Origin of the sequence: Enterococcus sp. DIV0774 (genome assembly GCF_050539095.1) — a bacterium.
Lineage (GTDB): Bacteria > Bacillota > Bacilli > Lactobacillales > Enterococcaceae > Enterococcus > Enterococcus faecalis.
In genome coordinates this window covers 503,151-560,821 of record NZ_CP172923.1, presented here as the reverse complement: position 1 = coordinate 560,821, position 57,671 = coordinate 503,151, and the positions used below count along the sequence as shown (strand labels likewise).

The 57,671-nt window shown below is 36.0% G+C and carries 48 protein-coding genes, 1 tRNA gene and 1 riboswitch (2 of these 50 cut by a window edge); of the genes, 15 read left to right on the top strand and 34 right to left on the bottom strand.

All coding sequences use genetic code 11. The features are described from left to right. Positions 1-1,801 carry the 5' portion of an autolysin gene (locus tag IGL86_RS02765; RefSeq protein ID WP_430605639.1) on the bottom strand. Its footprint begins 413 nt before the window's first position, so the window shows 1,801 of its 2,214 coding nt (coding positions 1-1,801); it begins with the start codon at positions 1,799-1,801; the stop codon falls past the left edge of the window. 316 nt (positions 1,802-2,117) lie between these two features. Between IGL86_RS02765 and IGL86_RS02760 the strand changes: the two genes are divergently transcribed. The 5 genes from IGL86_RS02760 (at position 2,118) to IGL86_RS02740 (ending at position 6,166) form a co-directional block, all read left to right on the top strand. Further along, positions 2,118-2,777, top strand: coding sequence for a DUF1700 domain-containing protein (locus IGL86_RS02760; RefSeq protein ID WP_080280143.1), 660 nt, complete (start codon positions 2,118-2,120; stop codon positions 2,775-2,777). Further along, on the top strand, positions 2,777-3,802 hold the full coding sequence (locus IGL86_RS02755; protein ID WP_033625934.1) for a DUF4097 family beta strand repeat-containing protein: 1,026 nt from the start codon (positions 2,777-2,779) through the stop codon (positions 3,800-3,802). The genes IGL86_RS02760 and IGL86_RS02755 overlap by 1 nt, the downstream gene beginning before the upstream one ends. Before the next feature lie 166 nt (positions 3,803-3,968). Continuing rightward, entirely contained in the window at positions 3,969-4,619 is a 651-nt protein-coding gene (locus IGL86_RS02750; protein ID WP_002355669.1) for a phosphatase PAP2 family protein, read from the top strand. A 15-nt stretch (positions 4,620-4,634) separates the two neighbouring features. After that, entirely contained in the window at positions 4,635-5,603 is a 969-nt protein-coding gene (locus tag IGL86_RS02745; RefSeq protein ID WP_002355668.1) for a TIGR01212 family radical SAM protein, read from the top strand. Further along, positions 5,603-6,166, top strand: a complete 564-nt coding sequence (locus IGL86_RS02740; protein ID WP_002368069.1) for a class I SAM-dependent methyltransferase — start codon at positions 5,603-5,605, stop codon at positions 6,164-6,166. The genes IGL86_RS02745 and IGL86_RS02740 overlap by 1 nt, the downstream gene beginning before the upstream one ends. A 57-nt stretch (positions 6,167-6,223) precedes the next feature. Here the strand turns inward: IGL86_RS02740 and IGL86_RS02735 are convergent, their stop codons facing one another. The 5 genes from IGL86_RS02735 to erfC all read right to left on the bottom strand — a co-directional run bounded on the left by IGL86_RS02735 (position 6,224) and on the right by erfC (position 12,750). Then, complete coding sequence (locus IGL86_RS02735) at positions 6,224-6,892, bottom strand: ABC transporter ATP-binding protein (RefSeq protein ID WP_002363221.1); 669 nt, start codon at positions 6,890-6,892, stop codon at positions 6,224-6,226. A 4-nt stretch (positions 6,893-6,896) separates the two neighbouring features. After that, a complete protein-coding gene (locus tag IGL86_RS02730) occupies positions 6,897-7,976 on the bottom strand; it encodes an ABC transporter permease (RefSeq protein ID WP_010707811.1) in 1,080 nt (359 codons plus the stop codon). A gap of 138 nt (positions 7,977-8,114) precedes the next feature. Then, positions 8,115-8,720, bottom strand: a complete 606-nt coding sequence (locus IGL86_RS02725) for a TetR/AcrR family transcriptional regulator (protein ID WP_002355664.1) — start codon at positions 8,718-8,720, stop codon at positions 8,115-8,117. Between the two features lie 545 nt (positions 8,721-9,265). Beyond that, positions 9,266-11,035, bottom strand: coding sequence for a multidrug ABC transporter ATP-binding protein/permease ErfD (gene erfD / locus IGL86_RS02720; protein ID WP_002358756.1), 1,770 nt, complete (start codon positions 11,033-11,035; stop codon positions 9,266-9,268). Beyond that, on the bottom strand, positions 11,035-12,750 hold the full coding sequence (gene erfC, locus IGL86_RS02715) for a multidrug ABC transporter ATP-binding protein/permease ErfC (protein WP_002355662.1): 1,716 nt from the start codon (positions 12,748-12,750) through the stop codon (positions 11,035-11,037). The genes erfD and erfC overlap by 1 nt, the downstream gene beginning before the upstream one ends. Before the next feature lie 253 nt (positions 12,751-13,003). On the opposite strand from erfC, the gene IGL86_RS02710 reads away from it, so the two are divergent. Next, positions 13,004-13,666: a TetR/AcrR family transcriptional regulator gene (locus tag IGL86_RS02710; RefSeq protein WP_016630932.1), complete on the top strand. Its 663-nt coding sequence runs from the start codon at positions 13,004-13,006 to the stop codon at positions 13,664-13,666. Between the two features lie 81 nt (positions 13,667-13,747). Here the strand turns inward: IGL86_RS02710 and IGL86_RS02705 are convergent, their stop codons facing one another. The 5 genes from IGL86_RS02705 to rpoN all read right to left on the bottom strand — a co-directional run bounded on the left by IGL86_RS02705 (position 13,748) and on the right by rpoN (position 21,023). Beyond that, entirely contained in the window at positions 13,748-14,539 is a 792-nt protein-coding gene (locus IGL86_RS02705; RefSeq protein ID WP_002355660.1) for an alpha/beta hydrolase, read from the bottom strand. A gap of 38 nt (positions 14,540-14,577) precedes the next feature. Further along, the gene (locus tag IGL86_RS02700; protein ID WP_033625374.1) at positions 14,578-16,044 is read right to left on the bottom strand and encodes an MDR family MFS transporter; all 1,467 of its coding nucleotides are present in this window, start codon (positions 16,042-16,044) and stop codon (positions 14,578-14,580) included. Between the two features lie 169 nt (positions 16,045-16,213). Further along, complete coding sequence (metK, locus tag IGL86_RS02695) at positions 16,214-17,398, bottom strand: methionine adenosyltransferase (protein WP_002355656.1); 1,185 nt, start codon at positions 17,396-17,398, stop codon at positions 16,214-16,216. After that, positions 17,396-17,491: riboswitch (SMK box riboswitch) on the bottom strand. It overlaps the preceding gene by 3 nt. Before the next feature lie 122 nt (positions 17,492-17,613). Then, the gene (locus tag IGL86_RS02690; RefSeq protein WP_033625373.1) at positions 17,614-19,491 is read right to left on the bottom strand and encodes an acyltransferase family protein; all 1,878 of its coding nucleotides are present in this window, start codon (positions 19,489-19,491) and stop codon (positions 17,614-17,616) included. Between the two features lie 200 nt (positions 19,492-19,691). After that, complete coding sequence (rpoN, locus tag IGL86_RS02685; RefSeq protein ID WP_002361288.1) at positions 19,692-21,023, bottom strand: RNA polymerase factor sigma-54; 1,332 nt, start codon at positions 21,021-21,023, stop codon at positions 19,692-19,694. A 58-nt stretch (positions 21,024-21,081) separates the two neighbouring features. On the opposite strand from rpoN, the gene IGL86_RS02680 reads away from it, so the two are divergent. Continuing rightward, positions 21,082-21,153 (top strand) — tRNA-Arg (locus IGL86_RS02680). Between the two features lie 41 nt (positions 21,154-21,194). On the opposite strand, the gene IGL86_RS02675 is transcribed toward IGL86_RS02680, so the two are convergent. The 4 genes from IGL86_RS02675 to IGL86_RS02660 all read right to left on the bottom strand — a co-directional run bounded on the left by IGL86_RS02675 (position 21,195) and on the right by IGL86_RS02660 (position 24,659). Continuing rightward, a complete protein-coding gene (locus IGL86_RS02675) occupies positions 21,195-22,475 on the bottom strand; it encodes a tyrosine-type recombinase/integrase (protein ID WP_241433237.1) in 1,281 nt (426 codons plus the stop codon). 73 nt (positions 22,476-22,548) lie between these two features. Beyond that, positions 22,549-22,839: a helix-turn-helix domain-containing protein gene (locus tag IGL86_RS02670; RefSeq protein ID WP_010819248.1), complete on the bottom strand. Its 291-nt coding sequence runs from the start codon at positions 22,837-22,839 to the stop codon at positions 22,549-22,551. Between the two features lie 881 nt (positions 22,840-23,720). Next, positions 23,721-23,906 (bottom strand): hypothetical protein, encoded by a 186-nt coding sequence (locus IGL86_RS02665; protein ID WP_033625371.1) that lies wholly within the window; start codon positions 23,904-23,906, stop codon positions 23,721-23,723. A 498-nt stretch (positions 23,907-24,404) separates the two neighbouring features. Continuing rightward, complete coding sequence (locus IGL86_RS02660) at positions 24,405-24,659, bottom strand: hypothetical protein (protein ID WP_033625370.1); 255 nt, start codon at positions 24,657-24,659, stop codon at positions 24,405-24,407. Between the two features lie 818 nt (positions 24,660-25,477). On the opposite strand from IGL86_RS02660, the gene IGL86_RS02655 reads away from it, so the two are divergent. From IGL86_RS02655 to IGL86_RS02640, 4 genes are all read left to right on the top strand, one after another. After that, positions 25,478-25,864, top strand: a complete 387-nt coding sequence (locus IGL86_RS02655; protein WP_080280091.1) for a helix-turn-helix domain-containing protein — start codon at positions 25,478-25,480, stop codon at positions 25,862-25,864. A gap of 19 nt (positions 25,865-25,883) precedes the next feature. Continuing rightward, on the top strand, positions 25,884-26,522 hold the full coding sequence (locus IGL86_RS02650; RefSeq protein WP_080280090.1) for an ImmA/IrrE family metallo-endopeptidase: 639 nt from the start codon (positions 25,884-25,886) through the stop codon (positions 26,520-26,522). A gap of 223 nt (positions 26,523-26,745) precedes the next feature. Then, positions 26,746-28,440 carry a hypothetical protein gene (locus tag IGL86_RS02645; RefSeq protein WP_033625368.1) on the top strand — a complete coding sequence of 565 codons (1,695 nt, stop codon included), beginning with the start codon at positions 26,746-26,748 and terminating at the stop codon, positions 28,438-28,440. Next, positions 28,430-29,077, top strand: coding sequence for a hypothetical protein (locus tag IGL86_RS02640; protein ID WP_033625367.1), 648 nt, complete (start codon positions 28,430-28,432; stop codon positions 29,075-29,077). The genes IGL86_RS02645 and IGL86_RS02640 overlap by 11 nt, the downstream gene beginning before the upstream one ends. A 39-nt stretch (positions 29,078-29,116) precedes the next feature. Here the strand turns inward: IGL86_RS02640 and IGL86_RS02635 are convergent, their stop codons facing one another. The 8 genes from IGL86_RS02635 to IGL86_RS02600 all read right to left on the bottom strand — a co-directional run bounded on the left by IGL86_RS02635 (position 29,117) and on the right by IGL86_RS02600 (position 39,224). Beyond that, the gene (locus tag IGL86_RS02635) at positions 29,117-29,950 is read right to left on the bottom strand and encodes a DNA-methyltransferase (protein ID WP_206537147.1); all 834 of its coding nucleotides are present in this window, start codon (positions 29,948-29,950) and stop codon (positions 29,117-29,119) included. After that, positions 29,947-31,023 carry a DNA methyltransferase gene (locus IGL86_RS02630; RefSeq protein WP_050443822.1) on the bottom strand — a complete coding sequence of 359 codons (1,077 nt, stop codon included), beginning with the start codon at positions 31,021-31,023 and terminating at the stop codon, positions 29,947-29,949. The genes IGL86_RS02635 and IGL86_RS02630 overlap by 4 nt, the downstream gene beginning before the upstream one ends. Positions 31,024-32,551: 1,528 nt before the next feature. Further along, positions 32,552-32,752: a cold-shock protein gene (locus IGL86_RS02625; RefSeq protein ID WP_002355647.1), complete on the bottom strand. Its 201-nt coding sequence runs from the start codon at positions 32,750-32,752 to the stop codon at positions 32,552-32,554. Between the two features lie 233 nt (positions 32,753-32,985). After that, a complete protein-coding gene (locus tag IGL86_RS02620; protein ID WP_033625366.1) occupies positions 32,986-33,393 on the bottom strand; it encodes an NUDIX hydrolase in 408 nt (135 codons plus the stop codon). A 25-nt stretch (positions 33,394-33,418) separates the two neighbouring features. Then, positions 33,419-35,206 carry a glycerophosphoryl diester phosphodiesterase membrane domain-containing protein gene (locus tag IGL86_RS02615; RefSeq protein ID WP_033625365.1) on the bottom strand — a complete coding sequence of 596 codons (1,788 nt, stop codon included), beginning with the start codon at positions 35,204-35,206 and terminating at the stop codon, positions 33,419-33,421. A 29-nt stretch (positions 35,207-35,235) separates the two neighbouring features. Beyond that, on the bottom strand, positions 35,236-35,745 hold the full coding sequence (locus IGL86_RS02610; RefSeq protein ID WP_010775636.1) for an SA1002 family membrane protein: 510 nt from the start codon (positions 35,743-35,745) through the stop codon (positions 35,236-35,238). Between the two features lie 173 nt (positions 35,746-35,918). Further along, positions 35,919-36,302 carry a bacteriocin gene (locus tag IGL86_RS02605; protein WP_002358745.1) on the bottom strand — a complete coding sequence of 128 codons (384 nt, stop codon included), beginning with the start codon at positions 36,300-36,302 and terminating at the stop codon, positions 35,919-35,921. Between the two features lie 24 nt (positions 36,303-36,326). Then, entirely contained in the window at positions 36,327-39,224 is a 2,898-nt protein-coding gene (locus IGL86_RS02600; RefSeq protein WP_430605637.1) for an isopeptide-forming domain-containing fimbrial protein, read from the bottom strand. A gap of 464 nt (positions 39,225-39,688) precedes the next feature. Between IGL86_RS02600 and IGL86_RS02595 the strand changes: the two genes are divergently transcribed. Beyond that, the gene (locus IGL86_RS02595; RefSeq protein WP_002383026.1) at positions 39,689-40,093 is read left to right on the top strand and encodes a DUF1622 domain-containing protein; all 405 of its coding nucleotides are present in this window, start codon (positions 39,689-39,691) and stop codon (positions 40,091-40,093) included. A 19-nt stretch (positions 40,094-40,112) separates the two neighbouring features. Here IGL86_RS02595 and IGL86_RS02590 read toward each other — a convergent pair whose 3' ends face one another. Further along, positions 40,113-40,631, bottom strand: a complete 519-nt coding sequence (locus IGL86_RS02590; RefSeq protein WP_002355635.1) for a hypothetical protein — start codon at positions 40,629-40,631, stop codon at positions 40,113-40,115. Positions 40,632-40,826: 195 nt separating this feature from the next. On the opposite strand from IGL86_RS02590, the gene clpP reads away from it, so the two are divergent. Next, positions 40,827-41,420, top strand: a complete 594-nt coding sequence (clpP, locus tag IGL86_RS02585) for an ATP-dependent Clp endopeptidase proteolytic subunit ClpP (protein ID WP_002355633.1) — start codon at positions 40,827-40,829, stop codon at positions 41,418-41,420. Positions 41,421-41,465: 45 nt separating this feature from the next. Here clpP and IGL86_RS02580 read toward each other — a convergent pair whose 3' ends face one another. From IGL86_RS02580 to uvrB, 8 genes are all read right to left on the bottom strand, one after another. Beyond that, a complete protein-coding gene (locus IGL86_RS02580; RefSeq protein ID WP_002390047.1) occupies positions 41,466-41,984 on the bottom strand; it encodes a DsbA family protein in 519 nt (172 codons plus the stop codon). A 113-nt stretch (positions 41,985-42,097) separates the two neighbouring features. Continuing rightward, on the bottom strand, positions 42,098-43,021 hold the full coding sequence (locus IGL86_RS02575) for a PEP phosphonomutase (protein ID WP_002358737.1): 924 nt from the start codon (positions 43,019-43,021) through the stop codon (positions 42,098-42,100). A gap of 233 nt (positions 43,022-43,254) precedes the next feature. Next, positions 43,255-44,190, bottom strand: a complete 936-nt coding sequence (gene whiA / locus IGL86_RS02570) for a DNA-binding protein WhiA (RefSeq protein WP_002358736.1) — start codon at positions 44,188-44,190, stop codon at positions 43,255-43,257. 33 nt (positions 44,191-44,223) lie between these two features. Next, positions 44,224-45,219, bottom strand: a complete 996-nt coding sequence (locus IGL86_RS02565; RefSeq protein ID WP_002355627.1) for a gluconeogenesis factor YvcK family protein — start codon at positions 45,217-45,219, stop codon at positions 44,224-44,226. Next, on the bottom strand, positions 45,219-46,106 hold the full coding sequence (gene rapZ / locus IGL86_RS02560; protein ID WP_002355625.1) for an RNase adapter RapZ: 888 nt from the start codon (positions 46,104-46,106) through the stop codon (positions 45,219-45,221). Before rapZ ends, IGL86_RS02565 begins: the two co-directional genes overlap by 1 nt. 165 nt (positions 46,107-46,271) lie before the next feature. Beyond that, positions 46,272-47,066: a YusW family protein gene (locus tag IGL86_RS02555; RefSeq protein ID WP_033625601.1), complete on the bottom strand. Its 795-nt coding sequence runs from the start codon at positions 47,064-47,066 to the stop codon at positions 46,272-46,274. Between the two features lie 171 nt (positions 47,067-47,237). Beyond that, complete coding sequence (gene uvrA, locus IGL86_RS02550) at positions 47,238-50,057, bottom strand: excinuclease ABC subunit UvrA (RefSeq protein WP_033625602.1); 2,820 nt, start codon at positions 50,055-50,057, stop codon at positions 47,238-47,240. A 117-nt stretch (positions 50,058-50,174) separates the two neighbouring features. Continuing rightward, on the bottom strand, positions 50,175-52,172 hold the full coding sequence (uvrB, locus tag IGL86_RS02545) for an excinuclease ABC subunit UvrB (RefSeq protein ID WP_002355618.1): 1,998 nt from the start codon (positions 52,170-52,172) through the stop codon (positions 50,175-50,177). Positions 52,173-52,450: 278 nt separating this feature from the next. Between uvrB and IGL86_RS02540 the strand changes: the two genes are divergently transcribed. Then, positions 52,451-54,619, top strand: a complete 2,169-nt coding sequence (locus IGL86_RS02540; protein WP_002355617.1) for an amino acid ABC transporter substrate-binding protein/permease — start codon at positions 52,451-52,453, stop codon at positions 54,617-54,619. Between the two features lies 1 nt (position 54,620). Further along, positions 54,621-55,358, top strand: coding sequence for an amino acid ABC transporter ATP-binding protein (locus tag IGL86_RS02535; protein WP_002355616.1), 738 nt, complete (start codon positions 54,621-54,623; stop codon positions 55,356-55,358). 47 nt (positions 55,359-55,405) lie between these two features. On the opposite strand, the gene IGL86_RS02530 is transcribed toward IGL86_RS02535, so the two are convergent. Together IGL86_RS02530 and IGL86_RS02525 are read right to left on the bottom strand one after the other, a co-directional pair. Then, entirely contained in the window at positions 55,406-56,125 is a 720-nt protein-coding gene (locus IGL86_RS02530) for an MgtC/SapB family protein (protein WP_033625603.1), read from the bottom strand. A 35-nt stretch (positions 56,126-56,160) separates the two neighbouring features. After that, positions 56,161-57,671 carry the 3' portion of a heavy metal translocating P-type ATPase gene (locus IGL86_RS02525; RefSeq protein ID WP_010775630.1) on the bottom strand. It continues 394 nt past the right edge of the window, so the window shows 1,511 of its 1,905 coding nt (coding positions 395-1,905); its start codon lies beyond the right edge, outside the window; the stop codon is at positions 56,161-56,163.

Genomic DNA, 57,671 nt, shown 5'->3' with positions numbered 1-57,671 from the left:
AAATCAAACTACCGCTGATGTTATTCCAGGCTTGTAAGTTAGCCACACTAACACCGAATTGTGCAGAAATTTTGTTCAAGGTATCGCCTGATTTAATCGTGTAGTACGTATTCGTTCCTGATTGATTATTGTTAGAACTACCGTTGCTTGAGCCACCGGTGTTACCTGAAGTACCTTTTTTCACAATAATTTTTTGACCAGCGAAGATTAAATCGCCAGAAATGCCATTCCATGAGCGTAAATTAGCAACACTCACGCCATATTGGGCGGCAATTTTGTTCAAGGTATCGCCTGATTTAATTGTGTAATACGTATTCGTTCCTGATTGATTATTGTTAGAACCACCATTGCTTGAGCCGCCGGTGTTACCTGAAGTACCTTTTTTCACAATAATTTTTTGACCAGCGAAGATTAAATCGCCAGAGATGCCGTTCCATGAACGTAAATTAGCAACGCTCACACCATATTGCGCGGCAATTTTGTTCAAGGTATCGCCTGATTTAATTGTGTAATACGTATTCGTTCCTGATTGATTATTGTTAGAACCACCGCTGCCTGAGCCACCAGTGTTACCTGAAGCACCTTTTTTCACGATGAGCTTTTGACCAACGAAAATTAAATCGCCAGAGATGCCATTCCATGAGCGTAAATTAGCAACGCTCACGCCATATTGCGCGGCAATTTTATTCAAGGTATCCCCTGATTTTACAGTATAGTACGTGTTCGTTCCTGATTGATTGTTCGAGCCGCCTGTTCCTGGATTAACTGTTCCGCCCCCAGTATTTCCACCAGAAGATGGTGTATCATATTGAGTTAAGTTATATGCGGTAATGACATTATTTAATTTAGCATTGTAGCTAGGATCTGTCGCATAACGACCTGTTAACCAAGCAGTTGCATCGCGGTACGAACTTGTATTGCTTTTCCAAGCCCCAGCATAATAGTAAACGCCCGCTTGGAAAGAAGTTGTTTTTAGCACGTGCGCATTATCTTGGAATGATTCCATGTAAGAAGGATATTTACGGAAAGGTTCTTTTTTCACTAACCATTTGCCGTTTAAATATTCCCATGTATCCATATAGACAGATTGTCCATTGTAGCTGCCTTTAATCCCAAATAAGTTATAGTTTGGTGCCTTAGATAACGTACTTGCCCCCCAACCACTTTCAACGATTGCTTGAGCCATCATCACTGATGCATATAAATCATTGGCTTGCGCAATAGGTTGTGCACAACGAGCTAACTCGGCAATAAATTCTGAAGGACTTTGCGTCGGTGATAATGCTGAAAAAGTTTGCGCAGAAGCTACTCTAGCTTCTGGTACTTTTACTTCATCATCGGGTGTAACCGCAGGCGCTGCTTCAGACTCGGTTGTTGAAGGAGCTACTGGCGTGATTTCTGCTACTGAAGAATCAGTCGTTCCTGATTCCACAGGTATAGTTGAATCAACTGTTGGTTGCTCGGTACTTGGTGTTGTTGGTGTTTCTTTTGATGATTCAGTTGTCGATTCAGTCGTTGTTGACGAATCCGTTGTCGGTTGTTCCGTAGTTCCTGGCGTAGTTTCTGTGGTTGGTGTCTCTACTAAGCCAGTTTCCGTAGTAGGTGCTTGGGCAACTTCCGCATTTGTTGGCTGCTCTTCTGTTGCCTCAGCAGTCACTGGTAGTAACGCAACGGGCGTTCCTACAGATGAAACAATTAACGCCGAGCTGAATAAAGTAGTGCTCTTCTTCCATTGTACTGGCGTTTTCTTTCTTTGTTGTGCTTTCCTTCTTTCGATACGTGACATTGATTCTTTCTTCATTGATACGTCCCCAACTTTCCTTTTTTAACTTATATGTAAATGTAATTTTTTAGTTTTGTTATTATAACAAGTATACCTTTTTTTCTGGCGAATTAAAAACACTTCAACAAAATTTCATATTACTGTAACTAGATTGTAAAGAAGTAATGTTTTTTAACATGGATTTCCTCTCTTGTTACTACTCGGAAAAAAACTGCGACTTTAGTTGTAGACGCTTCTTTACCTTAGTCTGATTTTTTTAATTCCTCTTGTTATTCGCTCAAAAAGAAATTATAGTTTAAGATGAGAAATGAATCGTGTAGAAAGAGGGAGCGGAATGAATAAAGAACATTTTATTATTGAGCTGAAAATTTATTTAAAAGCATTAAATCCAAAAGATCAAGCTATTATTCTTGCGAAATACAAGGCGTTATTTGATGCTCGTGTTGCGGAAGGCGAAACAGAAGAACAAGTGGCAAAATCATTGGGGAAACCACGGGTTATCGCAGAAGAAATTTTAAAAGAACAAGGCATTGAATTGACGGAACGAAAAATTGAAAATAATGGCTGGCAAGAAATTCCAGCGGCTACACCTGCTTATGATCATCCCTATGAAGAAGAATCTGAATTTTACTATGATAATGATTCTCCATACTATCAACGACCACAGCATCGGCCGCTAACCCGATTTTTCCAAGTGCTTGGTATTTTCTGTTTAAATTTTTTCTTCATGTTTTGGGTTATTTTAGCGATTGCCTTAATGTACGTCGGTTGTGGCATTGCCGGAGCTGCAACTTTATTTTCACCAATTTATGGTATTTATAGTGTTATTACCCAGGCAAATGCCGCTTCCTTTTTCCAATTATCTATGAGTCTCTTTTTATTTGGTGCATCAATCATTGGTTGGTTACTGTTTCTACCAATTTTAAAATTTTCAGCACATGTCTTTAAGCGTTATTTCCAATGGAACATTGCTGTTTTACGAGGTGATATCTAATGAAAAAAACAACAGGGATTCTCTTATCCATTGCTGTCTTAGCGATGCTAATTGGTGGATCTGGCGCCGTCTATTATTACAAGCAAGCGGAAAAATCAGTCACACCGCTAAAAGAAAGTTATACACTAAAAAATAAACAAGCAGGCGAAGAACTTCACTTATCCTTAAAAGGCAAAGGCCCTTATACCATTTATAAAACTGATAGTAACAACATGGGATTACGATCACCGAATAATGCCTTTTATTCAAAAGCTGAAGGCACCTTAGATGTCAAAGAAGAAAAAAATAAAATAACAGCAACCATCAATACCACTCGTACACAAAACCAACCCGAATTGTCATTCTTTAATATTGGTATTTTTAGTGACTTCACACCGAACGTGAGTGTCCAGATTCCTAATAATGTGAAAAAGTTAGTGATTGATGGCTCAACCCATTCACAAGTTTCATTGAATGCTTTTAACGTAGACGAATTAACAACTAATCTACCAAATTCTTATGTTAGTCTATCGGGCGTTAAAGCCAAAAAAATGACGCTTAACTCTTCAGATGGTATCTACCTTTCAGCGGATACTTCCGCTAAAACAGCAACAGTTGAAACCACTGGCGGCGATATAACGTTGGATTCAGCCTATTTCGATGAAATCAAAAATACGACTACTTCTGGTGATATTCGAGTGCAAAATGCTCGTGGAAACATCCAAGCAACAACGACAGATGGCGATATTAGCGTCTATGATTTCAAAGGAGAAGCTAACTTTTCAAGTGAAAATGGTGATTTTTCTTTAGACATGCCTGCTGTGCCTAAAAAATTAACTGTCGCTCTTGTCCATGGAGATATTTATGTAAATTCTGGAGAAATTTTGCGTAACATTTCAATCAAAGGGGAATCAAAATTAGGCGATGTTCAACTTTTAAACAAAGAGCGAACATCTTATAAGAATGGTCGTGCGAATACAGAGTTTAACCTTTCTAGCGAATTCGGCGATATTACCGTTGATACTCCTGACGACGATAATCAATAAACATGGCCATTAAAAAAAGTTCTGGCAGCACAATCTCTCATTGTGGTGCCAGAACTTTTTTAATATCTGTATCCCCTCCAATCAGGCAATGAAATTATCTTTTAATTTTTTACCCTTTTGATGGTATAATACGGATTGTTGCGATTAAATTTTGAAAGGATTTTTTATGAAAAACAAACTTTATTATCAATTTGCAGGTAGTTGTTTTCTTTTAGTATTTATGTTTTTAGGCTATGTTGTTCGTTTTTATCCAACCTGGCTCAAAGGCTTTGATCAAACGATTACTTCTTTTGTTCGTCGTCCTTTTCCACAGCTAAATAACTTTTTTATTTGGTACACCAAATTTGCCAATTCATTGACGATTATCATCTTAGCGATCGTTGTCATTGCTCTATTTATTGTTTGGAAATATTATGCTGAAGCATTATGGCTCTTTATTAATACTGCCTTAATTGCTGGCGTAGGTAATTCTTTATTAAAATTATTCTTTATGCGCCAACGTCCTACTTTGGAGCATTTAGTAACTGAACATACGTATAGTTTTCCTAGCGGACATGCTGTAGGAAGTACCTTGTTCTACGGCACTATTTTATTGATTCTGCCAATTTTCATTAAAAATAAAACGGTCCGCCTTTGTGTGCAAATTTTACTAGGTATTGGGATTTTCATGATTGGGGTTAGTCGAATCTATTTAGGTGTCCATTTCCCTAGCGATATATTAGGTGGTTTTTGTCTTGGTTTAGCTTGGTTGTTATTAAGTTACCCTATTTATTTAGAAAAACGCTTTGTTTGGCGATTTCAAAGCAAACAACGCTAGAAAGAAGTCTTGATTATGCAAATTTTTCCTTATTCAGATGATCCAAATAAACGCTATCACACTTGGAACTATGCACTTCGTCAACAGTTTGGTGAAAAGATTTTTAAAGTGCCAATTGATGGTGGCTTTGATTGCCCCAATCGTGATGGGACGGTTGCCAAAGGTGGTTGTACGTTCTGTAGTGTTTCTGGCTCAGGCGACATGATTGTTGCACCTAGCGATCCCCTGCCGCTTCAATTTCAAAAAGAAATCCAATTGATGCATCAAAAATGGCCAACTGTCGATCAATACATTGTTTACTTCCAAAATTTCACCAATACACATGCGCCAGTTGACGTTATTCGTCATCGGTTTGAACAAGTAGTCAATGAAAAAGGCGTCGTTGGTTTATCCATTGGTACCCGTCCTGATTGTTTGCCTGATGAGGTGGTGAACTATTTAGCTGAATTAAACGAACGCTTTTATTTATGGGTAGAGTTGGGTTTGCAAACCACGTTTGAGGAAACTAGCGCTGCCATTAATCGTGCTCATGATTATCAAACATATCTAGATGGTGTGGCTAAATTACGGAAACACGGGATTCGGGTCTGTACACATTTAATTAACGGGCTACCTGGGGAAACACCTGCCATGATGCGCGAAAATGTGCGGCGAACTATTCAGGATTCAGATATCCAAGGGATTAAACTGCACTTACTTCATTTAATGACAAATACCAAAATGATGCGGGATTATAATGAAGGACGCTTACAATTGATGAGTAAAGAAGCCTATGTTTCAGTGATTTGTGATCAGTTAGAAATGATTCCACCCGAAATTGTTATTCATCGCTTGACAGGCGATGCTCCCTTTGAAACAATTATCGGACCGATGTGGAGCTTGAAAAAATGGGAAGTCCTCAATGCGATTGATGCGGAAATGAAACGCCGCAACAGTTATCAAGGAAAATATACTGTCATTTCAGGAAAGGAAGTTTTCAATTAATGCTACAAACAGCCCTACATTTTAGTCACCAACTTTTAAAAGAAGTGGTGGAACCTGGCGACTTCGTCATTGATGCAACAATGGGAAATGGTCATGATACAGCATTCTTAGCAGAGCTGGTTGGCCCTTCTGGTGAAGTTTTCGCCTTTGATATCCAAAAAGAAGCGTTGATCAATACAGAACAAAAGTTAACAGAACTTAATTTACTCCCACAAACTACGTTATTTCCATTAGGACATGAACATCTTCATGCTGTCCTAGATGAAGAAACAGAAATCACTGCCGCTATTTTTAACTTAGGCTATTTACCTAAAAGTAATAAGGAAATTATTACAAAACCCACTACGACTAAACAGGCGTTAGATGGGTTACTGCCTCATTTGGTAAAAGGAAGTCGCATTATTTTAGTCGTTTATTATGGCCACGAAGGTGGTTCAGAGGAACTTGATTTGGTCACGAATTACACGCAAGCCTTACCACAAGATGTTTACAGTGTCTTACGTTATGAGTTTATTAATCAAAAAAATCAGCCACCTGTTCTTTTCTGTATTGAAAAGAAATAAGAGAACATGATCGGATTGTCTCTAGCAATCCGATCATGTTCTCTTTTATTTGTTTTGTTACTCTGTCAATTCACCATCACGAATACGAACCACTCGATCACAGTATTTCAACAAACGCTCATCATGTGTCACCATGATAATCCCTTTATCTTTCTCTTTGGCCTCTTTCGCTAGTAATTGGACAACATCAAATGCCTTTTCTGTATCTAAACTAGCCGTTGGTTCATCTGCCAAAATTACGTCTGGCTCATGATACAATGCACACGCAATGGCTACCCGTTGTCTTTCCCCACCAGAGAGATCACGAGGATAACTATTTCGTAATTCTTTTAACCCCAACGTCTCTAACAATTGCTCTTTTAATTCACTATTTTTACGTGACTTATCAACTTTTTCAATTAAGTGAAATTGATCTTCCACTGTTAAAAATGGCACCAAATTAGAGCTTTGTAAAATAAAGCCGATTTTTTGAAAACGTTGCGCCAAACGTTGCTTTTTCGTTAACTTATTTAGTGATTGCCCGCCAACAATGACTTCACCACTTGTCGGTGCCTGTAAGCCAGCTGCAATCGTTAAAAAGGTACTTTTACCAGAACCAGAAGGACCAATTACTGCGACAAATTCACCTGGCTGAACCGCAAAAGATAATTCTTTTAACGCGATCACTTCTGTATGTTTTTCACCATATTTTTTATAAATATTTTTCATTTCTAAAACATTTGCCATGTCTCTAACCTCCAATCGCGATTAACGGATCAATTTTAGCAATCGTTCGAATTGAAAATGCCCCGCCAATTAATGCAGATAAAATCAATAGTACACTAAACAAAATCATGCGTGGTCCATTAGTTGCATAAGGCATCGCTTCTGGTAAAAAGAGCACGGTAATTCCCGTTAAAGCAAGACCAATCGCCACTCCTAGAACAGCCAATAAAGCGGTTTGTAGCATGACTGCCTTTGCTAAGAAACTAGTCGGCACCCCTTGAACTTTTAAGACACCGAACATTGCTGTTTTCTGTAAAGTCATCACAAAGATAAAAATACCGATAATGAACGCTGCAATCACAATCAAGAAATAAATCATGCCATCCAAGGTCAAGTTTTGAGCGCTGTATCCTGGCAGTTTTTCAATAAAATCTGAAATTGAAAGAACTTGGCTGTCTTTATTAGTCGTTTTAACTTCCGCGTTGTCCTTGCTGCGAACAATGAAACCATTAACCATTTTGGCCATTGCTGGATTGTCACCATATTTAATTGACCGCCAAGTATCCAGAGAAGTGTAAATAACCGGCACAATGTTATAGCTACTTTTAGAAATAAAGCCGGCAATTTCTAATTGCTCATCATATTTCCCTGCAGTTAATTTGTCGCCAATTTTAAATCCTTGATTTTTCAATGTTTCTGAAGCAATCACTTGATTTTTATCAGTAAATGCGTTTCCTTCAATCACTTTTGGCATTAAAAAACTTTCTTTTTCAATCCCAAATAAGCTAACATTCGTTAATTCAGCCTTTTTGTCATCTGCTGGGCGGATAGCTAACGACTGTTGACCAATCGGTGCAATTTTGCCTCCTGAAATCGTTTCTTTCACGTTTTCATCTAACACTGATACATTTAAATTACTATTGGCCTCTTTTGATAAAACCACTTGATTCGCTTGCCATTGATCTACCGCTAAACGATTTCCTTGAGCTAAACCGTTCGCTAAACCTGACAAAATAAAAATTAACCAAGCAATCAAGACCATTACTAAGACTACAAGGACGTACCGTCCTTTTGAATACTTCATTTCATTAAATCCTAAAAACATGAATGGTTCACCTCTTTCTTCTTTTCGAAATAAACTATATCACTTATCAATCGATAAATCAATAATTATTTATCGATTGATAAGTGAATTTTACAAAAAAATAGAGAAGTCTGTTTTTCAACAGGGCTTCTCTATTTTTTATTTGTGACTTTTCAAAACGCCATGTAGCATAAATTGAATAAATTTTTTGACATCGTCATCCACTGTTTTTCGCTGGTACGTTTTTTCAATACTTAATAATGCACTAACGTTATATAAAATAAACCGAGTTGCATCATCTACACTGATGCCCTCTTGTAAGCAATTGGTTTCAGGTTCACTTTCAAAAATAGCCGCAATATTATTGATATAGGTTTTTTTGAAAATTTGATACAGCGTACGATTGTAATCAGGGCCCATTTCTTGAAACATGTCGTTCAACATTAAGAAAAGATTGGTCGGATGTTCATCTAACAAAACTTTGATTAATTGATAAAGTTTTTCTTCTACTGATGCATTTCCAGAAACAATTGGGACTAATTCTTCCTGAACACGGGACGTTAATTCTTCAATCACAGCTAAATACAGTTCTTTTTTATTTTTAAAATGGTGATAGAGATTCGGTTGGGTAATGTTCGCTTTTAAAGCAATTTCACGAGTGGAGGTATTTTTGAACCCCTTTGTCATGAATAATTCAGAAGCGACAGACAAAATAATTTGCCGTGTACGTTCTAAATCAGCTTTGCGTTTATTTGGCTTTTCCATGGTTTTCTCGCCCCCTGCTGCTTTTTATTTTAGCATATTCTCCGGCAAGAAACGAGAGACCTTTATACAAAAAACGAAAAATATACAATCAATGTGCCTGCTATTTGGAGAAGAATCGCGCAATAATACCACCGCTGCAAATGTGTCAACCAGCCTTTTTCGCCCCCAAGATAAATCAACCACTGCATTCCAGATAAAAAACTATTAGCCAACAACCAAAAAAGTAGTGCCGATTTTATCCATCGATTCTCTCTGAATACACTCAGTACAAATAAAGTATTTAGCACCAAAAACGTGCGCCGTAATTGCCGTACATTCCTCATTTTTTCCATTGACATTTCTCCTTTTTCTATTTAGCATAGCAAAAAGAGCCTGGGACAAAAATCACTTTGAATTTTTGTTCCAGGCTTAAAAATTGATAAACGGCGGGAACAGAAGCAACTCCTTCGGAAATAAGTCGAAATTCTCCAAAAATTATAGAACAATTTTCGGAAATTCCTTCTTATTTCTCGGAGTTAAACACTTCTGTCCCGACCTCTTTCAACTTATTCAAAAACAAATTGATTTTTATAAAGTTCCGCATAGAATCCATCTTGTTCAACTAGTTCATGGTGGTTGCCTTCTTCAATGACTTCACCGTCTCGTAAAACAATAATCCGATCCGCATTTAGAATCGTTTTCAAACGATGGGCAATCACAAAACTGGTGCGCCCTTTAATTGCTTCGTCCATCGCTTTTTGGATTTTAGCTTCTGTTACTGTATCAACATTACTTGTTGCTTCATCCAAAATTAATAATTCTGGATTGGTAATAATCGTTCGTGCAATACTTACTAATTGCTTTTGTCCCGTACTGAAAAGATTATTCTCTTCCGTAATCTCAGTATCGTAGCCTTGCTCAAGATTTACAATAAATTCATGGATATTCGCTTGTTTCGCTGCTTGAACAATTTCTTCATCCGTGGCCTCTGGCTTACCAAAAGCAATATTCTCACGAATTGTTCCTGAAAATAGAACGGACTCTTGCAAAACAATGCCTACATGTGAACGCAAGCTATCTAAATCCATTTCACGAATGTCCACACCATCAAACGTCACGGCGCCTTCATTCACATCATAAAAGCGATTCATTAAATTCATAATCGTTGTTTTTCCTGAGCCTGTCGGTCCGACTAAAGCGACCATTTCACCTTTATCCACATGAATAGAAACATCTTTCAACACAGGCGTTTCTGGATTATAGCCAAAAACAACATGATTTAAAGCCACAGCTTTGTTAATCTCTTCTAATTTTTCGCCATTTTCGGGACGAATTTCATCTGGTTCATCAAACATCTCATTTAAACGACGAGCGCCTGTAACAGCTAATTGAATCATGCTATAACCTGAAGAAATTTGCATTAATGGTTGATAATATTGTTGAGAATATTGGACAAACATAACGACTAAACCTAACGCAGCAGCACGATCAACAGAGCCATTGATTGCTAACCAACCACCAAAGAAAATAACAATCGCCGTATTGACTAATGACATTCCTTGCATCATTGGGAAAAGTAATCCTGAATACACTTGACCTTTATACGTAGCTGCACGAACTTTTTCATTTTGCTCTAAAAAGCCGTCAATGGTTTCTTCTTGTAAGCCATTAGTGATAATCACACGTTGCCCACTAATTTTTTCATCCATATAGCCATTTAATTTACCCACTTCATCTTGCTGTAAATCGACATATTTGCGCGCCTTGCTAATCACAAAGACCGCAATTAAAATCGCAATCGGCGTAGAAGCAATTGTGGCCCATGCTAGTTCCACATTTTGACGGAACATCATGATTAAGACACCAACCAATAAGGCTATATTGGTTAATACTTGTAGCAACGCTTGGTTTAAACTGTTTTGGATGTTGTCTAAGTCACTAGTAAAACGACTTAAAATTTCACCATCTTGATGAGAATCAAAGAAACGAATCGTCAATTTTTCTAATTTGTTAAACAATCCAATCCGCATGCGGTTTGTCGATTTCCCCACGACTTGTGTAAAGAGAATACTATAAATGAAACTAGCGGCACTAGTTAAGACATAAAAAATGAGTAGTTTCCAAATGACAGAAACGAACGCACTTTTATCGTCTTTTCCTTGCATCACATTAACCGCATATTTCGCTAATTCCTGAATAGCTTCCCCAACGAATTGCGGCGCTTTGACTTGTAAATAAGTCGCTGCGAAAATTGCTAAGAAAATAAAGAGGAAAGAAACTTTGTAACGTTTTAAATAATGATAGAAAAATTTACTAGCTTTTATTAAATCAGTCATTAAGCTTCCTCCTTTCCTTTTTGAGTTTCGTAAATTTCTTGATACACGGGGTTCGTAGCTGCTAATTCTTCATGCGTGCCTTCCCCGACTAAACGTCCATTATCCAATACTAAAATACGATCTGCATGGACAACAGAAGAAATTTTTTGGGCAATAACGATCGTGGTAGTCTCTTTTAACTCTTTATCCAACGCTTCTCGGACTAACCGCTCCGAACGAGCATCCAACGCGCTGGTGCTATCATCTAAAATCAAAATTTTAGGTTCACCAATCACACCTCTTGTAATTGATAACCGTTGTTTTTGTCCACCAGAAAAGTTATTACTCCGTTCTTCGACGGGTGCATCATAACCTTCTGCTAATTTTTCAATAAATTCCTTGGCTTGGGCGATGCCGGAAGCCCGTTCCATGTCCGCTTCAGAAGCGTCACGTTTACCATGGCGTAGATTTTGCGCAATCGTTCCAGAGAACAGGATTGCTTTTTGCAACACAAAGGAAACTGTTTTTCGTAAACTGTGTTCGTTCACTTCTCGTAAATCGACACCACCAACTTCAATCTTTCCTTCTGTCGGATCAAACAAACGTGGAATTAATTGTGCCAATGTAGATTTACCAGCCCCAGTTGCGCCCACAATCCCAATCATTTCACCTGGCTGAATAGAGAAAGAGATGTCTTTCAAGGTATCTTCTTCATCCCCAGGATAACGGAAAGATACGTGATCAAACTCAACACTACCAATTAACTCTTGTTCTGGGACTTTTTTGTAGGTAACATCTGGTTCTGTTTCCATCACTTCTTTAATCCGCTTAATGGAAACAGCGGCACGAGAAGTCATCATCATCATCATTCCGCCGATAATAATCGCCATCATGATTTGCATTAAATAGTTCATAAAGGAAGCGACACCACCGATTAAAGTTGGATCATCCTTGACTAAGTTACTCACAAAGAAAATCGAGCCTACAACGGCTAAGTTCGCCACCAACATAAACGCTGGAATCATCACAGCAAATAAGCTACCTACGATTAAGTTATGGGTGGTTAATTCTTCACTCACTTTTGTAAAACGTGACAATTGATTTTTTTCTTGAACAAATGATTTGACGACACGAATGCCTAACAAATTTTCTTTTGCAATACCATTAATCTTATCAATCAAGTTTTGAATAATCATGAAATGCTTGCCCATTTGCGAAAAGGACAGCATAGAAATCAAAATAACTGCGATGACAAGTGCAACAATCACCCACCATAGTTGTGGCAAGGTTAGCATCGCTAAAATAAAACTCCCGATAAATAAAAAAGGAATTCTAAAAAGTGTCTGCAACGCAATCATAATGACATTTTGAATTTGAGTAACGTCATTTGTTAAACGAACAACTAAGTTACCTGCTGAAAATTTTTCGATATTGCCAAATGAAAAGGTTTGGATTTTGCGGAAAGTTGCTTCACGAATGTCAGCACTGACACCTTGGGCAACTTTGGCAGAAAAAATTGTATTAATAACCCCTGCAACGAGTCCTAATCCTGCAATGGCAATTAATTGAATCCCTAAGTTTTTCATTTTGTCGCTATCGTCATTCATAATTGCTTCCAACACTTGTTGTAACAATTTTGGTTGCCAAAGTGCTGAGACAACCATTACGATCACCGCCAACAAGGCAATAACTACCGAGCCTTTGTATTTTTTGGCGTGTTGAATAATAAGGTCCATCTTATCCCTACTTTCTTAAAATAGTTCCCTGCTTCTTCAGTGTTGGTCTGCGAATTCTTCCCCATTACAAAAAAATCAATTTGCTCATTGACTTCACCAATTTAACACTGTAAAATAAGGCCGATTCATAATTTACCATTTTTAGTGGTAAAATACAAGCGAACAAGTTAATTTTTCACAAGTTTTTCCTATCATAAAGTGTACCTTCTTTTTGATAAACTTACGAAGATAACGTTTAATAGGAGCTAAAATCATGGAACCGAAATTATCAAAAGACACGATTATTGCAGCCGCATTTTCTTTGTTAGAAAAAAGTCCCACTTTAGAACAACTTTCTATGCGTAAAGTCGCCAAACAGCTTGGTGTACAGGCGCCCGCAATTTATTGGTATTTTAAAAATAAGCAAGCCTTACTTCAAAGTATGGCTGAAGCGATTGAAGAGCACTTTCAAGAACCTGCATTATGTGGTGAATGGTATTCTGACTTACTAGCCTTCATGGAAAACTATTATGATCTCTATCAACAATTTCCCTGTGCCGTAGCTATCGAAATCCAAACCGTCCCTGCCTATCCCCAACGATTACGCCATTTGAATCAAATGATGGGCATTTTAAGAAAAGCAGGTTTTTCACCAGAAATGACTCATTTAGCAGTAACGTCTTTACAACATCTTTTATTTGGGATGATTATGGACGCAACGGAGGAAAAACAGCTCGTTTCGCAAGTATTGAACGGAGATGACTATTTAAAAGAACAAGTGCTGCACATGAAACAATATGTCTCCGACAATGAGTTAACGTACATGGAGGAAAGCATTCAATTTCGACACTCCATCCACCAAAAATCCGCCTTTATTCAAGCCGTTAAAACCTACTTAGATGGGTTGCAAGCAGACAACACATCTTCATCTAAATAAAAAAAGCCCTTGGTCCGTCAGTCGAAATGACTGACGGACCAGGGGCTATCTTTTATAAGTAAATAGCGAAAACTACTTTCTCTATTTTGGTATTGGTAGCCAAGCCAAGGCTTTTTGAATCCATTCATCCCAGAACACCCAGTCATGTTCTCCTGGTCCAGTTTCAAAAGTATAACTTGCCTGTGCCTGTTCCAACGCTTGAGCCATCTGTTGATTAGCAGAAAGTAACATATCTTGCTCCCCACAACAAAGGTAAAATTGGGGCATTTCTGTTTGGCTTTCTACTAATTGTTGTAATAAATACAGCGGATCGTGAATGGAACCTTCAATTTGATCTAACGGGCCAAAAATACCTTCCCAATAGCTTCGCTTACGGACTTTTAATAATTCCCCAAAACTAGTGGATGATAAACTGACTGCCCCAGACAAAGAAGCAACGGCTGCAAAAGATTCTGGTTTCGCTAATCCTAATTTCAAGGCGCCATAACCACCCATTGACAAACCAGCGGCAAAGGTTTTTTCTCGTTTTGTACTTAACTGTGGAAAGAGTTGATGACAAATTTTCGGTAATTCTTCTGAGATAAACGTCCAATAGTTCATATCGTATTGCGTGTCCGTATACCAAGCTAAATCCGTGGACGGCATAATGACAGCAATCCCCAAATCAGCGACATACCGCTCAATAGAGGTTCTGCGAGCCCAGACGCTGTGATTCCCTCCCATCCCATGTAATAAATACAACACGGGAATATCTGTCAATGCTGCTTGGGTACTTGTGCCCACTTTTTTTACCGTTTCTTGTGGTAAAATTACGTTCACATTCACTTCCATTTCCAATACATTTGAATAAATATTTGCTTGTAAAAAGGCCATCTACTTTTCCCTCCAATACTCTTTCTATTAGTGTACCACTAAACCTTCGCTCGTTGCGCTTTTGCGAAAATATTTAACAAAAGAGCGACAACAACTAAGCCCGCACCGACTAAGTAAACATTATGCAGACCTGCATAGAGGATACCGCGTAATGGTTTTAACAACGCAGCTGGAATTAAATTTGCAGTATGTGGATTCACTAATTGATTCATGACATCTGCATCGACGTTTAACGCGCTCGCTTCCAATTTCGCAAACATTCCTGCATTTAAAATCACACCAAAAATTGACACCATCACAGTCTGCCCAATTGTACGCACCAACGTATTAAACGATGTTGCAACCCCCATTTTTTCAGGATCCACTGTACTTTGTGCTGTCACCGTAGTCGTTGTGATAGTAATCCCAAAACCAACTCCTAAGACAGAAGACACTACAAAGAAAAGCCAAAACGGAACGGCCATTGGCATTACCACTAAAAAGATGGCCCCGACTAATAGAATCGATAACCCAATCGTTAAGACTTTTTTCATAGCATATTTTTCCATAAAGCTACTTGCTATAAATGATCCAGCCATCCAAAGTAACGACATAGGCGCTAAAACTAAGCCACCAATTCCTGCACTTTTTCCTAAGACACCTTGCATCCACATCGGAATGTAGACATCAATCCCCATTAAGAAACCGCTAATAAGCGCTGCAATAAGATTTACTAAAACAAACGTTGGTTGATTAAATAAATGCAAATCAATCACTGGGTCTTGCGCGCGTTTTTCTATCATCACAAACGCTACAAAAAAGAGCACACTCAAACTCAAACAACCAAATGTTACTAATGTAAAACCATTATCGCTAATCATTTGAAAACCTAGCAATAACGTTAGCAGCACTGCCATCAAAGTGACGCTGCCCAAAATATCCATTGGCATCTTGGTCCGTTCCCGCTTTGGTTCAACTAAGAAAATACTAATCAAGCCCAATAAAACAAGTCCAATAGGAACATTAATGAAGAAAATCCAATGCCAACCGACTGTATCTACAATAAAACCACCTGCTAACGGACCAAAAATACTAGCAATTCCCCAGGCGGCACTGTTTAAACCTAAAATTTTCGCTCGCTTGTCCAATGAATACATATCGGCAATAATCGTTAACGCAACTGGTAAAATTGCGCCTGCCCCCACACCTTGAATTGCGCGGGCAATAATTAAGGTCAACATATCTTGGGCAAGGCCACACAACGAGGAGCCCAAAATAAAAATAATAATGCCAATCATGAAGACAGGTTTACGACCAATTTTATCCGCAAGTTTCCCATAAATCGGTGTTAACATCGCATTCGTTAATAAATAAATTGAAAATACCCAGTTCATAATTTCCATGCCATGTAACGAGCCGACAATCGTTGGCATCGCAGTAGACACAATGGTCCCTTCAATGGCTGTCATAAATGTTGCCACAAAAACACTCACCGTGACTAACTTAACATTTGTTTCTTTTGCCATTTGTTCACATCCTTTTCTATTCAATTGTCAATTTTCTAAATTGCTCCATAGCTATTCTATACAAAAAAGAACAAAATGTCTTAAAAAAATGCTTTTTCATAAAAAAATTATTGCAAAAAAAACAAGAAGTCAGCCAATACTTGGCTGACTTCTTGTTTTTTTTATTTAATTATTCAGCTAAACTAGCTTTTAACGCTTCAACTTTATCTGTTTGTTCCCAAGGTAAATCAATATCTGTTCGACCAAAATGACCATAAGCCGCAGTTTGTTTATAAATTGGGCGACGTAAATCTAGCATTTCAATAATACCTGCTGGACGTAAATCAAAGTTTTTACGAACTGCTTCGATTAATTTACTTTCTGGAAGATCACTCGTACCAAACGTATTAATAGAAATAGACACTGGTTGCGCCACACCAATTGCATAAGCTAATTGGACTTCTACTTTTTTCGCCAAACCAGCAGCAACAATGTTTTTCGCGATATAACGCGCAGCATAACTAGCAGAGCGGTCAACTTTGGTTGCATCTTTTCCAGAAAAAGCGCCGCCGCCATGACGAGCATAACCGCCATAAGTATCAACGATAATTTTACGACCAGTTAAGCCGGCATCTCCTTGAGGGCCACCGATTACAAAGCGACCAGTTGGGTTGATAAAGTATTTTGTTTCATCATCTAAAAGTTCATGAGGAATCACCTCATTGATTACTTGTTCTTTAATGTCTTTTTCGATTTGTTCTAAGGTTGTTTCATCATCATGTTGTGTACTGATGACGATCGTATCCACACGTTGTGGTTGACCTTGATCATCATATTCCACTGTTACTTGAGATTTTGCATCAGGACGTAAGTAAGGTAAGACTTTTTCCTTCCGCAATTCTGCTAAACGGCGAACCAAACGATGACTTAACGCAATCGGTAATGGCATTAATTCTGGTGTTTCGTCAACGGCAAAACCAAACATTAAGCCTTGGTCACCAGCGCCAATATCGTCTTTTTCATCTTGATCACGCACTTCTAAGGCTGCGTCAACCCCTTGAGCGATATCAGGTGATTGCTCATCGATTGCTACAAGAACTGCGACAGTCTCTCCATCAAATCCATATTTTGCTCGTGTATAACCAATATCTTTCACAGTTTGACGAACAATTTTTTGGATATCTACATAAGCTGTTGTAGAAATTTCTCCAAATACTAGGACTAAACCAGTTGTTACGGATGTTTCACATGCCACGCGGGCCATCGGATCTTTCTCCAAAATCGCATCTAAAATTGCATCACTGACTTGGTCAGCTACCTTATCTGGATGTCCTTCTGAAACGGATTCTGATGTAAATAAATGTCTTTCTGTCATAATGTTATTCCCCCTAAATAGTTTCGGTTACAAGGCATCTTTAGTAAGTAACGACAATTACTTGCTAAATCCTTTCGGGAACTTGTAACAAAAACAGTATACCAGATATCTAAAAAAAAAGCTTAGGTTTTCAAGAAAATCATTAAATTACCTATATTTGCTTTTCCTATAACAAAAAACTTCCAGCCCCTTTCATCTGAGCTGGAAGTTTCTTGCTACTGTAAAATTTTCTCCGCGATAAAGTGTGTATATTGCTCGCCACCTGCCACATTTGGATGAACTCGGTCATCATAAAACCAATCATCATGGGCGTTACTATAATTAAACCAGTCAATGACCGTTAAGTTATCGTATTTTTTGTCCATTTGACTAAGTAAACTATTCACTTGATTTTGCCATCTTCTAGTTGGGACGCGAACATTAATCCAATAAACTTTTCGATTACCTAACGCTTTCATAAATTCATCAAATTGTGCCTCTGTAAAAGGACCATTCGTACCTAAACTCACTAAAACAGTATCTTTGAGCATTTTCTTTTTGTCTAGTTCACCAATTAGTGAAATGCTACTATACAATTGACGGCCCACTTCCCCATCGATAATCATTTTAGGGAAAATATCTTGTAACCCGCTAGCACCATCTAGAATAACAGAATCACCAATAGTTGTGATTTCTAAATTCTGCGCTTTTTTTACTTGCTCTGGTGTGAGTTGTGTGGGTAGAACGTCTTGGCTTTCACTCGGTTTTGTACTACTTTCTGTGGACGTGCTACTATTTTTCGTGCCACTTTCTTGAACTTCTTTTTTACGTTCTTCAATTTTTTGCTGATTTTTCGCAATATTTTTTTCTAGTTGCTCTTGTTGCGCACTTTTAGCGTTTGCTGGAGCCACAATTAAACCGAATACTGCAATCACGCTAATCACTGTCATAAAGGCCATTGTCCCTTTTTCACGAAGGTCCCACGGTTTCCGTAAGAACTCAGTAAATTGAGTCCAGACATCCTTATAAGACAATCGTGTCAGTGGATGTTCGATAAAACGATAAGACAATTCGCTCACTACTAAAATTAATGCTATTTCAACCAATGAATGTAGAAAAACATGGTCCGATAAGGTCTTAATTTTGGCCTCATAAAAAATCATGATGGGGAATTGATACAAGTAAATGCCATAACTCCGTTTACCTATCCACGTAAAGACTGGATTCGTTAACCAACGATTCATATCTGCCCCTGGATGTGCAGTGACGGCCACTAAGACAGTGGCTGCCAAACTGATTAAAAACATGCCGCCATAATAAACAAAATTTGTATGATCTGATAATGTTAAAAAGGCTAATACTAAAAGAACTAAGGCACTTAACCCAGCGCCATTTAAGATTTTTTTAGAGGCTTCTGGAATTTCTTCTTTCAAACGTGTGCTTGGCCAAACATACGCCAATGCACTACCTAGTAAAATAGAAAAAACACGTGTGTCTGTTCCATAATAGACACGTGTAGGATCTGCGCCAGGAACATATAAAACGGCCATCAGCGTCACCGAAATTAAGGCGCCGATTAAAACTAAACTGAAAATTCGACCGCGTTTACGAACAAAGCGTTCCAGAAGAATAAAAAGTAATGGCCAAATTAAATAATTTTGCGCTTCAACTGCCAATGACCAAATATGTACAAATGGCGATTGTGTCGCAAATCCATCAAAATAAGAAAACCCTTTAAAAATTTGCCACCAGTTGTTGTAATAAAAAACACTACTAGCGACAACGCTGCGAATATTGTTTAATAAATCCTGCTGAAAGAGTGTAATATAACTAACTGCACTTAAAAGCATCACAATTAATGCTGGATACAGCCGTTTCATCCTTCGCACATAAAATCCTTTTAAATCAATGGTCTGATTTTCTACCCATTCTTGCCGCAACAAGTCGTTAATAAGATAACCTGAAACAACAAAGAAAATCGGAACACCTAAGTAGCCACCTCGCATGACTTGGGGAAAAAGGTGATACAAAATCACGCCAATTACAGCGATCGTCCGAATGCCATCAAAACCTGTAATATAGCGTTTTTTCTTGCTATTTGCTGTCTGATTCATTTGTGCTTTCCAACTTTTCTATAAAATTATTCTTTTCCTTTATTTAAAGAAGCAAGTAACTTTAATATACGTTTTTTCCTAGGAAATGGCAAGCAAACTTTGCCTCCTTTAGGGTTTTTTTACAATTCAAAAAACCAACATTTTTTAAATCACAAAAAAACAACCAAAGCTTATGAAAATCACTCATAAGCTTTGGTTGTTTACTCATATCGTTTTCGTTTAGATGAAGATGGAATCCCTAAAGCTTCACGATATTTTGCCACCGTTCGCCGGGATATTTCCATGCCTGAATCTTTTAATCGCTCGACTAATTTTTGATCAGATAACGGTTTACTTTTTACTTCTTGATCAATTAATTTTTGTAGTTGCTTTTTAACCATCGTTGTTGAGACATCCTCGCCATCTTCTTCTGATGAAAGAATACTTGTTGAGAAGAATGAGCGCAATTCAAAGACGCCAAACGTGGTTTCTAAATATTTTCCATTAACCGCACGACTAACTGTCGATTCATGAATAGACAAAGCATCCGCAATTTCTTTTAAAGTCATTGGTTTTAATGGCCGATCTGCTTCTAAAAAGAAGGCTTCTTGACGGCGCACAATTTCTTGCCCTACACGTAAAATTGTATCCCCCCGCTGATTCACTGCGCGCTCTAACCATTCAAATTCGTTTTTCTTATCCTTAATATATTCTTGGACTTCTTTGTCGTCAGTCTCTTGCATTCGTTTGAAATAATTTTCTTGAAAATTTAATGTCGGTCGACCAGCTTTGTTGGAAATCACCACTATTCGATCTTCCTTGATTCGGACAGTTAAATCTGGTCGAATATACAATTCCTCGGTCGCATCAAAAATATTCCCTGGCGCTGGCGATAACGTTTGTATATAATCAAAAATCAATTGAATTTCTGCTAATTCAATCCCAAATTTTTTAGCTAACGGGCCCCATTTACGACTCACTAAGGCATCAAACTCTTCCTCCAATAAAATATACGCTAAATTAGGCGCGGTATCGTCTCGTTCTGTTTGTAGCATCAAACATTCTTGTAAATTGCGTGCCCCCACACCTGCTGGATCTAGCTGTTGTAACAAAGTTAATGCATCTAGCATTTGAATGGCGCTTGCTTCGGTTTTCTCTGCCGCTTCTTCTAACGAAATCGTTAAATAACCATTCACGTCTATATATTCTACTAAAAACAATACCAATGTTCGCAAGTATGTATCTCGATAATTCAAATGAATTTGATCAATTAAAGACTCAAATAATGATAAATGATAGTCTGGAATTTGATTCATATAATTATTTTCTTCGTCTTGGTTGGTGTAAGAACGACTAGTTATCGGAAAATCTGTGGTGTACTGCGTGTCTACTTGTAAATCAATTAATGGATTCTCTAGTGCTTTCGCTTCAACAAAGGCAGCCAGTTCTTCCGTATTAAATTGTAAAATTTGAATGGATTGTTGAAGCTGTTGAGTCATGGCCAACTTCTGGACTTGTTTTTGTTGCTGGGACATTCGTTGCTCAAATTTCATTATTTTCGTCCTCCCTCTTGTAATTTTTGTCAATATCAGCTAAACTAGTATTCGTGCCGCGCCCTTAGTGTAGTGGATATCACGTAAGATTCCGGTTCTTGAGACGGGGGTTCGATTCCCTCAGGGCGCGTTATTTAAATACGTTGATAAATCAACGTTTCTGGACACTCTTTATTCATCTAAGGAGTGTCTTTTTTCTCGTTTGGGGACGAACTCTAGGGACGAGTTTTCCATCAATAGCCTTTTTTCAAACTTTTCATGTATTGAAAGGTCTACCACGCTTTCAGTATTAACATATATCTTTGTTATATTTGTATCTGAATGCGTCAGCATCTGAGAAATTTGTTCCATAGTAGCTCCTCCTTCATAAGCCAACGTACTAAATGTATGTCTAAACATATGAGGTGTAGCATGAACTAAATATGGGTGTCTCTTTTCCACAGAATTAATTCTATGATTCAAATAATCAATATGCACAGGAACATTTAATTTATTCGTTTTTCTCGTTTTATAGGTAAACACAAACTGCTCATCCGTTTGTACAATTCCTATTTTTAATAGCTCTTCTTTTTGTTTTTCTTTCCAAGTCATCAACAAATTTAATAGAAATTCTGGAATGTGAAATCTAGTTTTTTTATTTCCTTTAGTTGAAGTTATATTTCCCTTTGCATCTTTGCTTTGAATCAATAGAATACTTCCACCGAAATTAAAATCAACATGCTTCCATTGTAACGCATAGCTTTCACTTTTTCTATCTGCTAAACGAAGAGTTAACATAAATAATACGTAATCTTGCAAAGATAAAATACCTTTTTCAAAATCAGTTTGAAAAGCTCGAATCCAAACTACCAATTCTTTAGCACTTAAAGATTCCCCTAATAATTCACGTTTTTCTTTCAAACTATCTTTCTTTGGTTCCCCAATATAGCGAAGAATTTTAGCAACATTGTTGTTGTCAATATAATCCAAAAAATCTGCCACATCAAAAACATTGTTAACATAACTTTTTAACGCTTTAATATTCGCATATTCCCTTGATTTTTTATTTAGTTCTCTTACCAAAAGTTCTTTATTACTATTCAATTCAAATAATGTAAATGAACCAAACAAAGGTAAAATATGCAATCTAAATATACGTTCTGCATTATCTATTGTTGCTTTTTTCGGCGCTTTTCTACTTCCTAACGACCCAGAAATATACATTGACCAATAAATATTCTTAAAAAAATTTTCAAATGTAATCCCTTGTTTTCTATCAAAGATATTAACATTCTGTTGCTTTTGTACTTGTTTTATTTTCTCTAAAAGTTCTTTTTCTACAAGAATCGCTTCTTCATACGAAGAATAAGTTTTTTTAAATCTAGCTGTCGTTAGTCCTAAAAATTCTCTGACATCTTTTGGATAATAAACGTCTACTTTAAAATTACCACTTGCCATTTTTGTTATTGACAATTCAACTTGTCCTTTCTATCAGAAAGAGAATACTACCTTCTGATTATATATTAAATTGCTTTTTATTTGTTAATTATTTTCTGTTTGATTGATACTTCTTTAACCATTCATCAATTTCTTCTTTCGGATACAAAATAATGCCTTGAATATTAATTCTAGGCATTCCAGCTTCAATCAATCTATCAACAGTATTGTTGGATAAATTTAAATACACACATATTTGCTTTTTCTTTAAGTATTTTTCATTTGAAACTAAACCATCTTTAAAATGGTTAATTTCGTTTAATAGCAATTCATGTAAAGATTTTTTAATTAATTCTTGTTGATCTTCTGATAATAAAACTTGCATTGTCATTTCGCTCATTTATTTTTTCCTTTCTTATCTATATATTTACAGACAAAAAAAGAGTAATGATAGGAAACATTACTCTTAAACATTCTTTTTATTCTCATTATAAAAAAAACTTAATACTCTTGTTTTATCGTGTTATAAGTCATTTCTGAAACTTTTCTATTTTCTACTCCAACTAACAATAACACTTTGATATTCATTCCGTTTTGCTTACAATTCAAAACAATCGCATATTTATTACGAGTAAATGAAAAAGAATTTCATACTTACAAACACTTTTAAATCAATCTTTTAGGTACAAATGGTACAATTTTTACAACTGATAGTATACATTTTAGGCAGATTCTAGACAGAAATAAATAACTAGTTATTAACTGTAAATAAGTTGTTCTTGGAATTCTGTTTAACGAAGTGATTTATATTAATCGGAAAACACTTCATTTTACTATTCTAAGCTTACTATAGATACATTTAGATAAATCAAATGTTTATAATCTTATCTTAAAAAGTATTTATCTGGCAAAAAGAAATTATAGTATTTCACAATTTTTAATATTTAGAAGTCAGTGACTAACATTTGTGTCTGACTATAAACCGTGTTGTTCCTAAATCAATAGTAGTCACCATGCTTTCCTTTTGTAGTTTTAATTCCTACAAACAATATCATTGTGATAGAAATTGTTTTTAATAATAAAAGTATCAACATGAATTACTCTCCTCTTTATAACTCTGTATTTTCATTGCTTTCTTCATACTGCTCCGAAATTTCTTTTCTTTTTTTATTTTTTATCCAATAAACAATAAACGCACCATTTTGATTATTAAAAAGGAGAGTGGGACAATATTCAGAAAAAAATCTGATTATTGCCCCACTCTCTTTCTATTTAGATTTACTAATTTGTAACTAAAAATTTTTCCACTTGATTATGATTACTCAAAATCAAATCATCTGTAATTTCTTTATTTTTACCATCTTCAAACACTAACTCCCATGGGCTGTCTTTTGCATGAGTCGCTGATACAATTTCATAATCTTCTTTTCCTTCTGTAATAGACAAAACCTTTAGATTAAAAAGCATAAAAGAACTACATGAAAAATTAATTCAAACTGGGCTTCTCTTCTACATTTCTGACTCTTTATTAATTCCTTTAGAAACTCTTGTTGCAGAATCTAACAAAAAAGAAGACTTATTAACTGGTAAAAAAATTAACAAAGTTTATCGAGCTTTTTCTAAAAACTACTATTCTGAATTAAACAGAACTAGAAAAATTATTGGCTTAAAAGCTCGAACACCTAATTTTAGAATTCACCACAGTTTATACAAATATAAACTTCAAGTCTATTTGTTATCACACATAGAAATAACCATTTTCTTACTATTTTTAGCTTTCCAATTATTTACTGGAATTTATTCAATGGTTAAATAATAGATTATTTTAATCAACACCAACAGGAATATTGCTAAACTGTACAGACCTAATACTATTTCCTTTTCTTTAATACTATAAATCACTCCAACAAGTGTAATTATCGCTAAAATTAATGATAGATTCATTTCATTCAAACTAAATTCCTCCTACCCTATCAAAAACATTACTTTGATAGGCTTATGATAGCCTGTCATTTTATAGGTTCGTTGCAAAATCTGATTTTTTAATAATCGACTTTCAATTGTTAAACGTTCCATGTTTGTTAACTTAACAGCACTCTTACCTAACTTCTTACGTTCCAAATTATAGCTTTTTTCTATATCCGTAATAGAGAATGCTTTTTTCTGACGTTTCATTCGTGCAACAAACTTCTCTACAAAAAGTAATAACTCTTCTTTCATTCCTATCCTCCTTATTTTTTATAACAAATTCTATTCTTTCAAATAAAAAAGCACAACCAGAGTAATCCAGCTGTGCATACTTAAACTAAGATTGGTTATCCTTTTAGAAAAAATCTTTTCCACTCTTACAGATAACAACCTTACTTGTACATCAATTTAGATTCTAAAATTCATCGTAGTAGAATGTGCATTTCTGCAGATAACTGACTAAAAGTTCGCCTTAGCTATGAAATAGCCCCTTATCCATTCGTTTCATAGAATCATTTTTCAACGGCTAGTAATTAAAATTACATCACGGCACATTATATAGACCTACGACATACGGTGTACAGCTCTCCTCCTCTTGCTAAGCTTGCATAGATTTTTTCATTCAATCTAATTCAGCAACTATTTCCAACGTGTCATCACGACATGGTTATCGGAAATAATCTGACAGCTCGGCACTAATCTGTCATCAACATGGCTCTATTTAAAGATACTACTGCCACCTTGTGTTCCATTCAACGGCTGGCACACACCACCTCAACAAGACTTATAACCTCAAACAAAAATTTCATTCTTGTATTATTTCATCAAATCGCTTAAAATAAATGTGTCTAGTATTTATCTAAGTGTTTGCGAAACAGAAATTCATTTTCTTCTCGTGAACGCTTTTTTGTTTATTTAATTCAGATTCATAAAAGAACTAAACAATTCTATTTCAAATCTTCATATACACAGTATAGCGTTCTACAAAAGAAATGCCAAGATTTATTTTGGAACTTTTTAAAGATTTATTTTGAATCTATGTTAAACTGTATTAAATCAATAGATTGAAGGTGATTATCATTAAAACAAATGAACGTTTAAAACAACTACGTGAAAATAAAGAATTAACTCAAAAAGAAGTAGCTGATCAACTACACATGGATAGAAGTGTTTACAATAAAATTGAATCAGGTACTCGTCCCATTCGTGATAACGAACTAATTCAATTTGCTGATTTCTACAATGTATCAACAGATTACCTTACAAATAGAACTAACAATCCTATTCCCCCTGAAGAAAAAACAGATATAGGACAGAACATTATCTCACATTTCCGTCTAAATACTTCCGATATGGACGTTGATGATATAGAAGAATTAGAAGAAGAATTAATTGATTTTCAAGATTTTCTTATAAAAAAAGCTAAAGAAAAAAAGGAACGTAACAAAAAAGAGTGAATAGATTGGACTGTTGTTGGTGAAATTTATTAGTGAAAAACTCTATTTTGAAGCATTTAATCTTTCAAACGAATTGATAAAAGAAGTAGCTTATTATTCTTCCAAAAATATTGAGCAGGTTAAATGCTTTGATATTGAAAAATATGTAAAAGTAGTTGAATACGTTGAATTCGTTGAATATACTTTTAAAAAACAGCTTAAAAACAAAATGCTTGGTTCAACATCTAAAGTTCACAATGAAGTAATTATCGTTACAAATAAAGAATTAATGTTAGAAAGAAAAAATTTTACCAAAATGCATGAGATTATTCATTACTATAAAGATATTCCATACATTAATAGCAAGACGCATACTTTTTCAGATATGATTTCTAGAAATGGATATTTTCCAGAAGAGCTTCCAAAAGAGTATCGAGCTAATGTAGGCGCTAGTATGCTGATGGCTAACGAACAGGCACTACACTATGCCTTAAGAAAATTTTACACATTTAAAGAACTTTCACAGTACTTTTTCATAAGTAATTCTGCATTAAAAAAAAGAATTATTGAGCATCTTGTGTACATAAACAAATGCACTCCACAGTATGCATTTACCCTTTTCAATAATTATTATTTTTGTAAAGGAAATGAACTACACAAAATATTTTTTGACTGCTAATAGTACACTTTTAATCTTTGTTAAAAGATATTTAAATCCAAATTAAGCTATATAATTCACACAAAACACTCACAGATACACAACAGATAATCATTTGATACTCATTCACTGTATTAAACTTTTGAGCGAAAATATTTCAAGCAATACAGTTTTACTATTATTATTAATCATTTGAACATTAAATTACAAAATATCGTGAAATTTAACACAAAGGAGAACTCATATGATAAGATTTAGAAATCCGGCCTCTGATATGAATATTATAATAAGAGTATTTAAAAAACTTTATTTAGAATTCTCAAATGTTGACTATTTTGATTTAGACAATATTGCAGAATTTTTTGCACGTGAACAACTCGCTAGTTCTTCTGGATATATAGGAGATGAAGCTTTGAAACGTTCATATAGTATCCCAGACGATTCTCGTAAGTCTATGAAGATGCAAGCAAAAAGTTATTCAGAAGTATATCGTTTTTTAGGCTGGATTACTTCTGAGAAACAAGCTTTGCAATTTAGTTTTACATTTCTCGGCGTTCATATGGCAGTCGCTGGAGAAGCTTCAAAGCTATTATTTGAACAATGCTTACTTGGTATTAGTTATCCTAATCATGTACTAAATGTAAAATTCCCTGATGTTAACAAGCCCTTCGTTAATATGCTAATATTCTCAGAACAATTAGACGGAAAAATTAATAGAGATGAAATACTTCTTGGCCCAATGAATCTTTCCAATGGTTATGACCAAGAGGAAATTTCTTCAAAAATAAAATTAATTAACGACCTTAGAAGTACAGGTAATATTCATAAACTCAATGAGAAAATTAAAGAATTAAGTGATGAAAATTCAATGGCCACAAATTCTGTACGTAATTTAACACGGTTTCCTCTGTCTGCCCTTAAATTCACTGGGTGGTTTACCGAGAAAAAATTAAAAATATATGGAACATCTAAACCATTTTTGGTTCTTACCGACAAAGGTAAGTCTGTTATTGAAGAAATAAAACATTCTTGGAATGTAAATGGTTTGAATCTTGAAATCGATTGTCCCTCTGTACAGGAAATTTCAGAACTAGGATTTTTATTTATGTTGAATAGAGCTTCATTTAATATTGAAAATTCTCTTGATGGTCACAAAAAATTTTTGGGTGAAGTACATCGCAAATACAATAAGCAAGCTATTCTTTTTTCACCGTTTCAATATTTCAATAAAAGTGAAATAGAAGAACTATTTCCTGAATTAAATAATGATACAAAAAATGGTATTAGAAAGTCAGAAATAAATCACTATTCTCTACGTAGTGACAATGATATTAATAGCGGCGTGCTTATCGAATCCGAATCCTCTAATTCGGAACAAAACTCTTCAATAGCAAGCACTCTTTCAAAACGATTAGAAAAAGCTGGCGGAGATGAAGTAACGGCTATTTTGGCATTTATTAATGATATAAAGTCAATGAGACAGACAGAATTCTATCCTCTTGTTGCGTCCCTACTCAGTTATATCTTTGATAGACAAGCATTCCCACCTCCAGCAGGAAATAATAATATGAGATACGATGTAATGATTCCTGATTCTCATTATTCTATTCCAGTAGAAGTTAAATCTCCCACCGAAGAAGAAATGTTATCTGTTAAGGCTATCCGTCAAGCGTTAGAAAATAAAATTCTCCTATTAGCGAGAAAACCTTATAATACTGAATTTAACATAAGCTCTTTTGCGATAGGCTTTAATTTGCCGAATAAGAGATCGGACATTTATAAACTCATTGACGAAATATACAATATGTATAAAATTAATATTGCAATATTAGATATGTCTATTTTGATAAAAGCTGCATTTTACTGTTTGAAGAACAATAGTCACTATGAAGTAGAAAATTTTAAAAACGTTAGAGGGGTGATTAAATTTGAAAGCTGAAATATACGAATCATTTGATAATAATGTAGAGAAACAGATTAACATAGTTGATAATATACTCAATAACAGCCTTTCTCTATATAAAAAAATGCTAAATTTAAATAACTCATTCAGCGAATTAAAATTACTACCCAATGGTAACAATGAGCTCATTAAAAGATTATTTGAAGAACTAGGTTATTCAGTCTATTTTCCAAGAAAAGGTGATAATAGCGAACGATTCGATGCTTTAATCTCAAATGAAGAAATTAAAACTGTAGTAGAAATTGAGATTCCTTCAACCGCTATATTAGACGCCCCAAGAAACTTATTAGATGATTATGCCGTTATTAAGAACAGAAAATCTAACTTTAATAATGATATTGTTCCATTAGTTATCTGTTGGGATTTACCAAATAAACGAACTGACTATTGGAATGTTATTTTTGACATAAATAATATATTGAAAGTAAGAATTAAGACTATTAGTATTCTAGCACTTGCTACTCATTATTGGACTGATACTCCTTTAGATTTAAAAAATGATGATTACTACTTGGATAGTACTAATTCATCAATGAATACCGTTAAAGAACTTTTACGAAATAGAGGTATTTCCCCAGACAGTTTTTCTGGTTATTTTTCTCCATTTAAGTAGAAATAAGAGGATAGCCAACACTACTGGCCATCCTCTTATTTACACTAATGAATCTCTAACTAAATCAAGTCTTTCATTTGCGACACGAACCCATTTTTCCTCCAATTCAATACCAATCCATTTAATGTCATGGCCTTGTTTATTTAACTTCTCACAACATACCCCTAAAGTTCCTGAACCATGGAATGGGTCAAGAATTAATCCCTCATAAAATCCATTTTCATTCTTGGGACAGTAAGCTTTAATCAATTCAGTTATTAATGCTTCTGGTTTTTGAGTTGGATGTTCAGTTCGTTCCTTTTCAAAATTCTTACCTGCAAGGGTAGGAAATTTCCAAATATCTCCTCTAAGGGCCCCTTTGGGATTTGGAGTCCACTCTTTCCTGTTACCACTCTTATCTTTATAATAAACAGGATTCTTCAATCTTTCACTACTTTTATATGGAACTCTAACATCATCTGCATTGTATGTCCACTTTTTATCTGAATTTGAAAACCAGAGAAATGGCTCATAAGTTGTCGCTGGTACCTTCTTACTTCTAGAGAATCCATTATCATAGTTCCAAATGTTCATTCCTCGATAATACATTCCCTCATCATACATCATAACTTGAATAAAGCCAATATACTTGTGAATACCAAACCAAAGTAAACTACCATGTTTATTCAATAAATGATGGCATTGTTCAATTCGTTTTCTGTTAACACTAAGAAAATCTTTGAAACTCAATGAATCAGAATTATTTCCGAAGTTTTTATTTAAATTATATGGGGGATCTGTTAAAATTAAATCAAATTTCACACCCTCTTCAATTATATTCTCCATTAATTCATCACTATTACCATGATAAGCTATATTGTACTCAATATTCATTTCTTCTTCACCTTAACCTTCCGAGTTTTTCTAAAAATCAAAATGTATTGATGATGAATATTTTCAACATAGGCAAAGGGATAGCCGTATGGTAGCAATGATTTGTGATTCTGTAATAGCACTTTTACACCTTGCAAAGTATACTCATATTCATCATCAAGTTCCAAACGATCAAGACGTTGAATTAAATCACTGTGAAAACTAATGAACTTACTCTTATGTCGAAAATCAGAAACGATGATTGCAATGTATTTTTCGTTTTTTAGAACTTTCCCCGCTTCTTGAAATACATCACGAGTCATTATATCTAGAAATTCTGAATATGATTCCACATTTCCTAAATCATCTGTTGAGTCCGAATAATTTGTTGCCAAATCATTTGCAATTCTTTCTTTTTTAACTTTATAGTCAGCTTTTTTATTTAAAATCGCCCAGTAAGGAGGACTGGTGACAATAAAATCAACTGAATTTCTTTCTAACTCCTTAAGTACAATTCTTGAATCCCCTGTCAAAATTCTATGCTCTTTTGAAACACCTTCTCCGACTTCCTTTTCAAGACGTTCAATTGATAACTCTGACCATTTTGGAGACAATTCAATTCCAATACCTTTACGAGAATTGATAGCAGCAGCTTTAACAGTAGAACCCACACCTGAAAACGGATCTAAAATTACATCTCCTTCCTTAGTAAAGAAATTAACCAACCGTGAAATATCTTGGAACGAAAATGGAGCAGGATGCTGTTTCTCAATCTGAGCATGTGGATGATTCTTACCTAGTCCTTTTTGATACCAAAAACTCTTTGTCTCAGGCATCCATTCCTTACCGGTCAAATCGTTGAGTTTATTACGCTTATCATATTTTCCTCTATCAGCTTCAGGAGTCTCTTCGTCAAGTTCAAACAAGTTCAAGTCACTTTGGATAAAAACATCAAAACTATCCTTTTCAAGAATGTATTCTTCTTCACCATTATTGTATACTTCAATTTTGTTATCTTTTATTATCTTTTGCAATTGCATTTCAGATATTTGCAACGATGTACATAATTCATATAATGAAATCAATTTATTCATTTTCTATCTTCTCCTAATTACGACTATTATGTGTCCAAAAGTTTATCCAACTCACCCTATGTAAGTTAGAAATATATCCCTTTATTTTACCACATTCAACTAGATATTTCGACCTTTTTGACAATAAGAATACATACATACGATATTAGTCATTCTTGTCTCTATGAAAGTTTAAACAACTTCCATTACACATTCATCATTAAATTTGCACAGTTTTCATTAGTAATATGAGGTCTTTATAAATAAGGTGATACACTTATTTGCCAACTAATCTAGTAATTCAAAACATTTTACTCAATGATTACATATATATACTATAAAAATCTATTACAACTAGTAAAACTCTTCATCATTGATAATTCAATAATTACTCTTTCCTCAAAGTCTATAAATAAAATTCCAGTTCTTACTCCAACAATTTGATTTTCACAAAATTATTTTTACTAACCAAAAAATAATTTTGAAAAGTAATCTTTGCTAACACAAGAGGCAACAATCATTGCTTTTAAACTTATTTACCATGCAAACAAAAACATTAAAAACCAGTATTCTCAATACATTTCAATAGTAACTATTATACAAAACCATAATTTCTGTATATTTCACTTATAACTACAATTAAAACATATGGTAATTTGAAGTTGTCAAAAGAACATTATTCAAGTTACGTAGCGTTATTTAATTATGTAGTATTCTCTTTTAAAATAGGGACGACTTTTAGGGACGACCATTAAACATTCCATAAAATTTTATAAAATTTATTACAACTATCAAAAGTATCAATTACTTATATATCAACACTACCAACCTCCACAAAAACCATCAATAAAATTCCGGTTCTTGAGACGGGGGTTCGATTCCCTCAGGGCGCGTTATTTAAATATGTTGATTTATCAACGTTTCTGGACACTCTTTATTCATCTAAAGAGTGTTTTTTTCTTGTTTAGGAATGATTTTTCTATCCGTAGTTTTTTCAAATGTTGCTTGTGGCAAGCTCAATCGCACTTAACGCGACAACATTTGTTCTGCTTCAGCTACAAATCCAATAAGGTTAAAATTCCTCCGTTCCTATTGTAACGCATAACGTTTCCTTTTTCTATCTGCTAAACAAAGTATTGCGACAAGCAAACACCTGCTTCTCTCTTAAAGATCCCTTTCTGATTATATAGTAAATTGCTTTTAATTTGTTAATTATTTTACCTAAAACTTAATACCCTAATTAAATAAAGAACCTGGGGCAAAAATCACTTTGGATTTTTGTCCCAGGCTTAAAACCTGATAATTGGCGGGAACAGAACCGTTCAGCTCCGACCTCTAAAATACTTAATTAGAAATATGCTACCCGCAATCACACCAATTATGATTACTAGCCAAAATAATCCACTTACAAGTAACAGCTCAGTTAAGGTCGTCTTCAGATTCTCCTCCTTTAAATGGCATCTGCTTTGTTTTGCTATGTAATTAATGACGAGATCAGACAACAGCTATCAAAAAAACGGACCAACACGTGGTCCGTTTTCATTCATTATTAAGCTTTTACGATGTTCGTTGCTTGTAAGCCGCGTGGACCTTCTTCAGTATCAAAAGTTACTGCTTGGCCTTCGTCTAAAGTTTTAAATCCATCTGATTGAATAGCTGAAAAATGTGCAAATACATCATTGCCATCTTCACCTGTAATAAATCCAAAACCTTTGTCTGCGTTAAACCATTTTACTGTACCGTTGTTCATATATATTTCCTCCTAGTGCATAAAAATATGCAAGTTATTGCAAAAAATGTTGAGTGGCAAAAGGAGAAGTATAGTTTTTAAATATATAACTCAAATTACTTATCAAAATTGATTACTTAATTACTATAACATATTTATTAGAAATAAACAATGCCCACGACTTTTCCTTGGACTTTCTAAAATAATCAAAGATGCGCTTGACAAAGCCCTAGCAAAAAACACTCCTATTCTTTCTATTTCCAGTTAGTTTTGTTTAACTTTAAATAATCGCTACGCGCCAAATAATCAAATAGCGGAGCTAATCCTGGTGAAAAATTTACTTCCTCAAACCGCTTAATAAATTGTACGCCTTTAATTTTATTTGGTTCGTTCAGCGTAACTTTTCCTTGGGCTTGTTTGGCAAAATAAAAATGTCCTTGCCAAACGATTGAATCAAAAACGAGTGGTCCAGTAAAAATTTCTTCAAGTTCAGTAATTTCCACTGCTAACTCTTCTTTCATTTCACGAATCGCACATTCCAGCGCTGATTCACCAAATTCTTGTTTTCCGCCAGGGAAATTCCATGTGTCTGGCCGATCTTTTAAGATAAGAATTTCATCAGATTGATTTTTAAGAAGTACTCGCGAAAATTCTTTTTTCATTTCGTTTAACCCTCTTCTTCATTTTTTATTGAGAAGCCACACTTGGTAGCATAAAAATATAATGCAAAATACGATCCGCGTACGATGGATTTTTTTCAAAGTCATTGACTTCTTCATTGACTAACTCCAAATCATCGGTAATCACTCCAGCAACGTCCATAAAGAGCATTTTACTTAATACCTCTGAGTCATTAACTGTCCAAGCATAAACTGCTTTTTTCTGTTGGTCAGCTTTTAAAATGAAGGTATCGTTCAACGTGGTAGCTTCCATTGTATACAAATCAGCTTGTGTTTCTGGAAAAGTGAAATTATAGGGCAAAATAAAACTAACTTTTACTTTTGATTTGGCTTTTTTAAACGCTTTGATCACATTGTAGTCGAGAGATTGAACCTGATGGTTATTCTTTATCAAAGGACGTTCATATTTTTCAATAAAGTTAGAAAGCGCACCTTGACTATCTTGTTTAGACGTTTTAATTTCTACTAGTAATTTTTGTTTGGCTTGGTTTGCCTTCGCTAAATAATCATCAAAACTGGCAATTGGTGCTTCTTGGCCATTTTCTTTAACGGTCATTTTTGTTAATTCAGCCAACGTAAACTCTTGCGGCGTGCCATCAACGCCGGCGAGTTCTTGAAGGTTGGCATCATGCATCACAACAAATTGATGGTCTTTGGTTTCTTGAACATCAATTTCAATATAATCTGGTTTAAATTTAATGGTTCTTTCCATAGCAGGAATGGTATTTTGTACGCCATTACTATTGGTGACCCCTCGATGCGAAATAATCAAAGGTTTTGATTCTAATAGCCCTGTTAAGTAAACAGCGTTGAAAATTATATAGCCGCCAAAAATGGAGAATAGTCCTAGGCCCATTCCGATAGTCACTAATTTATTACGTTTTGTTTCTTTGTCAAAGGCAACTTTTGTCGTCGTTTCTGCTTGAACATTTAATTGTGTATATAAGAAATTAATCAGTAATACTGAAAGCCAAGCATTAGAGACAAACTGTAAAAATTGGACAACCGTTAAATTTAAAATCCCACCTAGCAAGCTAATGGTATCGCTCAAGGTATCTAACTTCAACTGTAGAAGATAAAGTAACACATAAATAACATACGTTGAAACAAATACCGCGATCGTCACAAATGCAATATTACGAATAATGAACCATAATCGTTTGTTTGTCATTGACCAACTAGCCTTAACTGCCTCGCCTGCTTTTTTTCTCTCCAGAATCATTAATGGAAGCGTGTAAATGAAACGAATAGCTAAATACCAGACTAATAACCCAAAGGCCAGTAACCCAACCAAGTAAGGAATTCGTTGGGACAAAAATTCAACAATAAAATCTGGAATCACAAATTTCGTCAATAGATTACTTTGGAAAATCAGGTTACCAAAAGGGACAATGACAACAAAATAACCGAAAAAGAATAACCACGAACGGGCACCTTGCTTTTTAAGAACCTTAAAAGATGCCTTGGTAACTCCTTTAAAATGAAAGCGATGGTCTTGCCGTATTTGAAAAATCCCTAATAATAAAAAGGTAAACTGATAAAAAACTGCACCTAAAAAAAGTAACAACAAGAGAATTAATAACACCAGAGCAAGCGGCTTTTCTAACAATAAATTCAGGTTATTAAACGAAAGATAAGGAATACCTTGAGTTTTTAGTGCGTTGGAAGTAGCCCAACTAAAAGCCCCACCCACCAATAATAATAAGACATTTAAAGTAAAAAATAACCATAAATACTGCAAGATGTCTTTAAAAAATTGCCTTGTTCCATTTTTAAATGTTTGCCAAGCAGACATACAAACTCCTCCATTCTAAAAGTATCTGATTAAAGTTCTTCCATACGAATCCTAAATAAAACAACGGCAATCCAAATTGAAATAAATGATGGCAAAATAACAATAATGATTGCGACTGGCTCATTAATAGTTCCTTTTAACGTATTTTTTACTTCTGAAGAAACAATAAACTGATCAAAAATCACTTGATAAATAGTAACATAAATCAATACCCATTGAATATAATATTCAATTATTTTCATTAAAGCGATGGGTAAAACAATTTTTTTCGTCGTTAAATTCAATAAAAAATATAATAAAAGACTCGTACTGATGATAACGACTATCCCTAAAAGAAATAACGACTCTAACTGCTCTCCTATTACGTTTGCAACGCCTATTGTTAATAATAAATACATAGCTACCGAAATTAAGATGCTCACACTTAGCATAACAGAAAACAAAAGTAATGCCTTAAGAAAAAGCCACTTATCAACTCTTTTATTTCCAATCAATAAACCTAAAAGAATCACCGACAAAAGTAAAATCAATTCAATCATTCGTTCCTCCTTCCAAAACAAATGAAAACAAATTCATATGTTCGCGTTTATTTTATCAAACCAAAATGGATTTGTAAAACATTTCACATGTTATTTAATAAACGACTATTACTAGAAAAAAGACAAGACAAGTTTCCTTTATTTAGGAAACTTGTCTTGTCTTTTTATTCTTTTTACTTCGTTATTTTTTGATAGTTTGCGAATAATTGATTCGCATCTCCTTCTCCATCAATTTTCTTGAGATGGCCGTTATCTATTTTAAACATAGATGGCACATGTAAAACTTTATTTTCTCGGATAAATGTTGACCATTCCTTCATGGTCTCTTTGTTGGTTAATTCTACATAGTAAACCTGTTTAGGTGCTTGTAATAGTTTCTCGAAATCCTGACAATCTGAACAGTTTTTCTTTTTTAAAACAACATAAAATGTTTCGCCAGAGTGTTTTTTTTCTTGATACTCATTGAAACTTAATTCCTTTTTATGCGGAATAAATGTAAAACCTACCAACAAACTAAGTAACAAAATTAACAGACTGAACGAAATTTTTTTATTCATGTTTTTTCTTCCTTTTTAGTTTGTCTAATTTTTTCTTTTTTTATTTTTTGTTATACCAAAGCTAATAGCCACTATAAGGATAATTAAACCTGCGATCATGTAAAGTGGATTTACTGTTGTATTAGTCATTGGTAAATGAATTCCTTTACTTGCTGATTTTCCAAAATTGACTGGGTTCGTTGGTGCTTGATGATTTGTAGGCGTCAACGGTTTTTTCGGTTTTAGCGGTTGTTTAGGTTCAGGTTTTTTTGGGTCTTCTGGCGTTGGTGCAGGCGGTGTTACGGTTGGCTTGTTGGAATGCAACACGTCACCTTCATTGCCAAAGTTTAAGTCCGCTTGGTTAGGAATCCCGCCTTGTTCAATATAAGGCGCTAATTCTTCATCGGTTGCGCCGTCTTTAATTTTAGTGGTAATAGTCATTGTGTACGTATGTCCAGCTAAGTATGAGTAGCTGTCTGCTTGTTTGTTCATTTCAAAAGTTACTTTGTTATTTTCTTGTGTTACTGTGCCGTTAGCTGTAACATCTTTACCATTTTCATCAGTGATAACGACTTTTTGGATATCTAATAATTGGTTGACGTTATCCACTAAACTAGCTTGGGTCCAAGTGCTTGTTTCGTTACCAAAGGCTGTTTTAACATTCCATTTAAATTCTTGGTCACGGTTGGTTAAATCTAAATGTTCTTGGCCTTCGATATCTTTTGTAATCGTTGGATCTTCTGGCGTTGGTGCAGGCGGTGTTACGGTTGGCTTGTTGGAATGCAACACGTCCCCTTCGTTGCCAAAGTTTAAGTCCGCTTGGTTGGGAATGCCGCCTTGTTCAATATAAGGTGCTAATTCTTCATCGGTTGCGCCGTCTTTAATTTTAGTGGTAATAGTCATTGTGTATGTATGACCAGCTAAGTAAGAGTAGCTGTCATCTTTTTTGTTCATAGTAAAGGTTACTTTGTTATTTTCTTGTGTTACTGTGCCATTGGCTGTAACATCTTTGCCATTTTCATCTGTGACTTTCACGTCTGTGATGTCTAACACTTTATTAATGTCATCCACCATGCTGGCTTGGGTCCAAGTGCTTGTTTCGTTACCGAAAGCTGTTTTGACGTTCCATTTAAATTCTTGGTCACGATTAGTTAAGTCTAAATGTTCTTGGCCTTCGATATCTTTTGTAATCGTTGGATCTTCTGGTGTTGGTGCAGGCGGTGTTACAGTTGGTTTGTTGGAATGTAACACGTCACCTTCGTTGCCAAAGTTTAAGTCCGCTTGGTTAGGAATCCCGCCTTGTTCAATATAAGGCGCTAATTCTTCATCGGTTGCGCCGTCTTTAATTTTAGTGGTAATAGTCATTGTGTACGTATGTCCAGCTAAGTATGAGTAGCTGTCTGCTTGTTTGTTCATTTCAAAAGTTACTTTGTTATTTTCTTGTGTTACTGTGCCATTGGCTGTAACATCTTTGCCATTTTCATCAGTAACAACGACTTTTTGGATATCTAATAATTGGTTGACGTTATCCACTAAACTGGCTTGTTGCCAAGTACTTGTTTCGTTACCAAAGGCTGTTTTGACATGCCAATCGAAACTATCTTCACGATTGGTTAAATCTAAGTGCTCTTGATTTTCGATATCTTTTGTAATCGTTGGATCTTCTGGCGTCACGTCACACGCATGCGCATTGTCATTTTTAGGAATCGTCGCTTCTGGAAATTCCTTAGCAATTGTTCCTTGATTCATTGTCCCACTACTTACAAGGGTTGCTGCATCAATCGCTGTATTTTCTTTGACTTCGTAGTGAATCGTGATGTTTCCTACGTAACCTTCTGTACTAGTTGCTGAAATGGTTTGTCCGTTAATTTGAACAGGCACATCATTTCCAGCATCGTCCGTAGCGGTCGCCGATTGAATATCAAATTGATTGGCAATCGTTAATGAAGCTGTTGCTGGTGTCGATTGCGCCAGACGATCTTTGACAATTTGTTTTAATTGGGTTGTAAAATCATCAATAGATTGGCTAGTAATAAAATCTTCTGGTGTGCTAGATCCTTGTTGCAACTCTTGTTTTACAAAAGGACCCACTTCTGTTTTATATTTATCAAAGTATGAATTCACTGAACTTAAAGATTCAACACTTTCCCAATACGCATTAATCATTTCATAGCCTTGGTTAGTAATTTCTTGGTTTAACGCTAAAACTTCTGCTGCTGCACCTTGATAGTCATTACTATACTCAACCGAAACTTGAAAAGGATGTCTTGGATCTGGATATTCATTGATTGAATCATTGGTGTTGGTTTTATGCAAGTAACCATCTAAACGTGTATTAGCGACCCCATCTGTCACTAATAAGAAATATGTTTTTCGATTCGTTAAATCTCCGTGTGTTTGATTGTACGTATCTAAAGCAAGTTTCAATCCTGAGGCAGTTGGTGTACCACCATACGTCCGAACATCTCCAAAGCCAGAAACAAATTGGCTTTTATCATGGGTTAATTGAGTATCAACACGCACATTCATATCATAATCAGCTGAATTAATTTTTACTTTTCCATCAGGAAATATAAATTGTTTTCCGCCACGATACGAAGCCAGCATCACGCGGTCTTGATCAGATAATCCTTGAACCACTTCATCAATCGCTTGTCTTACATGTGGAAAATTATCTGAAAAACTACCACTGGCATCTTCAACAACCACTAAATCAACCGGTTCCGTTTCACCCGCTTGAACTGGGAAAGCAGCTTGTCCTTCCAATATCCGTTTACAATCAGCTAGACTGTCGTCTTTCACTTTCACCGTATTGGTCATTCCTTCTGTATCTCCTGCTTTAACCACTCCTTCAGCTAAAGCCAATGTGGGACTGAAATTTCCCACAACTGTTCCAGCGACAATCACCATTGTCGATAATAATTTCGTTGCTTTCTTAAACATTTTAATCCTCCCTATTTTCTTTCGCTAGTGTTTGGGACACTTGCTTCTCTTTACTTCAACTACAGCTCCTTAAATCTTTCATCAAGTCGATGTGTCTCCTTGCTTTTGTGACACATCTCTTACTCAATTTCTGATTCTATCACCTTTATAGGCTAAAACTTGGCAGTATTCGGCTCTTGAAAACGTAAAATTTGTCTTTTAAAAATTAATGAAAAGACTATCCACTGACAAAGTTGGTTTTCACTTACTTTTTGCTACTTGATTCCTTTTAAGACTCTTTTTTTACACAAAAAAAGTAAAAGAACCTTTACAGTCCTTTTACTTAATTGTTAGATGCTATTCATAATTTTCTTAGTTTTGTTCTATAAGCTGAATAGTTTAGCCTGTTTATTTCAACAATATTTGACGTTAGTCAGCCGTTTCGTTATAGTTAAAGAAAAGGCTTTTTGGTAGGAGTGAATACGATGAATGAGTGGCCCCATCAGTTAATGACGCTTTTAACCCCACTTTTTGAGCTATGTATTTTAGGACTGAATGTTTTTTCGATTATTGTTTTAGTTTGGGGTGTTTGTTTAGCAGGAAAAGATTTCATTAAAAGTGAACGACAAAATCAAAGCCGCTTTACTTTAACCAAAATGAATACGTTCATCAAAAACTTCCTTGGTAGCTACATTCTGTTAAGTTTAGAAATTTTAATTGCTGCTGATATTATTGAATCCATTGTCAAACCAACTTTTCAAGATATTTTGAAATTGGCAACCTTGGTAATCATCCGTACAGTTATTTCTTATTTCTTACATAAAGAAATTGAAGACACTATGACCGATATGGAACAACAAGAAAAAGAACCAGATACCCCAAAAAATTAGTGGGTACGCTGGTTCTTTTTTATTTAATCGCTTTAAAATAATGAAGTGGTTCGTTAGACAAACGTTGCATTTTACGTTTTTTATCTTCAATAATTGCTAAAATCTCGTCTGAAAAATTTTCTAAAATAACACGGCCGCCTTTATAGGTGTGACCACCCATTTCAGCAACTTCGCTGGCCGTCAAAATGACTTTACGATGCGCAATTTTTTTGAAAAATTCTTCAATTAAGTACGTCGGTAAGTAAAAATTATTTTGAGCAGAAAATGATTCCAAATAAATAAAATCATCGATGCTAATGAAACAATCATCCATCGATAAGTATTCAATTGATCTGTCTATATATAATTCACGCTTTTGTAAAATTTCTTTGACTTTTTTATTTAATAAATTCAATGATTCAATTTCTTTAACCAAATGTTCTAATTCACGATAACGTACTTCTTTTCGCTCTTTGTAAGATGAATGTAAGGCGGCACTTGCTGTGACTATTAGCGCACCGACGATTACACCGACCATTCCGGCGATAAAAACAAACATATTTTTCCCCTCGCTCTTTTCTAATTTTCCATTTTAGTATAACATAATCCAAAAGTTTCGGATAAAAAATGACACAAAATTTTTCAAGCGACTTCGTTGACCTTTATTGACCAAAGAGGTATACTTTTCATAGGCATTCAAAGTGCTTTGTGATAGAATGACTTTAAAAGTTTCTTTATATAGGAGGATTTACTTATGAATTTAATTCCAACAGTTATTGAACAATCATCTCGCGGTGAACGTGCTTATGACATTTACTCTCGTTTATTAAAAGACCGCATCATTATGCTAAGCGGCCCTATCGATGATAACGTGGCAAACTCAGTGATTGCACAGTTATTATTCTTAGATGCCCAAGATTCAGAAAAAGACATTTACTTGTACATTAACTCTCCTGGTGGCAGCGTTTCTGCAGGTTTAGCGATTTTCGATACCATGAATTTCGTTAAAGCGGATGTCCAAACGATCGTATTAGGAATGGCAGCTTCTATGGGTAGCTTCTTATTAACAGCTGGTCAAAAAGGCAAACGTTTCGCTTTACCAAATGCGGAAATCATGATTCACCAACCACTTGGTGGCGCTCAAGGGCAAGCAACAGAAATTGAAATTGCTGCTCGTCACATTTTAGACACTCGTCAACGTTTAAATTCAATTTTAGCTGAACGAACTGGCCAACCAATTGAAGTGATTGAACGTGATACCGATCGTGATAACTATATGACTGCCGAACAAGCAAAAGAATATGGGTTAATCGATGAAGTAATGGAAAATAGTAGCGCCTTAAATTAAAAATAAAAAAAATGGAAACAGCGACAGTCGCTGTTTCCATTTTTTTTATTTTTCAATGTATCCACGTAATTCTTCTTCAGTGACACTTTCGTCAAAGATATGCTCACCAATGATGATCGTTGGTACAAATTGAATGTGCGCCGCATTGGCTTCAGCAATCACTGCGGAAACAAGCGTTGCATCTCTTTGTTCTTTTAAGCCCAGATTTTTTTCAGCATACGTCGCTACTTCTTCTAAGGTTAAGTTTCCCCATTCATCTTGCGTAGCAAACATTTTATGCAATGCTGACAGTGCTTGTTCAGGCGCTGAATAGTCAATGTAGTGATGCATCACATTGCCGCGTTGTAAACTTTCTTTTTCTTTATCAAACAGCTTAATGATACGTTCAACTTTACCACTTTTGACAAATTGTGCTAACAGTTCCTCAGACTCTTCAAACCATTTTCTGCAATAAGGACAGCGAACATTGATAAATTCTATCATTTTGACAGGGGCATTGCTCTCACCAATGTGAAGCCCTGTTTCTGTGTTAACTTTTGTTGCATCAATTACTGAAATATCCATAAAAAAACCTCATCCTTTCAAACCTTTATTTCTCTTTTAGTATACCGTTTTTCAATAAAAAAATCATAAGACACGAATTCAAATTTTCTGAATTCGTGCCTCTGTTCACTTTTTTAACGATTAATCGAACGAGCCATTCTAGCAACAGTATGTCTTTTCCCACGTATCGCATCAGAAAGCTCTTTAATATTTTCAATACCAACTAAGCCCATATTGGCATCGCCAATATGTTGAATATCTACGCCTAAAATTTTATTTCTAATGCCGATTGCTTGGATAACTTCAGGTTGAGCACTTTCTTGTGAAGTTCCAATGGCACTCATAACTAATTTTCCTTTTGAATGTGCAAAATCCACAACTTCTTTGACTTGTTGATCATCGATGCCCCAAACCGTGCCGACTGCTGGGACTAAGACAATATCAGCGCCCGCTTCAATAAATTGTTCAGCTGATTTTAAACTGACCACTGGTTCATCTACGCCTGAACTGTGCATTTTTCCGGCAATAATGATACCGTCAAAATGTTTTTTGGCTAAGGCCACGTTCTTAGCAATCAAGTCGTTGGTCACGCCAGTTCCTGGATTACCTGTCAATAAGATAAAATCCAAACCCAGTTCATTGGCTTTTTTGAAAGTAGCTGCTGATGCTTTTCTACCTGGTTCAATCGAAACTCTCGTTGAAGCTAAGTCTAAATTTTCATCAACAGGTTCGACATTCATGCCAATCGGTAAACCGACTAGTTCTTTCAAACGATGAACAACCTCATCATTAGGGACACATGTTTCCGCAGTATATTGCCCTTCATAAGCGGCTACTACAATCGGTTGATTAACATCAAAAACATTCAATAAAATCATGTCTGCGCCATATGCTTTTGACATTTCCGCACAAGTGATATCACCTGCTACGGATGGATGAACTACCACATTTTCCGATAAAATTACGCGCCCTTCGCTCGCTTTAATACTCTGAAACAGCTCTTCTTTTGACATCCGTTTGATTTCTGATGCATTTGCACTAATTAATCGTTGAACCATTTTGACCCCTCCAATAGTTTTTAATCTTTTAGTTAAAAACAGCAATAAGTAATCGCTTGCATTTTATTACATGCAACATTCGTGCCAACGTCGTTTCTTTAAACCACAGGTCAACACTACATTTCAGTGCTACACACTTTTTGCACACTTTAATTTTTTTTACACGCTTAAAGAAAAAGTGAAGGATAGCACTTCAAACGGAAATGTTATTCTTCACTTCTGGAGCAGAAAAGTTACGCACTTTTTTCTCGTAATTTTTCTGCAAATTCATTAATTTTTCGAATACGATGATTAATACCTGACTTAGAAATAGCTCCTGAAGGAATCATTTCCCCTAGTTCTTTGAGACTAACTTCCGGATACTCTAACCGTAATTCTGCGATTTCCTGAAGTTTCTCCGGTAATGACGTCAGCCCTACTGTACTTTCAATAAATTGAATATTTTCAATTTGTTTTGAAGCCGCATCAATAGTTTTATTTAAATTCGCTGTTTCGCAATTCACTAAACGATTTACTGAATTCCGCATATCACGGACAATCCGGACATCTTCAAATTTCAACATAGAGTTCGTGGCACCAATTAACGTTAAAAAGTCGGCAATTTTTTCAGCACCTTTTAAATAACAAATATACCCGTTTCGGCGTCCCAATGTTCGAGCGTTTAAGTCATAGTAATTCAACATCTTACAAATATCATTATTGTGTTCTTCATAAATTGAAAAAATTTCTAAATGATAGCGACTTGTTTCCGGATTATTAACTGAGCCAGAAGCCATAAAGGCCCCGCGTAAATAGGAACGCATTTTTTGCGCGTTACCCATGATTTCATTTGACACATTGCCATTAAAAACGACCCCATCCATAATATCCAAATCAGCTAGAATTTTTTGTGTATCTTGTTTTAGACGCACAATGTAAACATTATTTTTCTTTAGTTTCATTTTTTTACGAACTAATAATTCTGCTTGTGCATGGTAATGATCTTTCAGCAATGAATACATTCGACGAGCAATTGCAGCATTTTCCGTTTGTACATTCAAGACAAACTGTTGATTAACTAAGCTAAGTGAGCCGTTCATCCGAATTAATGCTGCTAATTCTGCTTTCGCGTGTTCTCGATGGACTTCTAAACCAGTTAACTCTTTTTTGACATCCGAGGCAAAAGACATCTAAGCTCCTCCTCTCTTGATTCTTTTGATTAATTAATATTTCGTTCCAAATACGATACGGAAAAGTTCTTCAACAACTTTTTCCCCATCATGAAAAACTCCGCCATCTCTTAATTCTAAAAAGTCTGTCGAAATGACTCGGCATCCTTCTTCACGTAATCCTTGAAAATCATGCTTTACTTGAACTAAATATTCATCATAAATTTCAGGATCCATGTAATTTTCTGGTACTTTTTCTGTGTTAACCAGTACTGTATCAACAAACTGCGCTTGTAGATGCTCGTTTAAGACACGAACATGATCGGCATCCGTAAAATGTTCCGTTTCCCCTTTTTGGGTCATGATGTTACAAATATAGACTACTTCGGCTGCCGTTTGTTTGATGGCTTCACCAATTTCTGTAATAACTAAATTAGGTAAAATACTTGTAAAAAGACTCCCCGGTCCTAACACGACCATGTCTGCTTCTTCAATTGCTTTGACGACTTTACGCGCAGCTCTTGGCTGTTCTTCTCCGTGTGTATTTGTTACAAACACATGGTCAATCGTCTTGCGATCCAGTGCAATTTTTGATTCTCCCACCGCCACTGAGCCATCCTTAAATACGGCATGTAACGTTAATGGCCGTTCTGATGATGGATAAATCCGTCCATCAACATGCATCATTTTTGAAAGCAATTGAATCGCTTCATACGTACTTCCTCTCATTTCTGAGACAGCAGCAATGATTAAATTACCGATTGCATGATTGGCAAAATGACTATCTGATTTATCAAAACGATATTGAAAAATATCTTCATATAATTGTGGCATATCTGACAATGCCACTAAAACATTTCTTAAATCTCCCGGAGGTGTCATGTTATTAATAGAGGAACGAAGCTCGCCACTACTACCGCCATCATCAGCGACCGTTACGACGGCAGTAATATCAACACTTTGATTTCTTAAACTTTTCAAAATTACTGGCAAGCCTGTTCCACCACCAACAACCACGATCTTCGGTTTACGAATTCGATAGGTTTTCATTAAGAGCGATTAACCGTTTCTTTTCTTTTTAAGCGGTCGCGGTGGGTAATATTTACATGGTAATCTTCCTCTTTTAATTCAGCACCAACACGTTCTGTCAATGCAACAGAGCGATGTTGTCCGCCAGTACAGCCAATTGCAATGGTGACGCTACTTTTACCTTCTTTTTTATATCCAGGTAAGACTGTTCGCAGTAAATCGATAAATTTGGTATAAAATTCATCTGTTTCTGGGAAGCCCATCACATAATCATAAACAGGTTGATCCATTCCAGTTAACGGTCGTAGTTCATCAATATAATGGGGGTTAGGTAAAAAGCGAACATCCATAACGATATCTGCATCAATCGGCAACCCATATTTAAAGCCGAAGGACACCATTTCCACTCGAAATTCGTGTGTCTCTCTCGTTGCTAGTTCTTTATTCAAACGTTCCCGCAATTGACGAGGGGACAAGTCCGTGGTGTCAATGACCAACTGAGCATCCGCCTTGATTTCTTCCAGCATTGCACGTTCTTTACGAATACCTTCTGTCACTAAACCATCCATCGCCATTGGATGCGCACGCCGTGTCTCTTTATAACGAGAAACCAACTCTTCATCGGTGGCATCTAAAAATAAAATCGTTGTATCAATAAAATTAGTATTTTCAAGTTCGACTAACATATCCTGAATTTCTCTAAAGAAGGTCCGTGAACGTAAATCAATCACTAACGCAATCTTGGTAACTTTTCCAGATTCTTTAATTAATTCCCAAAATTTTGGGATTAAGCTTGGTGGTAAATTGTCGATACAGAAATAGCCCATGTCTTCAAAGCTTTGAACAGCGACTGTTTTTCCAGCGCCACTCATTCCTGTAATAATAACCAGTTGTAAATTTTCTGGCATATTCAACACTCCCTTCACTTGCATCACTATATTATAACACCCCGGGCGTATCAAAGAAAGCTTTTCAATCATTCTTATAAAGATTTCTATTCTTTCATAGAAAAACAGCATTGACATTTTTGTCAACGCTGTTTTAATTGCTGAATTATGCTATATAACTGTGTGTTATTTTAATACAAACTCAATTTCTGTTTTATCAGTAAAATTAGCTTCAAACTCAAATTGTTTTACTTGTTCATTCACGGCTAACTTTTTCGTAATGTGTTCTTTAATTTGTTCATTTGTAGCTGTTTTGATTGACAATCCATCTAAAAGAGTCATGATTTTGTCTTGTGCTGCCTTACCTTCTAATTCTAAATCAGCAAATTCATCTTCATACGTTGCTTCAATTGTTCCGTTCGATTTTATTTCATAGGTGAACTCAATTTCATTTTCATCGTATTCGATTTCTACGTCAATCTCTTGAAGACTGGCAACAGTCGGTGTCGGTGTGGTTAGTTCATTGTCTGCTGTTTCATGGTCCCCGCCAACTTCAGGAGTTACGGTTTCCCACTTAAAGGTACCAATTTTAGCTGTTGCTAGATAGGGATTATTAATGGTAATGACTTTCAATTGAAGGTCTGAATGGTTGGCGATATCTGTTAAAATCCCCAGAGCTTGATATGTATTTTGTGTAAAACGTGTCGCAATATTTTGCGCATCAATTGTGGAATAGCCTAATGTTTCCCAGGTGATTTGTTGCTTTAATTCCTGATGAACGGCTTGTACTGTCGCCGGCTCCAATTGAATGCCCGTTGCTTCTTTTAAGTCTTTCTTGGTAAAACTCATTACTTTTTCATGGTCTGATTGTGAAATTAAAGTAGCTGCTTCCATTGTGTTACTATGTACAAAAGGTGTGATTCCGATAGCTAAGACCATTCCTGCTGTTAATAAACTTGTTGTTATTTTTTTGTTTTTCATTTAAGACTTCCCTTCGTGTTCATTGTTATTTTGTTAACAAACATAGTATATCTTTTAATTACACATTAAGTCAACATTTATTTTTAATTTTAATTAAAAAATATTTGTTATTTTATAATAAAAGAACCTTGTTTCCCATAAAAACAAGGTTCTTTATCTAATCATTAATGTTTATTTCAGAACACGTTTTAAATAATATCCTGTGTAACTGTCTTTGACTTTAGCAACTTCTTCTGGTGTTCCTGTCGCCACGATCGTCCCACCACCGTCGCCACCTTCTGGCCCTAGATCAATCACATGATCCGCAGATTTGATGACATCCAAGTTATGTTCAATCACTAAAACGGTATTGCCCGCTTCCACTAAACGCTCTAATACTAGAAGCAATCGCGCAATATCATCGGTATGCAAGCCTGTTGTTGGTTCATCCAGAATATAAAAGTTTTTCCCATTAGAATTTTTATGAAGTTCACTCGCTAGCTTCATCCGCTGTGCTTCTCCACCAGATAAAGTAGTTGCTGGCTGCCCCAATGTCACATAGCCTAAGCCTACATCCACAATTGTTTGCAATTTACGATGAATTTTAGGGATATGTTTGAAAAATTCTACGGCATCTTCCACCGTCATATCTAAAATATCAGAAATGTTTTTGCCTTTATAATGAACTTCTAACGTCTCAGAATTATAACGTTTGCCATGACAAACTTCGCAAGGCACATAGACATCAGGTAAAAAGTGCATTTCAATTTTGATGATACCATCCCCGCGACAAGCTTCACAACGGCCACCTTTGACGTTAAAACTAAAGCGGCCTTTTTTATAACCACGAACCTTGGCTTCATTTGTTTGGGCAAACAAATCGCGAATGTCATCAAAAACACTAGTATAAGTCGCTGGATTACTTCTTGGTGTTCGACCAATCGGACTTTGATCAATGTCAACAATCTTTTCAATGGCTTCATAACCAGTGATACTTTTGTGTTTCCCAGGTTTATTGGAATTACGATTTAATTTTTGGGCCAGCGCTTTTTTCAAAATTTGATTGACTAAAGTACTTTTCCCTGAACCTGAAACACCTGTGACAGCAACAAATTCACCTAGCGGAAATTCAACACTGACATTTTTTAAATTATTTTCACTGGCACCAGTGACTTTGATCGCTTTGCCATTACCTTTGCGACGTTCTTTTGGTACAGGAATCACTTTTTTCCCAGAAAGATATTGTCCGGTCAATGAATGCGGATTTTTAGCAACCTCTTCCGGCGTACCAGCGGCTACAATTTCACCGCCCAGATGTCCGGCGCCAGGTCCCACATCAATCAAGTAATCCGAAGCCATCATTGTATCTTCATCGTGTTCCACCACAATTAATGTATTGCCTAAGTCCCGCATTTTTTTCAATGAGTCAATCAAGCGGTCGTTATCTCGTTGATGCAAACCAATTGATGGTTCATCTAAAATGTAAAGAACGCCTGATAAGTTTGATCCAATTTGTGTTGCTAAGCGAATTCTTTGTGCTTCTCCGCCAGAAAGTGTACCAGCAGCTCGACTTAAGGTTAAGTAATCTAAACCGACATTTTTTAAGAAGGTTAACCGATCTTCGACTTCTTTTAAAATTGGCCGAGCAATCGTTGTTTCTTGTTCAGATAAAGATACACCTTCAAAAAATTGGACCGCATTTTTTATTGCTAATTCACCGACTTCACCAATGTGCGTGCCATTGATTTTTACAGCTAAAGCTTGCGGATTCAAACGATATCCATGACAGCTTCGACAAGTCAATTCTGTCATGTATAACCGCATTTGATCTCGTGTAAAATCGCTATTTGTTTCATGGTAACGTCGTTTAATATTTTTTAAAATCCCTTCAAACGGCACTTCCACATCACGAACACCACCAAAGTCATTTTCATAATGAAAATGAAAGTTTTTCTCGCCAGAACCATTTAAAATAATTTCTTGTTGGTCTGCAGGTAATTCTTCAAACGGCGTATCCATATCAATCCCAAAACTGGTGGCTGCTTGTTCCAACATTTGTGGATAATATTGGGAACTAATAGGGTTCCACGGAACAATGGCTCCTTCTCTCAAGGTTTTAGTGGGATCTGGAATCACTAAGTCTTTGTCCACTTCTAATTTAACACCTAAACCATCACAATCGGGACAAGCGCCAAATGGTGCATTAAATGAAAACAAGCGCGGTTCCAATTCACCGACTGTGAACCCACAATAAGGACAAGCATAATGTTCACTAAACAACATCTCTTCTTGACCAATCACATCAACAATTGCGTAACCTTCAGCTAAACGCAAAGCCGCTTCAAACGAATCAAACAAGCGAGAGCGAATGCCTTCTTTCACAACGATACGGTCAATCACAATCGCAATATCATGTTTTTTATTTTTTTCAAGTTCTGGTGCCTCACTAACATCATAGGTTTCACCATCCACCCGCATTCTGACATACCCTTCACGTTGGATCATTTCAAACACTTTTTTATGTTGACCTTTTTTCTTGACCACAACAGGCGCCAAAATTTGAATTTTTGTTCGCTCTGGTAGCTCTAAGACTTTATCAACCATCTGTTCAACAGACTGACTGGTAATTTCAATATGATCGTTAGGACAAATTGGATGACCTACCCGAGCAAATAACAATCGTAAATAATCATTGATTTCTGTGACCGTCCCCACCGTTGAGCGCGGGTTTTTACTTGTCGTCTTTTGATCAATTGAAATAGCTGGACTTAAACCATCGATGCTGTCAACATCTGGTTTATCCATCTGTCCCAAAAATTGTCGCGCATAAGCAGAGAGACTCTCTACATAACGTCGTTGCCCTTCTGCGTAAAGCGTATCAAACGCTAATGAACTTTTGCCAGAACCAGATAGTCCAGTTACAACAACCATTTTGTCACGAGGAATCGTGACATCAATATTTTTTAAGTTATGGGCGCGTGCACCATGAATCACAATTTTATCATTTGCCATATATGTTCTCCTTTTACTAAATCTCTTACGTCAAATCATTTCAAGTCATTCTATAGAGAAAAGATTAGTAAAAGATACGATAGTTCATCGTATCTTTTACTTAATCCGTTGGTTGACTTATTTGGCAGCTTTCAATTCAAGAATGGTATCTCGTAATGTGGCTGCAGTTTCGAAGTCTAATGCTTTGGCCGCATCTTTCATTTCTCTTTCAAGTTTCATTAATAAATCAGCTTTTTCTTGTCTTGATAAATCTTCATATGATTTATCCAATTGAACCACTGTTTCATCTTTATCAGCTGTTTTGGAAATAGAAATCAAATCACGAATTTCTTTAATAATTGTTTTTGGTTCAATACCATGTTCTTCATTATATGCTTCTTGGATTGCCCGACGTCGTGCCGTTTCATCCATAGCTCGTTGCATCGAATCGGTGATTTTATCTGCATACATAATGACTTTTCCTTCAGCGTTCCGGGCAGCCCGTCCCATCGTTTGCACTAACGAGCGTTCACTACGTAAGAAGCCTTCTTTATCCGCATCTAGAATCGCAATTAAGGAAACTTCTGGCACATCGATTCCTTCACGTAATAAGTTAATACCAATTAGAATATCAAATTCGCCTAATCGTAAATCGCGAATAATCTCCGTTCTTTCCAGTGTTTTTATATCACTATGCAAATATTTAACTTTTAAGCCTAATTCTTTGAAATAGTCGGTTAAATCTTCGGCCATTTTCTTCGTTAAGGTTGTGACAAACACCCGCTGATCTTTTTCGATCCGTTCATGAATTTCGCCCACCAAGTCATCAATTTGACCCATAATTGGGCGGATTTCTACTTCTGGATCTAGTAAACCTGTTGGTCGAATGATTTGTTGAACAACCGTCTCTGTTTGTTCCATTTCATAAGGGCCTGGTGTTGCCGATACATAAACAATTTGGTTTACATGTTGTTCAAATTCTTCTAAACGAAGCGGTCGGTTATCAAGTGCACTTGGTAAACGGAAACCATAGTCCACTAACATTTGTTTCCGTGCTCGGTCGCCATTATACATTCCTCTAATTTGCGGCATTGTTACATGAGACTCATCGATTACAAGTAAGAAGTCATCTGGGAAAAAGTCCAACAGCGTATATGGCGGCTCTCCTTCTTGGCGACCATCCATATGTCGAGAGTAATTCTCAATCCCTGACGTATAGCCCATCTCTCTCATCATCTCAATATCATAGTTGGTTCGCTGTTCCAAACGTTGAGCTTCCAATAATTTATTTTCACTGCGAAGCACTTTCAAACGTGCCTCTAATTCTTCTTGGATCTGCGATATGGCGTGTTCCATATGTTCTTCGTTCGTCACGAAGTGTGTTGCCGGAAAAATAGCGACATGCTCTGTTTCGCCGACAATTTCACCAGTTAACGCATCTACTTCACGAATTCGATCAATTTCGTCTCCGAAAAATTCAACACGTAGCGCATGCTCATCCCGTGAAGCTGGGAATATCTCAACCACATCACCGCGGACACGAAAACGCCCCCGTTGAAAATCAATATCATTTCGTTCGAATTGAATATCGACTAAACTTTTTAGTAACTCATTACGATCCATTTCCATTCCCACACGTAATGAAACAACTTGTTGGCTGTATTCCCGCGGATCCCCTAAACCAAAAATACAAGAAACTGATGCTACCACGATGACATCGTTTCGTTCCAATAAAGAACTTGTCGCTGAATGGCGTAGTTTATCAATTTCATCATTAATACTGGAATCTTTTTCAATATATGTATCACTTGAGGGTACATATGCTTCTGGTTGATAATAATCATAGTAACTGACAAAATACTCGACCGCATTATCTGGGAAAAATTCTTTAAATTCCCCGTATAATTGTCCAGCTAGTGTTTTATTATGTGCAATCACTAATGTTGGTTTGTTCACTTCTTGAATCACATTAGAGATTGTAAATGTTTTACCTGTTCCGGTCGCTCCAAGTAAAATTTGAGCTTTTTCTCCACCTTTGACACCGTCAACTAGTTCAGCAATAGCGGCTGGCTGATCTCCGGCAGGCTCATATTTAGAAGCCAAATGAAAGGTATTGGAAGTTTCTCTTTCGATCATTTATAACTCCCCCTCAAAGTGTCTAATTTCTCTTAAATTATCGGCCCATTCTGGCAGAATGTCCACTTATTAGTTTAACATACCGAACATATTTTCGCCACTTTTGCTGTTTCGAACTTCAACTGATCTTAATCTTTTGTACTTAATTTATATGTCACATTTTATAACATGTAATGTAAGGAAATTAGAGTTTTTTTCTCTTTTTAGCGTTCAAATACTTGTCAGCTTCCTATTTCTTACTATATAATTGTTCAATATGCAAAACTAGGAGGTATTTTATGAAAAGGAAACACTTTTTACTTTCTTTCTTTGTGATGATGGTAACTCTGCTAACATTCATTAGTGGCACTTCAGCACATGCAGAAGGAAAGAAATATACAATTGGAACGGATTTAACATTCGCCCCTTTTGAATTCCAAGACTCAAAAGGAAAATACATTGGTATTGACGTTGATTTATTAGATGCGATTGCCAAAGATCAAGGTTTTGAAGTGGATTTAAAACCATTAGGCTTCGATAGTGCAGTCCAAGCGATTCAGTCTAAACAAATTGATGGCATGATTGCTGGAATGAGTATTACGGATGAGCGAAAAAAATCCTTTGATTTTTCAGATCCATACTTCGATAGCGGTTTACAATTAGCGGTAAAAAAAGGAAACGACAAAATTAAATCATATGATGATTTAAAAGGCAAAACGGTTGCGGCTAAAGTTGGAACTGAAAGTGCCAATTTCCTTGAAAAAAATAAAGAGAAATATGACTACACCATCAAAAATTTTGACGATGCAACGGGTCTTTATAAAGCCTTAGAAAACGGCGAAGCGGATGCAATCGTTGATGATTATCCTGTATTGGGCTACGCAGTGAAAAATGGCCAAAAATTGCAATTAGTTGGCGATAAAGAAACAGGCAGTTCTTATGGTTTCGCAGTGAAAAAAGGTCAAAACCCTGAATTAATCAAAAAGTTCAACGCTGGTTTGAAAAATCTTAAAGACAATGGTACTTATGATAAAATTTTAAACAACTACTTAGCGACAGGCGATGAAACAAACACACAAGACGCTGGCGAACAGATGAAAAAAATCACTCCTAAAAAAGAGAAATATGTGATTGCTAGTGATTCTACATTTGCTCCGTTTGAGTTTCAAAATGCCCAAGGCGATTATGTCGGAATTGATGTAGATTTAGTCAAACGTGCAGCTGAATTGCAAGGTTTTACTGTTGAATTTAAATTTATTGGTTTTAGTTCTGCTGTCCAAGCTGTTGAATCTGGTCAAGCAGATGGGATGGTTGCAGGCATGACGATTACGGATGATCGTAAAAAAGCCTTCGACTTCTCTGTTCCTTACTTTGATAGCGGTATTCAAATTGCGGTCAAAAAAGGCAATGACAAAATTAAATCGTATGATGATTTAAAAGGCAAAAAAGTCGGCGTAAAAATTGGTACTGAAAGTGCTGATTTCTTAGAAAAAAATAAAAAGAAATATGATTACTCAATTAAGTATTTAGACACAACTGATGCATTATACAGTGCATTAGAAATTGGCGAAGTTGATGCCATGATGGATGATTATCCTGTCATTGGCTATGGGGTTGCGCAAAATCAACCACTAGCGACACCAATTCCTCGTGAAAAAGGTGGTTCTTACGGTTTTGCTGTCAAAAAAGGGCAAAATCCTGAACTACTTGAAATGTTTAACGAAGGCTTAAAAGAAATGAAACGTACAGGTGAATACGATAAAATTATCGGCACTTACGTAAAAGATGGCAACGAAGCCAAAGAAGAAACAGCTGACGAATCTACGTTTGTTGGCTTCATGCAAAACAACTGGAAACAATTGTTACACGGTTTATGGATGACGATTCTATTAACGTTGATTTCCTTCGTACTTGCTTTAATTGTCGGCGTTATTTTCGGATTATTCAGCGTTTCACCAATCAAAGCATTACGTGTACTTTCAACCATTTATGTTGATTTAATTCGTGGAATTCCTTTAATGGTCTTAGCGTTCTTCATCTATTTCGGATTACCTGGTGTGCTTGGCTTTAATATCCCGGTCTTCATTGCTGGGATTATCACATTAACTTTAAATGCCAGTGCCTATATTTCTGAAATTGTGCGCGGCGGAATCAAAGCTGTTCCAGTTGGCCAAATGGAAGCTTCAAGAAGTTTAGGTCTTTCCTATAATCGGACAATGCAAAAAATTATTTTACCACAAGCGATTCGCATTATGATTCCTTCATTCATTAACCAATTTGTTATTTCATTGAAAGATACAACTATCCTTTCAGCAATTGGCTTAATCGAACTACTACAAACAGGAAAAATTATTGTTGCTCGGACATTACAAAGTACAATGGTTTACTTCGTTATTGCGTTAATCTACTTAATTTTAATTACTAGCTTAACTAAATTAGCGAAAAACCTTGAAAAGAAGGTGAACTAATATGACTGAAAAAATCTTAGTTGAACATTTAGTAAAAAAATATGGTGACAACACGGTCTTAAACGACATTAATGTTTCTATTAACGAAGGCGACGTAGTCTGCGTCATCGGTCCTTCTGGTTCTGGTAAAAGTACTTTTTTACGTTGCTTGAATCAATTAGAAGAAGCTTCTAGCGGAGACATTATTATTGATGGTGCGAACTTGACAGATAAAAATACGGACATCAACCAAGTCCGTCAACATATCGGCATGGTTTTCCAACATTTCAATTTGTTTCCACATTTATCTATTTTAGAAAATATTGTTTTAGCACCAACCGATTTAGGTCGCTTGTCAAAAGACGAAGCGGAGAAAAAAGCGTTAGAACTTTTAGAACGTGTTGGGTTGGCAGATAAAAAAGATGCCTATCCAGATTCTTTATCTGGTGGTCAAAAACAACGTGTCGCAATTGCACGTGCGTTAGCGATGAATCCTGATATTATGCTTTTCGATGAGCCAACATCAGCTCTTGATCCAGAAATGGTTGGCGATGTTCTTGGTGTAATGAAAGATTTAGCAAAACAAGGAATGACAATGGTCATAGTTACTCACGAAATGGGCTTTGCAAAAGAAGTGGCTAACCGAGTAATGTTCATTGATGGCGGTAACTTCCTAGAAGATGGTTCGCCAGAGCAAGTCTTTGAAAATCCTCAAAACCCTCGAACAAAAGATTTCTTAGATAAAGTATTAAATATTTAAACAAAAGCACTTGGCGCGCGCTAGCGCCCAAGTGCTTTATTTTATGGTTAAATTGTTTCTGTGACAGAGACAGATTGAACGTGGCCTTTTTCTTTTAAGAGATGGTGCAAGTTGGAATGCCAGAAATCTTCTTTGCCTACATAAGAAATCTTTGCTGTCACTGCCTCTTGTTCGGATTCCAAAGTCAATTCTACTAAGCGCTCCCCTTTTTCTAAAGAAGCTTGAAGTAGTTCATGCAGGCGGCTTTCTTTAATCATGGGTTCCTTCATTTTTACGATAAGCTGCAATCGTTTTAAAGGAGTTTTTCGTTTAAAATGGGCCAGAGCTAATACTAGCAAAGTCGCCACGAGATTGATAAACGCAATGGTTAAAAAGCCCATCCCAATGACTAAACCAATAATAGTAACATTCCACATCATTACTGCTGTCGTTAACCCAGAGACTTTCCTTTCTCTAAAAACGATAATCCCCGCACCGAGAAAGCCTACACCACTAATCACTTGGGCGCCATATCGTGTAATATCCATAGAAATAATGGACGCCAAGGGGCTATTTTGTTTCACCACATCGACTAAAATATCCACCGATTGAATCTGTAAAATGGAAATCGTACAGGAGGCCAAACATAAAATGGCATTACTACTGATACCGAAGCCTTTTCTTTTAATACTTCTTTCTAACCCAATCAAAGCTCCAAAAACCACGGCTAGAGCCATCCGAATGACAACGTCGGTGAGAGAAAGTTCAATCATTTTTAAAGAATTCATCGCTTTCTCTCCTTTCTTGCAAATGACTATTTGACTTATTTTGTATTAACTAATAAACGCAAGCCATTAAAAATGACCACTAAGGTACTTCCTTCATGAATAAGTACGCTAAATGCGATATTCGCAATACCTAAAAAGTTCAAGATAATTAACGTTGCTACCACTAACATTGAAAAAATAATATTTTGCTGCACAATTTTATTCAAGCGTTTTGAGACACGGTGAGCATAGCCTAATTTAGAAAGATCATTTTTCATCACTACCACGTCTGCAACATCGATAGCAATGTCTGTACCATCCCCCATCGCCACTCCGATGTCAGCATTCACTAAAGCGGGCGCATCGTTAATGCCATCACCAACCATCCCTGTCATTCCTACTTCGCGTTTTAATTGATCAACAATCGCTGATTTTTCCTCAGGTAAAACATTAGCAAAAACTTGGTCCACGCCTACTAAGCGACCAACTGCTTCACCAGTAAGTTTTGCATCTCCTGTAATCATTGTTGTTTCAATATTTTGTGACTTGAAATAGTGAATGGCGTTCATTGCTTCTTCATTAGGAACATCCATCAATGCCACTAAACCAATCACTTGTTCATTTTCGGCAAAGTACACTACCGTTTTGCCTTCACTCGCTAATTTCGTTGTTTGTTTCTCAATGATTGTTGGTACTTGTTCGAAACTAGATGGTTTACCAATTCTAAAAGTTGTGTCTGCAATGGTCGTTACTAAACCCACCCCGACAATATTTTCTACTTCTAAATTTAAAGCCGTTGTTTCTGCTTCAAAGCGATTAACAATCGCCGTCGCCAATGGATGATTGGATTTTTTCTCCATATTTGTTAAAACAGCTACTAATTCGTCTTGGCGAGCTTCTAAGCCATCAACAAAAAGATAATCTGTGACCTCAGGTTTGCCTTTTGTTAGTGTGCCTGTTTTATCAAAAGCGAGTGCTTTCACTTCAGCTAAATTTGATAAGAATGAGCCACCTTTAAACAAAACGCCTTGTTTCGCTAAATTGGAAATTCCTGATAAAGTTGCCGGAACGGCACTCGCTGCTAAAGCACAAGGGGAGGCAGCAATTAAGAAGACCAAGCCTCTGTAAAAACTTTCAGCCCAAGTCAATTGGAAAAGTAATGCGCCACCTAAAACAATTAGTGGAAAAACTGCTAAAACTAGTGTGACATATTTTGGTTCAAATCGTTTAATTTTGCTTGCAATTTCCGATTGATTTTCTTGTGATTGGTTCACGAGCTGTACGATTTTCGCAAAAACTGTTTCTGAACTATCTTTCGTTACTTCAACAACAATTGTGCCTGAACCGTTCATGGTACTACCAAAAACTGGGTCCCCACTATTTTTTTCTTTGGGAATACTTTCCCCATTAATAGATGATTCATCCACAGCGGTACTTCCTTCAATCACGACGCCATCTGTCGGAATTTGCGCACCATTGAGGACTTGCACGCGGTCACCAATCTTCAATTGTTCAACTGACACAGTTTGAATTGAGCCGTCGTCTGTTATCAGGCGAGCTTCTGTTG

What these genes read in the sequence shown, in the direction of transcription:
- rapZ (WP_002355625.1), bottom strand. Translation starts at nt 46,106, where the DNA reads ATGCCAGAAAATTTACAACTGGTTATTATTACAGGAATGAGTGGCGCT.
- IGL86_RS02530 (WP_033625603.1), bottom strand. Translation starts at nt 56,125, where the DNA reads ATGAATTCTTTAAAAATGATTGAACTTTCTCTCACCGACGTTGTCATT.
- IGL86_RS02555 (WP_033625601.1), bottom strand. Translation starts at nt 47,066, where the DNA reads ATGAAAAACAAAAAAATAACAACAAGTTTATTAACAGCAGGAATGGTC.
- erfD (WP_002358756.1), bottom strand. Translation starts at nt 11,035, where the DNA reads ATGACTGATTTAATAAAAGCTAGTAAATTTTTCTATCATTATTTAAAA.
- IGL86_RS02620 (WP_033625366.1), bottom strand. Translation starts at nt 33,393, where the DNA reads ATGAAAAAAGAATTTTCGCGAGTACTTCTTAAAAATCAATCTGATGAA.
- IGL86_RS02595 (WP_002383026.1), top strand. Translation starts at nt 39,689, where the DNA reads ATGAATGAGTGGCCCCATCAGTTAATGACGCTTTTAACCCCACTTTTT.
- IGL86_RS02600 (WP_430605637.1), bottom strand. Translation starts at nt 39,224, where the DNA reads ATGTTTAAGAAAGCAACGAAATTATTATCGACAATGGTGATTGTCGCT.
- IGL86_RS02635 (WP_206537147.1), bottom strand. Translation starts at nt 29,950, where the DNA reads ATGAATATTGAGTACAATATAGCTTATCATGGTAATAGTGATGAATTA.
- rpoN (WP_002361288.1), bottom strand. Translation starts at nt 21,023, where the DNA reads ATGAAATTTGAGCAACGAATGTCCCAGCAACAAAAACAAGTCCAGAAG.
- IGL86_RS02540 (WP_002355617.1), top strand. Translation starts at nt 52,451, where the DNA reads ATGAAAAGGAAACACTTTTTACTTTCTTTCTTTGTGATGATGGTAACT.
- clpP (WP_002355633.1), top strand. Translation starts at nt 40,827, where the DNA reads ATGAATTTAATTCCAACAGTTATTGAACAATCATCTCGCGGTGAACGT.
- IGL86_RS02590 (WP_002355635.1), bottom strand. Translation starts at nt 40,631, where the DNA reads ATGTTTGTTTTTATCGCCGGAATGGTCGGTGTAATCGTCGGTGCGCTA.
- IGL86_RS02760 (WP_080280143.1), top strand. Translation starts at nt 2,118, where the DNA reads ATGAATAAAGAACATTTTATTATTGAGCTGAAAATTTATTTAAAAGCA.
- whiA (WP_002358736.1), bottom strand. Translation starts at nt 44,190, where the DNA reads ATGTCTTTTGCCTCGGATGTCAAAAAAGAGTTAACTGGTTTAGAAGTC.
- metK (WP_002355656.1), bottom strand. Translation starts at nt 17,398, where the DNA reads ATGACAGAAAGACATTTATTTACATCAGAATCCGTTTCAGAAGGACAT.
- IGL86_RS02580 (WP_002390047.1), bottom strand. Translation starts at nt 41,984, where the DNA reads ATGGATATTTCAGTAATTGATGCAACAAAAGTTAACACAGAAACAGGG.
- IGL86_RS02660 (WP_033625370.1), bottom strand. Translation starts at nt 24,659, where the DNA reads ATGAAAGAAGAGTTATTACTTTTTGTAGAGAAGTTTGTTGCACGAATG.
- IGL86_RS02665 (WP_033625371.1), bottom strand. Translation starts at nt 23,906, where the DNA reads ATGCTTTTTAATCTAAAGGTTTTGTCTATTACAGAAGGAAAAGAAGAT.
- IGL86_RS02740 (WP_002368069.1), top strand. Translation starts at nt 5,603, where the DNA reads ATGCTACAAACAGCCCTACATTTTAGTCACCAACTTTTAAAAGAAGTG.
- IGL86_RS02745 (WP_002355668.1), top strand. Translation starts at nt 4,635, where the DNA reads ATGCAAATTTTTCCTTATTCAGATGATCCAAATAAACGCTATCACACT.
- IGL86_RS02575 (WP_002358737.1), bottom strand. Translation starts at nt 43,021, where the DNA reads ATGGTTCAACGATTAATTAGTGCAAATGCATCAGAAATCAAACGGATG.
- IGL86_RS02690 (WP_033625373.1), bottom strand. Translation starts at nt 19,491, where the DNA reads ATGAATCAGACAGCAAATAGCAAGAAAAAACGCTATATTACAGGTTTT.
- IGL86_RS02645 (WP_033625368.1), top strand. Translation starts at nt 26,746, where the DNA reads ATGATAAGATTTAGAAATCCGGCCTCTGATATGAATATTATAATAAGA.
- IGL86_RS02750 (WP_002355669.1), top strand. Translation starts at nt 3,969, where the DNA reads ATGAAAAACAAACTTTATTATCAATTTGCAGGTAGTTGTTTTCTTTTA.
- IGL86_RS02535 (WP_002355616.1), top strand. Translation starts at nt 54,621, where the DNA reads ATGACTGAAAAAATCTTAGTTGAACATTTAGTAAAAAAATATGGTGAC.
- erfC (WP_002355662.1), bottom strand. Translation starts at nt 12,750, where the DNA reads ATGGACCTTATTATTCAACACGCCAAAAAATACAAAGGCTCGGTAGTT.
- IGL86_RS02755 (WP_033625934.1), top strand. Translation starts at nt 2,777, where the DNA reads ATGAAAAAAACAACAGGGATTCTCTTATCCATTGCTGTCTTAGCGATG.
- IGL86_RS02725 (WP_002355664.1), bottom strand. Translation starts at nt 8,720, where the DNA reads ATGGAAAAGCCAAATAAACGCAAAGCTGATTTAGAACGTACACGGCAA.
- IGL86_RS02705 (WP_002355660.1), bottom strand. Translation starts at nt 14,539, where the DNA reads ATGGCCTTTTTACAAGCAAATATTTATTCAAATGTATTGGAAATGGAA.
- uvrA (WP_033625602.1), bottom strand. Translation starts at nt 50,057, where the DNA reads ATGGCAAATGATAAAATTGTGATTCATGGTGCACGCGCCCATAACTTA.
- IGL86_RS02625 (WP_002355647.1), bottom strand. Translation starts at nt 32,752, where the DNA reads ATGAACAACGGTACAGTAAAATGGTTTAACGCAGACAAAGGTTTTGGA.
- IGL86_RS02700 (WP_033625374.1), bottom strand. Translation starts at nt 16,044, where the DNA reads ATGGCAAAAGAAACAAATGTTAAGTTAGTCACGGTGAGTGTTTTTGTG.
- uvrB (WP_002355618.1), bottom strand. Translation starts at nt 52,172, where the DNA reads ATGATCGAAAGAGAAACTTCCAATACCTTTCATTTGGCTTCTAAATAT.
- IGL86_RS02710 (WP_016630932.1), top strand. Translation starts at nt 13,004, where the DNA reads ATGGAACCGAAATTATCAAAAGACACGATTATTGCAGCCGCATTTTCT.
- IGL86_RS02630 (WP_050443822.1), bottom strand. Translation starts at nt 31,023, where the DNA reads ATGAATAAATTGATTTCATTATATGAATTATGTACATCGTTGCAAATA.
- IGL86_RS02735 (WP_002363221.1), bottom strand. Translation starts at nt 6,892, where the DNA reads ATGGCAAATGTTTTAGAAATGAAAAATATTTATAAAAAATATGGTGAA.
- IGL86_RS02615 (WP_033625365.1), bottom strand. Translation starts at nt 35,206, where the DNA reads ATGTCTGCTTGGCAAACATTTAAAAATGGAACAAGGCAATTTTTTAAA.
- IGL86_RS02605 (WP_002358745.1), bottom strand. Translation starts at nt 36,302, where the DNA reads ATGAATAAAAAAATTTCGTTCAGTCTGTTAATTTTGTTACTTAGTTTG.
- IGL86_RS02610 (WP_010775636.1), bottom strand. Translation starts at nt 35,745, where the DNA reads ATGATTGAATTGATTTTACTTTTGTCGGTGATTCTTTTAGGTTTATTG.
- IGL86_RS02670 (WP_010819248.1), bottom strand. Translation starts at nt 22,839, where the DNA reads ATGAGCGAAATGACAATGCAAGTTTTATTATCAGAAGATCAACAAGAA.
- IGL86_RS02565 (WP_002355627.1), bottom strand. Translation starts at nt 45,219, where the DNA reads ATGAAAACCTATCGAATTCGTAAACCGAAGATCGTGGTTGTTGGTGGT.
- IGL86_RS02730 (WP_010707811.1), bottom strand. Translation starts at nt 7,976, where the DNA reads ATGTTTTTAGGATTTAATGAAATGAAGTATTCAAAAGGACGGTACGTC.